Here is a 48,946-nt window from a genome sequence, read left to right as displayed (position 1 = left end):
GGAGATTCACATAGAAATTGTTGTAACGACTGTGAATTTGGCAAGCCAACAACTTTAGCAATAGCCGGTAAGGATTTGCGCTTAACCTCTGAAATCAGACCCACATGTAAATGTTTGAAGGCCTCAAAACTTCTGACTTCAGCGAACAGGTCTCGATAGGACTCGCAGTAGTCATCGATAAATTTGACGGTAGGTTGAGCAGCTCGGGGTGTCACCATGAGTACGGTTTGACCAACTTGGGCCGATAGCTACTCCTATTTTATACTGCTAGAGTCATTAAAGAGCGTTAGGTTCTGGCTTTCCTTGTTCCATATCGGAGACCCAGAACCATGTTTCAAGAAAACCCCACTCAGGGCGCAGGTGCGCTCACTCATCAGCCTGCTGCGCTGCCCGACTATACCTATGAACACGGTCGCCATATGCTGTTTGGCAGCCTCAGCTTTGTGCAGCTCACCATCAAGCTGCTGCATAAGCTCCACTATGCTGAACCTAACGATTGGAGTCGTCCACTACCCACCGGGCAACCCAATGAAGTGATGGCGATTTTGACTAGGAAGGTGAGAATCGACTAGGGCTGAGTTACGCGATCGCACCATCTTCAGACAGTGCGATCGCATATCACTAAAGCTGTTAATAATGGCTGGGGGAAGTGCGATCGCAAATAAGCAAACCTTCTTACAATAGTCATGTCCCCAATGATTTTGTATAGCAAGCGACAGGTTAGTTAAGATCGTTTCGAATCCTAGAACTTAAAATGTCGTCAATCTTCCTCATTCTTCCAACCTCACCCTTCCGCCCTTAAATCATCTTGGATACGCCCTAAGACCATGCAACTGCTCTCCATCGAAACCACCCCTAGCCCCAACTGCATCAAACTCAATCTAGACGAAACCATTAGCCCCAAAGCACTGACATTGCAAAAAGGCAGTCCTTCACTCGACACCCCCCAGGTAGCGCAACAACTATTAGCCATTGAGGCGATCCAGTCAGTCTTTGTAGTCCAAGATTTCATCACCTTGACCCGTCAGGGCAATGCAGACTGGCAGCCGATTTTAGCAAAAGCAGCCGCTGTTATTGGAGTCGCTGACCAGGCTGATTCCAAGCTCCTCACCCAGGTGGCAGCAGAGCCAACGGTCCCAGACTCATCAAGCCAACCCGCTTCAAATTTGGGCCTGCTCGATGTAGCGGTCCAGATGTTCCGGGGCATTCCCATCCAAGTACGAGCCATAGCAGCCGATGGCCAACAGGCCCGAGTGGCCTTACCCGACCGTTTTGCCCAGACACTTCAGCGAACTATCAGCGCAACAGAAGCGAACTACGTGGCCGAACGACGCTGGGAACCCTATCAAGCCCCAGCCGGTGACCCTGAGCAGGTGGCTCAGCTCGTGGTCGATGAACTGGATAGTTTGTTTGATGCCCAAGACCTCAGCCGCATTGAAGCGGCAGCTGTTGCTGACGGTGCAGCCGCACAATCCCCCACAAATACGACCCAGCAAACACTAATCGCCGAGTTAAGCCACCCTGACTGGAAACATCGACTCAAGGCACTCCAACAAATAGACGTCACCGATGAAACTTTTGCCGCCGTGGTGGCTGTTATTGATGATGAGAACAGTACGATTCGCCGCTGGGCGGCAGCGCTGCTAGGGGCCAGCACCCTGGAGATTGCCGTTGAGCCTCTCTGTCGTCTGGTACGACAAGATCCATCTCCCATGGTCCGTCGCACAGCAGGGGATGCCCTGAGTGATATTGGTGCTACCAGTGCTATGCCCACCATGGCCGAGGCCCTCACTGATAGTTCCAAATTGGTGCGTTGGCGAGCCGCTCGATTTTTAACTGAACTGGGTGATCAGACAGTTGTTGAAGCTCTCCGTCAAGCCGTTGAACAAGAATCTGAGTTTGATGTGCAAGTGGAGATGGCAGCGGCCCTGGAGCGAATCGAGGGCGGCGGCGATACCCAGATGCCCATGTGGATGCGGCTTACCCAAGGAATGGGAACAGAGTAATATCAACGTGCCGTCTGAGAGCAGTGCAATTGCACACCGACTATCGCTAAAATTAAAGAATCGAAACTCCCTGGGGCTACTGCCCATGACACCCTTCACCCTCACCCTCAATCCAGTCGTACCGTTGACCCGCGAGCAGTTCTACAAACTGTGCCAGGTTAACCACGACATCCGCATGGAACGTAGCCATACAGGAGACTTAATTTTGATACCACCCACCGGATGGGGCACAGGCAAACGCAATGCTGATTTGACCACAGAACTTAACCTTTGGAATCGCCAGACCAGACTGGGTGTAGTTTTTGATTCTTCTACAGGTTTTTCACTACCTAATGGATCAGACCGTTCACCGGATGTAGCCTGGGTACAAAAATCACGCATCGAAGCTATCGCTCCTGACCCGTCTCGGTTTTTACCTTTAGCGCCTGACTTTGTTATTGAACTCCGTTCAGCAACCGATAAGCTCGCAATTTTACAACAGAAAATGACAGAATACCAGGAGTGCGGCGTGCGTTTGGGTTGGCTGATTGATCCTCAAAATAAACAAGTCGAGATTTATCGGCCAGGACATGCACCTGAGGGACTAAACAATCCTCAACAACTCTCAGGGGAAAAGGTGCTACCCAATTTTGTTCTGAAATTAGCAGATATCTGGGATTCCTAGTACCCAATGGCAGAAACTTGGCAGCTATTGCATCCACCCATCCACCCATCGACTCATCCACATTTGATCGTGGACAAATTTACGACACAGAGTACTAGGATCTTCCCTTATGGATGCCCCACCCTGGCCAGGGACATCCAATCAGAGCCAACTACCATACAATAAAAATGTCCGTCAACCGAGCCTGAGGCTATGCCAGAGCAAACCCGTCAATCGTGGGATTTGGGTCGCTTTTTTGACACCCTCAACTATTTTGACGCCATTCCCATCCTTAGCGCCGTGCAAAACATGTTTTTTGGTTCCCCACCACCACCGCCACCACAGCTTCAAGCTAATATCGTGTTTGACTTTCGTCAGCCGACAGGGCAAATGCGTGACCTCTGGGGTGCCCTGGATGATGTAGTCATGGGCGGTGTTAGCCAGAGCGGCACTCAGCTACAGCCAGCCGGGTTGGCCTTTACGGGATATGTTTCCACTGCAAATTCTGGGGGGTTTGCCTCGGTACGCACTCGCAATTTTGAGCCCCCCTTGGACCTGAGTGCCTACAGCGGCATTGAGCTACGGGTGAAAGGGGATGGACAGCGGTACAAATTCTTTTTGCGGGATGGGGCTGGTTGGGATACGGTGGCCTATGCCTATTCCTTTGATACTGCTAATGGTGACTGGGTAACGGTGCGTATTCCTTTTGCTGACATGAAGGCTGTCCAGCGAGCACGGGTCGTACAGCGACCGCCGATTAATGCGGAACGGATCTACTCCCTACAGCTAATGTTGAGTAAGTTTGAGTACGATCGTCAGCTCAACCCGCACTTTACAGCAGGACCCTTTCAGCTGTTGGTAGAGTCGGTGAAGGTTTATTAGATGGGGAACGAGTAGCGAGTTGAGAGGTGATAATAATTCTCCCCCCATTACTCACTACTCATCGCCTCCTCTAAAACGTTTTTAGACTGACAACAACCTATTCAGCAATTACACCACAGGCTTCGCGAGGACCACCGCCTCCCAAAAGGGCTGGATCATCCGAGAAGTTATCGCCGTTCTTGTGAATCATTAGCGAACGATTGTTGACAAAGCTGACTTCTAGACGAGGAGCCAGAACGGGCATAGTCGCTGTGCCATCTTCTGACACATAGAGAGGCGGCAGGTCACCCAGGTGTCCGGCACTGTAGGGACCTGCATGGGCTCCAACCTCAAAGGGATCAAAATGTCCACCGGCAGCCAGCCCAGCAACAGGTTTACCTTGTTTCAAACCTGGACCACAGGCAGGATTTTGATGAATATGAAATCCGTGCAAACCAGGTGTGAGATTCTCAAGATCGGGCGTAATTAGTAGGCCGTGCTGTGTATCTTTTAATGTCACGGTCCCGACTTCGGCACCGATCCCCCGAGTTTCTGTCAGATTAACGTTGACGGTAGCAATATGATCGTTCGCATAAGCTGGTGTGAGGATGATAGCTAGCACAAGCGCTATCAGAGCCAGTACGGGCGCTGATTTTCTTAGCATGGTGAATGTTTTGACAGGAAATCAAGAGTTGAATTAATCGTTACGGTAATTGCTCAGGATTAGTGAAAAATGAGCATTAACGAATAATTAGCTGGGATACAGCTATATCTCTCTACGCCGGTAATTCTGTTATTCAGCCTGGCTTCAGGGAGAATAACATAAACTTTTGAATAACCTCCCTTAAAGTCTTCTCAAGTTTGTTGAGCCAGGCTACTGATTGTGGTATTCGCCTTGCAAAGTAAGGCAGACAGCAGTAAACCTGTTCAATGTGTGGATGTTACTTATAACTCCGTTGGGTTAGTTCAACATTATCAAAGACCAGTTGCTCTTTATGGAGTTCAGGCGGTTGCTCATCACCGCTATAGGCCCAGGCGGCTACATAGGCATAGTCTTCGTCATTGCGTTTGGCTTCACCATCGCTGGTCTGATATTCTTCGCGGAAGTGACAGCCGCAAGATTCTTCTCGGTTGAGGGCATCACGGGCCATCAGCTCGCCTAATTCTAAAAAGTCGGCCAGACGACCGGCATATTCTAGATTTTTGTTGAGGGTGTTGGCTGCGCCAGGCACCCGCAGATTCTGCCAAAATTCTGCGCGTAGCGATTGGATTTGGCCGATGACGGTTTTAAGGCTGTTGCGATCGCGACTCATGCCCACATGGTCCCACACCAACTGTCCCAGCTCACGATGGAATTGCATCACAGTTTTATCACCCTGAATGCTCAAAAGCTTTTGGATTTTGGTGTTAACGGAAGCTTCAGCTTCGGCAAAAGCATCATGGTGGGTATCGACGGCAGGTAAAGGATTGCGGGCTAAATAGTCACCCAGGGTATAGGGGATGATAAAGTAGCCGTCCGCCAATCCCTGCATTAGAGCGCTAGCGCCCAGGCGGTTGGCTCCATGGTCTGAAAAGTTGGCTTCTCCTAGAACAAACAACCCAGGTACCGTGCTCATCAGATGATAGTCCACCCACAGCCCTCCCATGGTGTAATGCACGGCTGGGTAAATGCGCATGGGTTGTTCATAGGGATTTTCGCCAGTAATGCGTTGATACATTTGGAAGAGATTGCCATAGCGAGATGCGATCGCATCTCGACCATCCCGTGCGATCGCCTCCCTAAAGTCCAGATAGACCGCTCGACCGGTGGTGCCCACACCCCGACCTTGATCGGTCATGTGTTTAGCATTGCGTGAGGCCACATCGCGGGGCACCAGGTTACCAAACGTGGGATAGCGTTTTTCTAAGTAATACTCTCTCTCTGCTTCTGGAATCTCATGGGGCGGGCGAGTATCTCCTGACTTTACTGGCACCCATACTCGACCATCGTTACGTAAACTCTCACTCATCAGCGTAAGTTTAGACTGATAGTCTCCTGATACTGGAATACAGGTGGGGTGAATCTGGGTGTAGGCAGGATTGGCAAAGTAGGCTCCTCGCTTATAGCAGCGCCAGGCGGCAGTTACATTGGAGTTGCGGCCATTGGTGGACAGATTAAAAACATTGCCATAGCCACCCGTACAAAGCAACACCGCATCCCCCTGATGCCGTTCCAGCTCACCTGTAATCAGATTGCGGGTAATAATCCCTCGGGCATGGCCATCAATTACAACCAGATCGAGCATTTCACGCCGGGTAAAAATCTCGATCTGATCAGCCATTTTCATCATGGCGCTGTAGGCCCCCAGCAACAGCTGCTGTCCAGTTTGACCACGGGCATAAAAGGTGCGCGATACCTGTGCCCCGCCAAAAGAACGATTAGCCAAGAGACCGCCATATTCTCTAGCAAACGGGACTCCCTGGGCAACGCAGTGGTCAATAATATGGTTGCTAATCTGGGCAAGACGATACACATTCGACTCACGGGAGCGATAATCTCCTCCTTTAATCGTGTCGTAAAACAATCGCCAGACGCTGTCGCCGTCGTTGGGATAATTTTTGGTGGCGTTAATTCCTCCCTGAGCAGCAATACTATGGGCCCGCCGAGGAGAATCTTGAATACAAAAACTTTTTACCTGGTAGCCTAATTCAGCTAGGGTGGCAGCCGCTGAAGCACCCGCTAACCCAGTGCCAACAATGATCACTGTATGCTTGCGTTTATTGTTGGGATTGACTAGCTGGCAGTGGTCTTTAAAAGTGTGCCACTTATCTTTGAGGGCACCGTGGGGGATGCGAGGATCTAAGGGCATAGGGGTAATGGGAAGACTGTAGCGGAGAAGAGATTAGAGCAGGCGGGTTGAGCTGTGTAACAGGCAAACCGTGTTAGGCAACCAGCCCAAAGTAAATAGCTAACGGTAATACAACAAATCCCAGGGCGATACCCAGGGCTAAGAGAGCACTGATGGTATATGCAGTTGGCCGTACGGCTGCATTTAAGCTGCCTAAGGATTGAAATGCACTCCAGATACCATGACGCAGATGGCTAGCGAGCATGATCATGACTCCGGTGTAGCTAAAGGTGTAGAGGGGCTGGTGAAATTTTTCGATCACCAGACGAGATAAATCTCGAATGTCAGAACCTGGCACGGTGTAGCGGATACCAAACTTAAATGTCAGTAGATGCCAGACTAAAAAACTGCCCAGCACTAAACCAGTCACAATCATCGTCCGTGAACTCAGGGTTTGGTAGCTGGGGGGTCCGGCTGAGGTATAGAGGCTGTATTGCTGAGGGCGGGCTCGTAACCGTCCGAGAAAAATTTGTACTCCCATCACAATGTGAACAATCAAAAAAGCCAGCAACCCAATATCAATCAGCCATAACAGTGGGCCAAGCTGCTCAATGAAGTGGCCATACTGGTTATAGCCATCGACACTGACTAGCAAAACCAGATTGCCGGTCATGTGAATGATGATAAACGTCACCAGGGCTAAGCCGGTGATGCCAGTGAGAAATTTTTTACCAATGGACGACTGACAGAGGGTAAGTAGGTAGTTAGACCCATGGGTGGGCGTAGAAGTCATAGTTGCTCAGGCTGCGCTAGTTCTATTGTGTCTGGTTGGATAGGGGCCGTTGAAAAAATCGCAGGAAAATTATAGAAGGAGGATGGTGTAAGTCAACAAAATGTCTAAAACATTATTGCTAAGGGACATAGATAGTCCCTTAGCTTTTACCATAGGAACTTTATTGGTTTAGTTAAGGGATGCTGGGCATGGACTACACCCTGGTTTCAGAATTGGCGGGCACAGCTGTTGGCACCGCGATGTTGGTGGGGACAGTCATGGCCACCCGCCAAGGTAAACAGCGGGCTCAGCAGACTGCCGAGCTTTCTAAATTAGAATCGGCCAAGACAACGCTAACCCAGCAAGTTACCCAGACTAAAACGCAAAATCAAACCCTGACTGAGGCAATGGCCCTGGCAAAGGATGCCGTGATGGGTCTAGAGCAGCAGGTGAGTGAGCTGAGGGCAGAATGCGATCGCATCACTAAAACCGCTACTGCAGCAGCAGCTCAGGCCACTCAGCTAGAGGGTCAGGTAACTAGCCTAACCGCTGAAAAGCAAACCCTACAGCAAACCCTACAGCAAGAGCAGCAGCGCACCAGCGAGTTAGAAAACTCATTAAAAGCCGCCCAGCAGCAGCTTGGCGAATTAGAAACAGCCCAGCAGCAATTAAATCAGCTACGGCAAGAAACGCGGACCCGCCAGGCGAATTTAGAATCACAGCTGGGCCAATTACAGAAACAAACAGCAACTCAGCAACAGCAGCTCAAAGCTTCAGAAACCGAAAAAAGCCAGTTAAGCCAAACCATTAGGACATTAGAACAAAGTAAACAACAGTTAGAACAGGCTCAAAAAACAGCCCAGGCAGAAGCCGCGCAAGTACAGACAACGATTACGCAGCTAACCCAACAGCTAGAGCAAACCCAAGCAGCGGCCCAGACAGAAACTACCCAGGCACAGACGACTATTGCCCAGCTAAACCGACAGTTAGAACAAGCACAAAAAACAGCACAGGCAGAAGCCGCACAGGCACAAACCAGCATTACTCAGCTTCAACAGCAACTAGAGCAAAGCCAAGCAGCAACTGAGACAGAAACCGCCCAGGCTCAGGCGACTATCATCCAGCTGACCCAGCAGTTAGAACAGGCCCAAGCAAACGCTCAGACAGAGACTACGCAAGCGCAGACAACGATTACACAGCTGAACCAACAGTTAGAACAAAGCCAAGAAACGGCCAAGGCAGAAGCTGCTCAAGCGCAAACAACGATTACGCAACTCCGACAGCAGTTGGAGCAGGCTCAAGCAGCCACTCAAACAGAAGCCAACCAAGCTCAGGCCACCATCGCGCAGCTCAACCAACAGCTAGAGCAGGGTCGGTCACAGTTGGGACAATCGCAGAATCAGACGTCGATTCTAGAGCAGCAGCTGACGACACTAGCAACTGAAAAAGACCAATTAGCTCAAACTGTCACTACCTTAAAGCGAAATATACAGCAGCTAGAGCAGTCCCTTGTCGTAGCACAATCGGAAGATACTCAGGTCCAAACCACAATTACTCAGCTTCATCAACAATTAGAGCAAGCTCGAGAAACCGCCCAGACAGAGATTCACCAGGCCCAGGCCACGATCACACAGCTAACCCAGCAGTTAGCACAAACCAGGGAAACATCCCAAACAGAAGCGACTCAGGCCCAAAGCACCATTGCACAGCTAACCCAGCAGCTAGAGCAAACCCAGGAAACATCCCAGACAGAAGTTACTCAAGCCCAGACCACCATCGCACAGCTGACCCAGCAGTTAGAGCAAACCCAGGAAACATCCCAGGCAGAAGCGACTCAGGCCCAGACCACTATCGAGCAGCTGACCCAGCAGCTAGGGCAAGCGCGTGATCAGCAGACAGTGGCAATCGAGCAGCAAGAACAGGTCGCTCAGCGTCAACAAACTGAACTTGAAAGCCTGGAGCAAGAACGTGACCAGCTCCAGCGTGAAATGGCAGCCAGTCAGACCCAGTTGGCCCAGACCCAGGCTCAGGTTTCAACATTAGAGACAGAATTAGCCCAGGTCCAAAAGTCTTTGGCTGAGACCCAGGTCTCATCTGATCAAGAAACCGCATTACGCCAGCAACTGGAGGAACTCACCCAGGTCCACCAGCAGCTAGTACAGCAAACAGTTCGGCAAACACCCCAACTAGAGCGACAGATAGAAGAGCTAACAGCGATTAATTCTCAGCTAACCCAACAGTTAGGTGCTGCTCAAGAAACCATGGCCGCCCAAACCGATCAGCTCAAGGCGGCAGCCAAAGAACAAACCGCAATGAAGGAAGCTCTGAACATCAGCCAAACGGTCATTGCATCCTTGCAAAAACAGGCTGTCTCCTCGCCATCTCAGCCATCTCAGCCATCCCCTTCGGCCCCGGCACCCACTCCCTCTGCCGATGCCAAACAACAACCTGAACAGGCTACAGAGACAGCGACCTCAGCTGACGCGGCCAATTCTGTGACAACCGGGGGACTCACAGGTAAAAGCTTTGTGATTACCGGCACGCTTAAAGATCTCAGCTATGAACAAGTGACTCAGCTGATCACCAATGCAGGTGGCCGCATCAACAAAATGCCAAGCGGAAAAACTGACTACATTGTTGTTGGTAAAAATCCTGGTAGCAAACTCAAAAAGGCTGAAAAGTACAACACACCCCAGCTGAACGAAGCAGAGCTAAGGGCTTTACTTGATGGGATTTAACTCCCGCAGCTCCCCGGTTTGTACTAAGTCCTTGGCTTATAGCTCTCGACGACACAACAAACCGGGGAGCTCTCCGGGAGTTAATCTTGAATGGTAACAGACACGATTTTGTCGCCGCCCTTAATGGCATTCACAACACTCATGTCTGCAGTTTTACCGAAGACTGTGTGCACTCCGTCTAAATGGGGCTGCGGTGAATGACAAATAAAGAACTGACTACCGCCAGTATCACGACCTGCATGGGCCATGGATAGGCTACCAGCTTCGTGCTTATTAGAGTTAATCTCACATTTGATTTGGTAGCCAGGCCCCCCAGTGCCAGTACCTTTGGGGCAGCCACCCTGAATCATAAAGTTAGGAATGACACGATGAAAGTTCAGACCGTCGTAAAACCCTTCCTTGGATAGCTTGACAAAGTTTGCCACCGTATTAGGAGCATCTTGGTCAAAGAATTCAATATTGATGGTCCCCTTTTCGGTTTCCATGATTGCTTTAGTCATGCAGGCATCCTCGTATAGCAAAGTGAGTTTAAAACCTTTGCCTATGATGGCAGCAAGCGTAGTTTGGCTCAACCTGGGCCCAGGTCTTAACGACGAGGCTTCTTTTTTTGGCTTTTGGCTTTTGGGGCTGGTTTTTTACTCCCTTTGAAGCGGCTCAGGGCAGCACTAGCCGCTGCCACAATACGACTGTCACTATCTCTGAGCGCCTGCCGTAGGAAGGGGATGGCCTTAATCGAGCCGGATTCTTGCAGTGCCATGACAGCCGCCAGACGGACATCGGCATCACTATCTTTGAGCAGCTTACCTAATTGAGGCACAGCCCGTAGCGCATCCTTACGATTGATCCCAGCGGCCTGGCCAAGCTTAGCAGCCGTCTGAGTGAGTTCACTACGGGCACTGCTAGCTGACGTGGCAGGAGCAGCTTTAGCGGACTTGGACGTGGCTGAAGGTGGGGCGGCTGACGGCGATGAGCCAGCAGGGGCGACATCCACGACATCAGGCTCAGGGGAAGCGGGTTCGTTGCCAGCTTCCATCCATGGATCGGGAATGGGGGTGAAGGGATTGACTGGTTGGGTACTTTCAGTGGCAGCCTCTGAAGGCTCAATCGTAGGCGGCGTTGCTACTGCCGTGTCCGTATTTTCTGGGAAGTTATTGATACCGGCAAATACCGCCATGCGGGCTTCGTATTCAGCCTCTAGTTCACGGAGTTGCTGTCCATGGGTATCTTGATAGCGCTCAATTTTGGCAGCCAATTGCTGCTCATAGTCAGCTGCCATTTTTTCTAGGGCTGCGTTTAGATCCTGAGCATGGTCTTCCTGCATACGATTCAGACGGTTGAGGGATTGCTGGAGAGCATTATCCTGGCGACGAATAATCCGCTGCATCAGAAAGGCTGTTACCCCCGAGCCAATGCCTAACCCAATTAGTACGCCTATCCCTGCTTGTGTTGCCATGGCAGCGTTGCCTCAACTATAGTCACGTTTCGAAACCAGCTGGATTATCCCCCATGATGGCAAAATTTGACATCGGTTTAATATCAGTTGGACGTTGGTGATGTATTACACCTCATTAAACTATGGTTGCAGATTTGTTTAATATGATCTGCTTCAAATAATTTGCATTACCGTGTAGGTATCCAAATTCAAGTTTGAAGGAGATAGGTATCGTTGACTGAGGCACTTAAATTAGATTCATCAGGGGATGCGATCGCAACCGGTCAGACAGACACTCAGGTAGATAGTCAGACAGACGAACAGGCATTGGAACTAGCGATGGCGATCGCCAATGCCGCCGATGATCGAAAAGCAGAGGACATTTCTATTCTTCAGGTGGGTGACACATCCTATCTTGCTGACTATTTTGTGATTGCCACCGGATTTACCAATGTCCAAGTTCGCGCCATTGCCCGCTCCATTGAATCCACCATCGAAACAGACTGTGGTCGTTCTCCACTACGTATAGAAGGCGCAGAAGAGGGCAAGTGGGTGATCTACGATTACGGCGAGGTCATTGCCCATATTTTCCAACCACGGGAGCGAGAATATTACGACCTAGAAGCGTTTTGGGGCCATGTCAAACGCATTGAGTTTATCCCCAAACCACCCACTAGCCTGGGACCATAGCCCTAACAGATTGCATACTCTATGATGAAGTTATCAACTTGTATCCATTGGCTATGAAACGCTCTGCACCGCGCTGTCCTGTTCCTGTCGAGCAGCTGCCGATTCGAGAATATGAGGAAATGCGAGAGTCCTGGTTTTACAGCTGGGGAGCCCGCGATCTGCGTGGTTATACGGTGCCCGTTCTGGTAGTTTGGGGTCTGAGCTGGTTAGTTTCTGGCCCGATCGCGGCAGCCAGTTATGCACCAACCGAGGTTTTGAATAAATTTTTAATTAGCGCCGCATTAGGAGCCTTAGTGGTGCCAGCGCTGACCCTGCTACAGCTTTATGTCGGATGGTCCCATGTGGGACAACGATTACAAATTAAGGACCTACCCTACGAAGAATCAGGCTGGTACGACGGTCAAATATGGACAAAACCCGATGACATCTTTAACCGCGATCGTCTCATCGTCGACTATCAGGTGAGACCAATTTTGAATCGGTTGCGAAAAACCTTTGGCATCATGGCTGGCTGTCTAGTGCTGGGGATGTTTGGGTGGTCGCTATTTTAAGGCCCCGTTTAACGTTCTCCTAATTTCCTAAAAATCAGGCAAAGTACTGGTCTTTGCTGGGTGCGTTCTGATTCTGTTGATCAATTTTCCAGTACTGTCTACCTGGTCACGTTTCTAGCTGTTTCAATCAAAATCTATGTCTAGGCCAAGCCGTATTTCCACTGCCCCCTTAGCGGTTCAGCTGCTAAGAGAAGGGATTGTTGAGTCTGCCCACCAAGTTCATGCAGCAGTGGCCGATAGTCGTGGGCGGCTACTGTCAGTAGCGGGTGATGGCGACAATGCCAGCTTTATTCGCTCGGCACTCAAGCCATTTCAAGCAATGGCTGTAACCGCCACGGGGGCCTTAGATGCCTTTAAGATGACGGACAAGGATCTGGCTGTCATCTGTGGGTCTCACCAAGGGTTAACCCATCAGGCACGACAGGTGTTTGGCATTCTCTGGCGAGCTGATTTAGAACCCACCTGTTTACAATGCCCCATCCCCCACGGCAAAAAAAGCCGTTTGGAGCATAATTGCTCTGGTAAACATGCTGGCATGCTCGCCGTCTGTAAACAGCAAGGATGGGAACTAACTACCTATTTAAATCGCAATCATCCCCTACAAAAACTCATTCTCGATCGGTTTGCAGGGCTACTAGGCATGCCAGCCGATGAATTTATTGCTGCCCATGACGACTGCGGTGCCCCCACCTACTTTATTCAGCTGCAGCAGATGGCCACGCTATACGCCAAGCTGGCTTCGGGGGAAAACCTTGAGATGGAACGGGTGGTTCGGGCCATGACCCATCATCCAGATATGGTGTCAGGACCTCAAGGGTTTGATACCGAGTTAATGCGGCTCACGCAGGGGGAAATCCTGAGTAAGTCTGGCGCGGAAGGAGTCCAGTGCATTAGTCGAGTCGGTGAGGGGTTAGGACTGGCGATCAAAGTCGTGGACGGCTCCAAACGCGCTAAGCGTGCAGCAGCCTTGCATGTGCTCCGACAGCTGGGGTGGATTTCTCCGGACATTGCTGACACTCTTGCTGAGACCTATCTCAATCTCAGTAACTACAAGCGATTGGATATGGTCGGTGAAATCGCCCTGGTTTAGCGTCAAAGCCTGATAAAACCAGCCAGACGAGCTGAGGTTTTTGGAGATTAGAAAAATTGGCAAAAAAGTATTGCGGTTTACACACTACATCGTTATAGTAGTAAAGCGCTGACGCGGGGTAGAGCAGTCTGGTAGCTCGTCGGGCTCATAACCCGAAGGTCGTTGGTTCAAATCCGGCCCCCGCCACCAATAAAAAATAAGGGACTGAAACGATGTTTCAGTCCCTTATTTTTTGCTCAGTTTTTTCCTGACAGCCTGATGTAACTCGCCAAACTGACTGAAAATGTTAACTTAAGTAAAGTGGTCGCTTTGCTGTTCTTGGTTATGACGCTTTTGTTTGTCCGTCGTTGGGTTAGCCGGTTGATTGTGCCCATGCTGTTGGTCAGTGTGCTGGTGTTGGGGCCATCGTCACCAGCCCAAGCGCTGGGGGGTGAGCAAGTGCCCTTGGGAGAGCCTGCGCCTGGGTTTACCCTGCCAACCAATATTGGCGATGGGGAGATTTCCCTGTCGGATTATTTGGGGCAGTGGGTTGTTCTGTATTTCTACCCTAAGGATTTCACCCCTGGCTGTACGCTAGAGGCACAACGTTTTCAGCGGGATTTGCCAGAGTTTATTCAACGAAATACCCAGGTGATTGGTGTCAGTGCTGACGATGTGGATAGCCATGCCGAATTTTGTGATTCGGAAGGTCTCCGGTTTCCGTTGTTGGCGGATACGGATGGTGCGGTGAGTCGTGCCTATGGCTCTTGGATGAAACCTATGTCCATGCGACACACCTATTTGATTGATGCGGACGGGACGATGCGCGAGCGTTTCCTGGGTGTACGTCCGGTGCTCCATAGCCAGGAGGTTCTGGCCCGCTTGGACGAACTACAGCAGGCCTAGGTGTTTACGTATTTTTTTGTAGGGGCGTTCCATGGAACGCCCCTACAAAATAGCCCGGAAATATTCGCGCCGCATGGTTGCGATCGCATCAATCGAAATCCCCTTCGGGCATACCGCCTCACATTCTCCGTGATTAGAACAATCACCAAAGCCCTCGGCAGACATCTGCTCAGTCATCTTGAGTACGCGCTGTTGGCGCTCAGGATGCCCCTGGGGTAACAGCGCCAGATGCGCCACCTTAGCCGCTGTAAATAGTGAGGCAGACGCATTGGGGCAGGCCGCAACACAGGCACCACAGCCAATACAGGTAGCATAATCAAAAGCTGATTGAGCCTGAGCAGGAGCCACTAGAATACTGTTCGCCTCAGGCGCTGACCCCGTTTTAACCGAGATAAATCCGCCAGCTGTCATAATGCGATCAAAGGCACTGCGATCCACAACTAGATCTTTAACAATCGGCAATGCCTGAGCCCGCCACGGTTCGATCACAATCGTATCGCCATCGTCAAAATTACGCATATAGAGCTGACAGGTAGCCGTACGCTGCTGCGGTCCGTGGGCTTGACCATTGATCATCAAATCGCAGGAACCACAGATGCCTTCTCTACAATCGTGGTCAAACTCAACAGGGTCCTGCCCCGCTGCTATTAGCTGTTCATTCAACAAATCCAGCAATTCTAAAAAGGACATATCAGGAGACACCCCAGACAGCTGATAGTCCTTCAAATGACCAGACTGTTCAGGGTTAGATTGTCGCCAAACTTTAAGCTTTAGCTGCATGTTTCGCCATTGCTGGATTACAAAAACAGCAGCAACATCGAATGTCTCTCTGTGCTGCTGACAGATTCATAATACGCCCAAGCATTATTTGTGGCCACAGAATAATCCGACATTACGCTGAAGAAATTGGGCCTTAATGCGCTGCGGACTCGGACTATTTTCCCCACAGTCCGCAAATTCCCAGAACTTTTTATCGCAACTTCAGAAATGCATCAATCAAATCTCCTTGGTGCTACTGGCGATTTTGTTGTCACAATTCTTTAGCTTATATGACAGATGTACTCGTGATGTTTGAACACACTGACTCGAACTGAGGTTATCTTGTCATGATGAATCGTGTTTGGTTACTAGCCGCTACGACTGTCGGAGTAGTTCTCTCTAATACGCAAGTATCTTTTGCTCAAACTGTTACCTATGACTTTACTGTTGACGTAACATCAGGCCCACTCTCAGGCGAAAGCTACGTGGGGGAAACGTCTGTGGATATTACCAATCTGTTGTTGGAAGGTAATGAAACAGTCCAGTCAACATCGATCACATTCAATTTTGGCAATGTTGAATTTACCGAAGCTGACGATGTGCAAGATCTTGATGCTCGCTCACCGAGAGCCAACTTTCAGGACGATAATTTCCTAGGCAATACGTACATTGTGTCGCGCTTTGGTAACAGGCCAATAGAGATTCCTTTGATCGACAATGTTCCAGTTGATGGATTTGCCATTGACAACAGTGAATTTGGCTATGTTGTGGGGGCCGATCTTTATCGAGGGGTTGTTAACTATGCATTGCCCCTCGACTCGGATACCCCCAATGCTCAGCCAGTGCCAGAGCCTTCTTTGTGGTTGGGATTTATCCTGGTTGGCTACTGGCTCAGGCGTCGTCTAGCCTAGCAACAACCGCCGCCATCATAAAACCAGGTTGAGGGAGTTAAGACAATCTCCTTGGGGAAACTGCTAGCTAATTTCGCTGCTGTTTTATCACAGACGGCGAGAGGAACACCTGGTTGCATAATATGTCCAGCCTGGTCATCCAGGTACTCTTCAGTACCGGCATAGATTGCTGTTTTACCAGTAAAAACACAGGCTCCATCGGGAGGAATCGGCACCTTAAAGGCAACTGAATCTAAGCTTTCTAGCAACAGAGGCTGATCAAGTTTGTAGGTTTCTTGGTCTAGTAGACGGTAGGGTCGTCGGGCTCGAATTTCTACTTGGCCAAACCCTGTGTCAATCAGCGCCTGAACATAATCGTTATAGGTCAGGGCTCCGGATAAACATAGGGCTCGCAGCCGCTCATCCTGTTGTAAATGAGGTGGGATGGGTCGGGTGGCAATGGGGTCGCTCATTACCAAGCGGCCACCGGGTTTGATCACTCGATAGGCTTCTTTGAGGGCTCGTGCTAGATCCGCAGGTTCAAAAATGTTGAAAAGACAATTTTGGGCCATGACATCGACGGAATTGTCAGGCAGTGGCAGGTTGAAGGCATCACCCTGGCGAATGTCGACAAAGCTGGTGTCGAACCATTCATTCTCTTGGGCGGCAATGGCTAAATTACGCTGGGCCGCTGCCCTCATAGCATCCACAGGATCAACGGCAATCACTGCTTGGGGTCGTCGGGAAAAATAGGCAAATTGTAGGGCTTCAATCCCACCACCAACACCCACATACAGAACTGTTGGATCACCGGATAATTCCGATGGATGCACCGTCGTGCCACAGCCATAGTTCATTTCTTGCATGAGGGTCGGAACGTTGAGGCCTGGCAGTTGGAGTGGAGTGCTCTGTACACAGCACAGACCCACCATTGGATCTTCGGCTACGTCACTGTAAAACTGAGCGGTGGTTTCAAGGTAGCTCATGCAATTCTCCTTAGGAAAAGACAGGGTGCGAGGATTGTTTGATTGTATGCAGATACATGGATGCTATTAACTCCCATGGAGCTGAAAATATCCTGAAAATCCGCTGAAACCGCAGTGATGGGTATCGCTGCTATGGGACTGTATGGGATTTTGACACTGCTAATAGATAGAGGGGGGCTGCTGGCTGATGTCTAGCTCAAAGCAGTACCGTCCCTGGGGATGCTGCCAGGCCTGGTTGTTGGTATGAGCTAGTCTATAGGTGCTGCTATCGGTAGCAAAGTCAGCGCAGAGCTGGTAGAGAATATCGTCAATTTTGCTGTAAGAATAGGGTTCTTGGGTGATTGGGTCCTGGCGTTGATCGATGTTGTCCAAGGCATCAGGTAGGACGTAGTCTTCCTGATCTTGATTTTGCCAATAGAGGGTATTTGCGATCGCATGTAAATCTTCTAATCGCTGCCGATCGCTCGTAATCAGCCGTTGTTGGCCCGGGGTGCCCAACATCCAAAAACCGGCTATGGCCCCAGCAGCGACAGCGATGGTTGCCAGGGCAGCAAAGGTACGATCAAATGCTGAATGGTTCATAGTGGTCAAGTAGGTATTGGGCAACTTGCCCTGAGCCTATCGCAGGGGGAGTTAGGCCTGGGCCGGACGTCGTTGAACCCATTGGTAGTAATACGTTAAGATGCTGCCATCAATGGCTAAGATGACCAACACCTTGAGCACAAATCGTGGGGTTAAGTCGCCGCTGAAAAACGATGCAAGAAAGAATATCAAGGTGCCAATGCCCACCAAGGCAATTATAAGTAACGCTATATAGGTGAGCCACTTGCGTACACCGGAGTAGGTTTTTTCCCGGTAGACCGCCAGATCCTTAAGAACCATACGCATCAATAGCAGATATACCGGATAGGCCACCAACAGACGGGCCAGGCAAAACGCTACCTGTAAGGAAGTGTCACCATTGCCCCGGTTGAGGGGATCTGGGATCACATGGTTGATCAAAATGAACCCAATTTCACCCAGTGCCTGGGTCCATATGCCTAGGGTGACAAATGAAAGCAAATAAACAAAGGCATCTCGCGCAGCTTCGCCTTGCCCCCCAGAGGGCGAGGGAATGGGTATGCCCACCAGCTCTTCGTAGACAACAAAATAGGCGCGCTCAATTTCTCGCTGGGGCCAGCCAAAATTCCGTAGTAGCGTACTAATAAACTCGTCGGAAGCTCCTTGACTGCGGGCAGCTGCGATAAAATTCACCAGTTCCGAACGATTTTTAGGCTGGCTAAGGGGCTGTTCAGAAGCACTGTCCGCAGTATCTTTCAATGGGTCTTGGAATCTATCTGGATCCATAGGAATTGCGATAGGGGCTGCGAGCTCCAGGCCATGGACCTGGAGAGCTTTGGGGCAGATCAAAGAGATGCTTTTGACGATCATAAATGACCAGACCACGGGCCTGATAATTTTTGAGGGCATGGGGACCATCAATCGAATTGGTGTGTACCCAAACTCGGCTTGATGTCAACTCCCAAGCTGTTTTTAGGGCTAGGGTAAGTAGATAGCCACCATGTCCCTGGCCAATAAATTGAGGCAGTAGACCAAAGTATTCAATTTTAGCGCTGCGATCGGGCTGTTGAGAGATTTCAAAGTAACCGGCTGGCCCACCTTTAACATATCCAACCCAAATGCGAACTGCATCCTGGCTGAGATAGTCGAGCCACTGTTGATAGGTCCAACGTAGACGGTCCATCCAGTACCATGAGCCACCGACCGCCGTGTAGAGAAATCGCTGAAATTCTGGACAGGGGACAACGGCTTCCATCAGGGTCAGCTCTGTTGGTAGCGAAGGGTTCAACTGCTCCACCGCAAGCATTTCTAGATAGGTTGTCGTCACCTCTAGTCTGGCCATTTCGTTGATAGTTATAAGTTTGGGGTTTTGGATTATGAGTTGCAGCGCCAACTTAAAACCCATCATTCAACCGTATGCACCTAGGATGGGCGCAAACCCTCAAGCTTGGTTTTCAAAGTATCGGTCTGTTCAATTAAATCAGACTGGGAGAGTTCTGATTGTTCTCCTGAAGTCAGCCACTTTAGCTGGACTGTCCCCATCTCAGCTTCAGCATCGCCCAGGATCAAGCAGCCAATAGCCCCGCTGCGGTCGGCCCGTTTAAACTGTTTGCCAAAGGCACTCCCACTTAGATCAACCTCTACGGAAAACCCCTGATGTCGGAGTTTTTGCGCCAAAACCGTAGTAGCCGGTTCTGCTTTTTCACCACGGGAAACAATGTAGAAATCCAGGGCAGGAGCGGCAATACTTTGCAATTGCTGTAGCAAAATTGTGAGCCGCTCCAATCCGATGGCAAAGCCAATGGCAGGCACGTCTGGACCGCCCAGCTGTTGCACCAGGCCATCATAGCGACCGCCACCGCAGACAGTAGCCTGGGCTCCCAAGTCCGCTGACATAATCTCAAAAGCGGTGTGAGTATAGTAGTCCAGACCTCGCACCAGTCGGGGGTTGACGGTAAAGTCAATGCCTAGAGTGCTGAGCTGCTGTTGCACCTGCTCAAAGTGACGCTGAGAGTCATCGCTGAGATGGTCTAAAAGATTGGGGGCATCTTTGACAATTTCCTGGGTGCGGCTGTCTTTACTATCTAAAATACGCAGGGGATTACGGGTGAGACGCTCCTGGGAATCGCTATCGAGGTCGGTTTTGTAGGGGGTGAGATAGCTAACCAGGGCCTCGCGATAGGCCTGACGGTCTGCACCATTGCCCACTGAGTTGAGATCGAGGCTCAGAGATTTTAGACCCAGGGTGTGGAGGATATCGGTTGCGATCGCAATTACCTCCACATCTGCTCTTGGATCACGACTTCCCAAAATCTCCACATCCAGCTGATGAAACTGCCGCTGTCGTCCTTTTTGCGGACGTTCATAACGAAAGGCCGGGCCAGTGTGCCACAGACGCTGCACCCCGCCACTGGCAAATAACTTATTGCTAATAAAAGCCCGCACCAGACCAGCCGTAATTTCAGGCCGCAGGGTAATTGAACGCCCCCCCCGATCCTCAAAGGAATACATTTCCTTACCAACCACATCGGTCGCTTCACCAATCCCCCGCGCAAACAGCTCCGTCTGCTCAAACATAGGAGGACGAATTTCCCGATAAGCCGCGCGATTGAGAACATCACGCGCTATGGCTTCCACATGCTGCCACACCGTCACCTCATCGGGCAGAATGTCACGGGTACCTCGCAGGGCCTGGATATTGCTCATCAGTGGACGGTTAAAAATATATGGGCATTGCCCACACTACCAAATGATCTTCAACTTAAGCAGATTAAATATATGGATGTCATCATGCTAGTAGGCTGAACCCACCTCACAAGCTGTACATGTTGCCGTTGCTGATTTAGCCCATGAGCCGAACGCTATATATCCGCATCCTGCCAATGAACTCATAGTTCGCATCAGCAACGCCCACACTTTAATCAAGAGGCTAGCTCTTGCTGACCGTCCACATTGGGTAAGTTACAGCAATTCACATCGTCAATGCAGACCTTTCCCCACTTCAACGCCCAACGTACTAAGGCCACTCGATTACCGGTAGCTGTTTTATTCAGAACATTGCTGATGTGATTATCAACCGTACGTTTACTGATATCTAACTGAGTAGAGATTTCTTGATTGGTTAAGCCAGCGGCAACCAGATCAACAATTTGCAATTCCCGTTCCGACAAAGGAGCTTGCTCTTTTTCCTGAGAAGATTGGCTAGCTGACATGGAAATACCCTTCGCTCACTGCGTATATATGCTTAGTCATGCCTCCATCATAACTATTTTTAGATAAGGCGTATCGGTAAGCTTTTTTACTTAATCTGCCCTGATTTCTCCATAGATAATTGGAGCAAGAATTTTCACCATCTAACGCCTGACTAACTGTCGTGTCCATTTCCAGAATCCGGTGAGTCGACGACCCAGATTCAGTAATTCAGGCGCAACGGTATCACTTTCAACCGCTGGCGTAAATTGTTCCTGCAACAGTTCCCGTAAACGATTGCTAGTCAGGGGACGATTCAGTCGGCCCCGTTGAGCAATTGAAATGGAGCCCGTTTCCTCAGAAACGACAATACACAAGCAATTATCAATCCGTTCAGTAATCCCCATAGCCGCGCGGTGACGAGTGCCCAGCTGGCGGGAGGCGATCCGTTCTGAAATCGGCAAAATCACCCCTGCAGACACAACCCGAGAAGCACGGATGAGAATGGCACCGTCATGGAGTAGGGTGCTGGTTTGAAAAATGGTTTGAATCAATTCCTTGGATAGGTCAGCATTGAGCCGCACCCCAGGCACGGAAAAGTCATTTTCATCAATGGGTGGACCCAGCTCCAAAATCATCAGCGCCCCTGTACGTTTCTGCGAAAGCTCACGGACAGCATCCACCAGCTCATCAATGACGCCATCTGGACGGGAGGTGGGGGTACGACTCGACGAAAACAGCTGCATCAGCTCACCCCGCCCTAACAATTCCAGAAACCGGCGAATTTCTGCCTGCAGCATCAGGGCCATGGCAACAGCCGCCCCAAAGGATAAATTAGTCAGCACAAAGCCAAGCAGCGATAGCCTTAGTACATGGCTAAGGACGGCGGCCAGCATCAGCACAATGAGGCCTCGAATCATCCATAGGTTACGGCGTTCGCCAATAACCACCAGCATTAGGTAGATGAGAACGAGAACGAGGGCGATGTCAATGATATGGACAAACAGACCTAGCAAGTGTCAGCCCCAACCTGGGTTTTCAATATAAGGGTTCAATAGCGCGTTAAACGCCCAGCTGCATATTCCAACAAACCACTGCTTACGGTAGCGGAACTGGCTACATGTCCTGAGTCTCACTTTGAGCAGGCCGCTGCGGTTGTGATTAGATGTCGCCGCTAATTGCACTTACGAGATGTCATAGGGAATCTCAGGATGCACCTAGTTCAAAACTTAAGCACTACAGGATGCAGATGTCCCCGGATGGGTTAATAGCTGTAGGCATGGGCATGCTACAGAATTGGCTAATTTCAAGACTACCCAAGATGGTCTATGACCTGTATCTGGGCTTTGGTGTCTTTAGCTTTCTATTCTAGGCAACGGTTTTGTAGGTCGCCATTGACACTATAGCCGCAGCCCTACCCTGCCAGATAACTAGGCAGCCGGTCATAGCGCATGAGATCGGCCTCCGTCTCTCGCTGCAGTATTAAGGATGCTTGACCGTTTTGAACCAGTACTGCAGCCGGTCGAGGCACACGGTTGTAGTTGGAGGCCATACTGTAGTTGTAGGCACCCGTCGCCGGGATAACAAGAATATCACCGGATGACAGTATCGGTAGCTGAGCATCATGGATAATGACATCGCCCGACTCACAGTGTTTTCCGGCCAAGGTAACGGTTTCACTCAGCGGGGCAGACATTTTGTTAGCCGCTAATACTCGATAGACCGACTGATAGGTGATCGGTCGAGGATTGTCCGACATACCACCATCGACAGCAGCATAAGCGCGAATACCCGGTACGGTCTTTTGGCCACCGACGGTATAGGCCGTGACACAGGCAGTGCCAATGAGGGATCGCCCTGGTTCGCAAATTAATCTGGGTAGAGGTACATTGGCCGCCTGACAGGCGGTGACCATGTGCTCACAGACAACCTGAGCCCAGTCGGTAATACTCGGTGGGTCATCGGTTTCAGTATAACGAATACCTAGGCCACCCCCGACATCGAGTTCGCTGATGGGCAAACCGTAGCGTTTGGCAGTTTCCATCCACTGCACCAATACTCCGGATAGATCACGATGGGGCTGCAGCTCAAAAATCTGAGAGCCAATGTGGGCATGCAGACCAATGCAGTTTAGGGATGGCTGTTGAGCTACGTAGGCAAAGACGGCCTCTAGCTGGTCAGGGTCAAACCCAAATTTGCTATCAATGTGACCGGTCTTGATGTACTCGTGGGTGTGGCATTCGATTCCCGGTGTTAGCCGTAGCAGTATCGTTGCTGGAGTTTCAGAACTGGTCAGGGTGGTCAGGGTTTTAAGTTCATGCCAGTTATCGACCACGATCCGGCAACCTGCCTCTACTCCCTGGTGGAGTTCGCGGTAGGACTTGTTATTACCGTGAAAGTAAATGTTGTTGGGGCTGGCTCCGGCCTTGAGGGCCGTGAGGAGTTCGCCCCCTGAGACGACATCAATGGCCAGACCTTCCTGGGTAGAGATCGCACACACCGCCAAACAGTTCCAAGCCTTTGAGGCATACATCACCAGAGTATCCCCCGGATAATACTGGGCAAAAGCCTGACGATATTGCTGACAGGCCGCCCGCAGAGTCATTTCATCCAAGATATAGAGGGGTGAACCAAACTCATGCAGCAAATCCAGCACATCGCAGCCCCCAACGTCCAGATGGTCATGCTGATTCACTCGAGCGCTCAGAGGCAAAAGCCGCTGATTAGGTGAGGCAGACCCCTCAGTCTCCAAATAACGGAGGCTAGAATTAGCTATTTGATTTGTAGAAGGCAGAGTGGAAACCATAAATACTCGTCAGAGGTCGTCAGCGGGCACAATCGCCCAATCCAGGCTTACAGTGTACAATTCGTCATCGATCACCCTCGGGATTTTCTCAAAAAGTATTGATTTTTTTTGCAGTTCCGGCTCACTCATGGCGACAACAACACCACTAACCTGCCAACTTCTGACCAATGAGCTACTGCCCGCAGTCCTCGATCTCGACCAAATCTGCTTAGGCGGTCTCTGGACCGAAGCCGGCTATCGACGTGAAATTGACAGCCCCAACAGTGATTTACTGGTACTGTTAGCCCATGAGTACGTCATCGGTCTGGGATGTGTATGGGCAATTTTGGACGAAGCCCACATCACCACCTTGGCCATCCATCCTGATTATCATCGGCAGCGCCTAGGGCAACTTTTACTGATTCAGCTATTGCAGCAGGCCCATCAGCGCTCATTAACCCATGCGACCCTGGAAGTCCGGGCCTCTAATCACCGGGCCCTGCAGCTATACCAAAAATTTGGCTTTCGCACAGCAGGACAGCGTAAGCGCTATTACCAAGACGGTGAAAATGCACTGATCCTATGGCGCAGTCAGCTCCAAACCCCGGAATTTCAACACTGCCTGACACATCTGCAACGCGAATGCGCCGTATCCTTCAAGCAAAATCATTACCAATGGCTACCCGATGTAACAATTACTCAGTAATACGTATCAAATGTTCATGGGTGTGATGCTACGGATCAATCACAGGTCAAATTAGCTAGATTCATAGCATTTGCCCCCCTTAGCCAGGTCAAAATCTGGATTAGTGAACTCCGTAGTCATGGGTACCCAATGTAGCTAGCGCGACTAGGGCAAATCTCACCTAACGCCAAGAGTTGGCCTGTCCTTATTCTGTTAAATAGATCTTTTTTGTGGCTAAAGCCATTGCAAGTCGTGAATACCGGCACAGTTTCACCAAAAACGGCTGTGCTAGAATCATGGCAACTCCGCACAAGCCAGGTGATGAAAAGCCGCCATGTTTGAACGCTTTACAGAAAAAGCCATTAAGGTGATCATGCTCGCCCAGGAAGAGGCCCGCCGATTGGGCCACAACTTTGTGGGTACTGAGCAAATCCTTCTCGGTCTCATCGGGGAAGGAACCGGCGTAGCCGCCAAAGTTCTAAAGTCCATGGGGGTAAATCTCAAAGATGCTCGGATCGAGGTCGAAAAGATTATCGGTCGCGGTTCCGGGTTTGTCGCCGTAGAAATTCCCTTCACACCGCGTGCTAAGCGGGTGCTAGAGCTGTCCCTGGAAGAGGCCCGTCAGCTGGGTCACAACTATATTGGTACTGAGCATTTGCTACTTGGCCTAATTCGCGAAGGCGAAGGGGTAGCAGCTCGAGTACTAGAAAATCTTGGTGTTGATCTATCCAAGGTACGCACCCAGGTAATTAGAATGTTGGGTGAAACCGCTGAAGTCTCCACTGGCGGTAGCCAAGGCCGTACCAAAACCCCCACTTTGGACGAATTTGGGTCCAATCTGACCCAGATGGCCTCAGAGGGTAAGTTGGACCCCGTAGTTGGCCGTCAGAAAGAAATTGAGCGCGTTATCCAAATTCTGGGTCGTCGTACCAAGAACAATCCTGTTTTGATTGGTGAACCCGGCGTTGGTAAAACAGCGATCGCAGAAGGACTAGCCCAGCGCATTGCCAATGGCGACGTGCCCGATATCCTCGAAGAGAAGCGGGTCGTCACCCTAGATATCGGACTCCTGGTAGCTGGTACCAAGTATCGTGGTGAATTTGAAGAGCGTCTGAAAAAGATTATGGATGAGATTCGCTCTGCAGCGAATGTCATTCTAGTAATTGACGAGGTCCATACGCTGATCGGTGCGGGTGCAGCGGAAGGGGCCATTGACGCAGCTAATATCCTCAAGCCTGCCTTGGCTCGGGGTGAACTGCAGTGTATTGGTGCAACCACCCTAGATGAGTATCGTAAGCATATCGAGCGGGATGCGGCCCTAGAGCGTCGTTTCCAGCCCGTTATGGTAGGTGAGCCCAGCGTTGAAGAAACCATCGAAATTTTGCACGGTTTGCGGGACCGCTACGAGCAGCACCACAAGCTCAAGATTCTAGACGAATCCTTGGAAGCTGCTGCTAAGCTAGCCGACCGTTATATTTCTGACCGTTTCCTTCCCGATAAAGCCATTGACCTGATTGACGAAGCTGGCTCTCGGGTCCGGTTGATCAACTCCCAGCTGCCACCGGCTGCGAAGGAATTGGATCGTGAGCTGCGTGGCGTGCTTAAGGATAAGGACAATGCCGTACGGTCCCAGGACTTTGATAAGGCTGGGGAACTGCGCGATCGCGAGATGGAAATCAAAGCAGAAATCCGCGCCATTGCCCAAAGCAAGCGCACGGATGACGCCAGCAGCTCTGAATCTCCCGTCGTTACCGAAGAAGACATTGCCCATATCGTGGCATCTTGGACCGGCGTACCAGTGAACAAGCTCACTGAGACTGAGTCTGAGAAGCTCCTCAATATGGAAGATACGCTGCACCAGCGGGTCATCGGTCAAGACGAGGCAGTCAAGGCTATTTCTCGAGCAATTCGTCGAGCCCGTGTGGGTCTCAAGAACCCCAACCGACCCATTGCCAGTTTTGTATTCTCCGGTCCTACTGGTGTCGGTAAGACTGAGCTAACCAAGGCATTAGCCGCTTACTTCTTCGGTTCTGAAGAAGCCATGATTCGCCTTGACATGTCCGAATTTATGGAGCGCCATACAGTTTCTAAACTGATTGGTTCACCTCCGGGCTATGTTGGCTATAGCGAAGGTGGTCAGCTAACTGAAGCAGTACGTCGTCGTCCTTACACTGTTGTCCTCTTTGACGAGATCGAAAAGGCCCATCCCGACGTCTTCAACATGCTGTTGCAGATTTTAGAAGATGGCCGTTTGACCGATGCCAAAGGGCGGACAGTTGACTTTAAGAACACCTTGCTGATTTTGACTTCCAACATCGGTTCGAAGGTGATTGAGAAAGGTGGCGGCGGTCTTGGCTTCGAACTTGAGGAAGACGCAGCCGAGTCCCAATACAACCGCATTCGCTCATTGGTGAACGAAGAGCTCAAGCAGTACTTCCGTCCTGAGTTCTTGAACCGCCTGGATGAGATTATTGTCTTCCGTCAGCTCACCAAGCCTGAGGTCAAGGAAATTTCCGACATCCTGCTCAAGGAAGTCTTTGGACGGTTAACCGAACAGGGAATTAGCCTGGAGGTAACCGATAAATTCAAAGAGCGTCTGGTGGAAGAAGGGTACAATCCCAGCTACGGTGCTCGACCGTTGCGTCGTGCCATTATGCGTCTACTAGAGGACACCTTAGCTGAGGAAATCCTATCTAGTCGCTTGAAGGATGGTGATACCGCTATCGTTGATGTGGATGAGAAAGGCAAGGTCGTGATTGCATCGAAGGAAAAGCGAGAGCTGCTCACCCAAGGTGCTGATTAGGCCAATTATCTAATCCTAATTAAGTTCAAAAATGGCTTTCTGGAGTAGTTCCAGAAAGCCATTTTTAATGGGGTGAACCTGGGTATTTGAACAACAGATATTGCTTAAAATTAGCGACTATGTTAATTATTGTAAACAGGTTTAACGCTTCCTTGCGTCCCACAAGCATCAGCTTTGATAATGGTTCTACCTGCGGTGCTGCAAGGTTGCAATTACCGATGAGTTTCGGTGTAGTTATTACTGAACGTTGCTAGTTCATGATTAGCAACGATGTTGCTGTTTGATTAGGAGCATAGTTAGAGTGCTAGGCAAACTTTTAGGTAAAAAGTCTGGATACTATTTAGAACTGTCCGAAGACGAAATCGCGGCAATTCCTGAACCATCTGCCACACCAGCACCCGCTGCTCCTGCCGCTCCAGAGTCAGCGCCACAACAGCCAGCGGCTGTGCAATCTGAGGCTCAACAGCCAGCTGTGGAAAGTAAGCAGCCTAGCGCAGCGCCTGCGCCCGCTGCATCCATTTCAGATCCTACTGAATTGATTCGTACAGCATTAGCAGCTGCGGCTAATCGACCGCCAGAACCAGAACCAGAACCAGAACCTACTTTTGACTACACGACTCCAGTGGCTAAAGCAAGTCGCCGTCGTCCAGGTCCCAGTATGTCGACCTTTAAGACAATGGCTAAGGATATGCGAAAGACCACTACTGGTTTCTAACTCACTGAATCAATCCTAATGAGCGGGGGATGCAATGATTGCATCCCCCGCTTGCTGTATAAAGCGACTGGGCAACTTTAGCGCTGGGCGTAAGCAGCCATCGGTTCTTTGATAAATCGTATATAGAGGTGCTTAAAGGTGGATTTCATCACCCGAGGCATCCCAAAATCAATGGGCATTAGTGTTTCAGGGAGTTGCCAATTGTCGATGCAAAGTTCAGCAGGAGACTGTAGAACAAACTCAATATCATTGGGACACAACCCAAGACGTTGCGATGCTGCTACTGTCGGGACCTGTGATGGTTCTACCTGCAGCACGTCTACCATAGCGCGGTCTAGGGCATAGACATTCTGCGATGCTCCTAACACACCCAGCTGTTTAGGTTCACCACCACTGGGGCCATTCCCCTCATGGCCAATGATGCCATCCATAATGGTTAGATCTGGGTCAATAGCCTGAGCAGTTTCTACCAGCATTTGCGCAAATCGCTGGCAGTCTTTGCCCGCTTCCATATGCCACCAGGCCTTCATTTTGCCTGGCACACAACCAAAGAGATTTTTAACCCCCAACGTGAGCGTTAGCTGTACATGGGATTTGACCTTGGGCAGGTTGATCACGACATCGGCTTCCATGGCCTCTTTAGACAGCAACAGGTGATCAAAATTGCTAGTTTGCTGGTCTAGCTGATAGCGTTTGCCATGGAGTTCTACGATCGGTAAATTAAGTTTCTGTGCCCATTGCAGCAGACCATTGGCTTTAGCAACACCCTGGGCACTGCCAAAAGCTGGGCTATCTCCTAAAAATGGTTTACCACCAACTTCTTGAACCAGTTTGGCAACGCAGTAAATCAATTCGGATCGGGTAGTGCATTCTTTGGTCGGACGCGCACCTGTAAGTAAATTAGGCTTGAGCAGTACTCGCTGTCCTGGCTTAACGTAGGCTGCCATACCGCCTAGGGGAGCCAGTAGATTGCGAAGCTGCTGTTCGAGCACTTCGACATCGTAGCTCGTGGCTTTAATCAGACTAACGAAAACCATAGAATGCTAAAGAAAGGCAGTATTATCATCATTCATTGTGGGGCTGGAAACTCTAAAGCGCAATAACTGGCTAGAAAAGACCGGCAGCAGGTTGTAGGGTGTCCCCAGGGATAATATTCCTGCTGCAATTGTTGATGATAAAAACGTCATGCTAAGCCTGTGGGCAAAGACAAGTGGTACCTGGATTAATGTGGTACTGGTGCTGTTGGGGACAGCTAGTGGACTGATGGTACGGGGCCGCTTACCTCGGACCATGCAGGAGGTGATTACCCAGGCAGTGGGATTGATCACCATCTTTATCGGCGTGCAGATGGCGCAGCCGTTAACTGAGGTCAATGCAGGTGCGATCGCAGGCGTCATCGTCGGTCTAGTCGCGTTAGTCACTGGCGGTCTGCTCGGCGAATGGTGGCAGATAGAACAGCGGCTGATCGCTATTGGCGATGGACTAAAAGCAAGGTTTGGCGGTAGCGGTCAGTTTACCGAAGGATTTGTTGCCGCTAGTTTGTTATTTTGTATTGGCCCCATGACAATTTTAGGCAGTCTTAACAACGGCCTCAGCGGTGATGGCACCATCTTGGTAATCAAAGGCACAATGGACGGCTTAGTTTCGATTGCCCTGACTGGCAGCTATGGCATTGGTGTCGGCTTTTCCGTATTGCCAGTGGTGATTTACCAGGGAGGCATGTCATTATTAGCAGGGTTGTTAGCCAGTGGTATTGGCGACCCGGCCTCTTCCCCTAGCATTTTGCTTGTGACCGGTGTGGGCGGAGTGATTATTCTGGGCCTGGGCTTAAACTTGTTGAAAGTAACAACAGTTCGAGTCGCGTCGTTTTTACCTGCATTGTTGTTAACACCGTTGCTTTATACACTCTGTAAGGTTTTGAGTAGTTAGCGGCTATACAACAACAGCAGACTGTTGATCGATAATACCAATGAGTACAGAAACTACACCACACAACCCGCATCTTTTTACGAAAGTTGTTAGCCTATAGGTGTACCCCTTTGCATTGACCCCGCCATCATGTTTTTTCCATTTTGTAAGTCCTCTAGCTCTAGTAAATGTACGGCTGATGATTTCGCTAAGTTCTATGCCGACTGTCAAAAAATGAGGCTGCAGTGGCTCAAGACGACTCGCGATCGCATGCAGGTTCATCTAGCGGCCATCAATGCTGCCATTAATGAACTAGAAGGTCAGATTCCTACCGATAGCGAAACCTCTAGCGAGTCAGCCGCCTAGCATCAAGCATCAGGTTGCTATCCTTATGGGTTTAACCAAACCCCTCACAAATCCAAAAAATTTACCCCCCAGCGTTCGTGGTTGGCAATGTTGGGGTAATCAAGGTTCTCGACAAATATGTAGGTTGGGTTGAAACCACACCAACCCCTATGGGTTTAACCTAAACCCTCGCAAACCCAACAATTCCAACCCCCAGCAATACGGCTTAATTTTGAGCGTTGGCGATTGGCAATGTTGGGTTAATCAAGGTTCTCGTTAGATTAGGGAGATATAGGCTGAGTTCAACCCAACCTACGTTTCATGGGCCGAGGCCATTATCCTTTGGGTGGATGTTGTTCTAACACATGTTTCAAATAATGTCCTGTGTAAGAATTTTCCACCTGGGCCACTTCCTCAGGCGTGCCCTCAGCGATAATTTGCCCCCCGCGATCGCCCCCTTCAGGACCCAGGTCAATAATCCAATCACAGCAGCGGATCACATCCAGATTGTGTTCAATCATCACAACAGAATTGCCTTTGTCCACCAAACGCTGCACCACATCTAGCAGTTTGTGGACATCGTAGAAAGACAGACCAGTAGTCGGTTCATCAATCAAATACATGGTCTTGCCTGTGGAACGACGAGCCAGCTCAGATGCTAACTTCATCCGCTGGGCTTCACCTCCGGAGAGCGTCGGGGCTGTTTGTCCTAAACGAATATAGCCCAGACCAACATCCACCATGGTTTGCAATCTCGTGGCCGCCTTGTGGATATTTTCAAAGAATTTTAGGGCTTCTTCAGCCGTCATATTCAGTACATCGGAGATTGTCTTTCCTTTGTACTTCACCTGCAAAGTCTCACGATTGTAGCGTGCTCCTTTGCACACTTCGCATTGTACATACACATCGGGCAAAAAGTTCATAGCAATCACGTTCACACCCTGACCACCACAGGCTTCACAGCGACCGCCCTTCACATTAAAAGAGAATTGCCCACGCTTATAGCCTCGGGCTTTAGCCTCAATTGTTTCTGCAAACAAATCACGGATAACGTCGAACACACCTGTATAGGTCGCCGGATTTGAGCGGGGTGTCCGACCAATGGGCGACTGGTCAATCACAATTGCCTTATCTAAAGCTTTAAGACCTTTAATCGGCTCCATTTGATTCGGTTCCGGCACTTTACTACCAAAGTTATGCTGAAGTGCCGGATAAAGTAGCTCATTAACTAGCGTCGACTTACCGGAGCCAGATACCCCAGTAATACAGACAAACTTACCCAAGGGAATATCAACGTCAATATGCTCCAGGTTGTTGCGATGGGCATTTCGAATTTGTAGCTTGCGATTATTACCAGGTCGCCGTTCAGCTGGTGTATTGATACTCTCTCGACCGGAAAGATAGGCCCCGGTCATGGATTCTTTACTCTTTAATAGAGCCTTTAGATCGCCTTGAACGACAATATCACCGCCATGTACACCAGCCTTGGGGCCAATATCCACAATATAATCAGAGGCTCGAATGGTATCTTCGTCATGCTCTACCACAATGAGAGTGTTGCCTAAGCTCCGCAAACGACTCAACGTCTTTAGCAGGCGCTCGTTATCACGCTGATGTAAACCGATACTGGGTTCGTCGAGAACGTAGAGCACACCCGTCAAGCCAGCACCAATCTGGGTAGCCAGTCGGATACGCTGAGCTTCTCCACCAGACAGTGTCATGGCAGTCCGATCCAGAGTGAGATAGTCTAAACCGACATCCAGTAAAAACGTCAGACGGGCTTTAATCTCCTTGAGCACTAGCTCACCAATAGCCAGCTGTTTTTTACTCAGAAGGGGTTCTCCTCCGTGCTCACCCATTAAATCTTCAATGTTGTACAGACAGTCGCGGATAGAAACACTGGTAAAGTCCAGAATATTGTAGGATCCCATTTTGACCGCCAGAGATTCTGGCCGTAGACGCGCCCCGTTACAGGTTTCACACACCTGATCGATCAGATATTTTTCGAGCTTTTGTTTGTAAAGGTCAGAGGTGCTCTCGCGATACTGGCGGTCAAGGATGGGGAGAACACCGTCATACTTGCGGTGGTAGCCCTTTTTATCACGATAGCGAGAGTCGGTTTCGATGTAGATTTTGTCAGGAGACCCATGGAGAATAATGTCGCGCTGTTCGTCAGTAAGGCTGGACCAGGTGGATTGAATTTCAAACCCGTAGGCCTGGCCAACGCTATAGAGAAGAGAGAAATAGTAGGTATTGTCTTTGTCAGACCAGGGTGCGATCGCAGCATACACTGGCAAACTCGGGTCAGGCACCACCAAGTCTGCCGTAAACCGTCGATGGCTGCCTAAACCATGACAGTCAGGGCAGGCTCCATAGGGCGAATTAAACGAAAATAAACGCGGCGACAGCTCATCCATCACCGCTCCATGTTCGGGGCAAGCAAAATTCTCAGAAAAGACCAACTCCGATGGCAGTTCAGTCCCATAGTCTCCCTCTGGCTCTGCCACCATCGGCAGATCGGCCTTACCCTTACCACCACTTTTTGCATTGATCGGCACCACATCCGCCTTTTTGTGATCAGCGGCTTGTTCTTTTGCCTTGCCACTAGGCAAGATGTCGATAACTGCAATCCCCTCAGCCCGCTTGAGACAGGTAGCTAACGAATCCGCCAGCCGCTCTTGAATATCGTCTTTCTTGACCAGGCGATCCACCACCACTTCAATATCGTGGGTCTTATTTTTAGATAGCTCAATGTTGTCGCTCAGGTCGCGAATTTCACCATCGATCCGGACTCGCACAAATCCTTCTGCTGCTAATCCAGACAACAGTTTGGCATGGGTTCCCTTTTTACCCCGCACCACCGGAGCCAAAATCTGAAACCGGGTGCGGTCAGGTAGGGCCATCACCTGGTCCAGCATTTGGTCAATGGCCTGGGGCGCAATGGAGCGATCGCAATGGGGACAGTGGGGCTGCCCCGCCCGACCATAGAGCAATCGCAGGTAGTCATAGATTTCCGTTACCGTCCCCACCGTAGAACGCGGGTTGTGGGAGGTGGACTTCTGATCAATGGAGATCGCCGGACTCAGTCCCTCAATCGAATCCACATCCGGCTTATCCACCTGTCCCAAAAACTGCCGGGCATAAGCACTCAGGGATTCTACATAGCGACGCTGGCCCTCAGCAAAAATCGTATCAAACGCTAGAGAGGACTTGCCGGAACCCGAAACCCCAGTAAACACAATCATCCGATTGCGGGGCAGGTCCAGATCGATATTCTTGAGGTTGTGCTGACGGGCACCCCGAATGCGGATGAGATCATCGGATAAGTTCGTCAGCTTAGTCGCCTTGCCATTGACCTTGCCGTTACTGGCGGCCTTACCATTACCGCTTGACTTGCGTGTGGCCGATTTAGAAGTCTTTGACTGGGGCATGGGGGCAAATGAGGTTACAGCTCGGGCAGCTAAATCATAACCAGACTGATAAATCAGTACTAGTATGGGATAAACATTTCTTTATGGTAAGTCATAGAGTTTAATCATGCGGTGATGGAGATGGCAAATGGCGGTAAGACGTTACCTGGGACGTCTATCCATAGGGATGGCAATGGTGAGGGATAGGGATTAGCACCAACGGCCAATGGGTGCAAGCTGTAAAGACATTGCCTTGGGCAAGTTCTAGTGAGGCTTTCAGGGTGAGCTAGCAGCGTAGTCCGACGGTTGCGATCGCACTAGGCAAATAAAGCGGCAACTCCGCAGCTAAAATCAGGCAATAAAGGGCTGGTTAGCGCGTCTTGAGCGTAGAGAGTCAGAGCTTTAACCAAGATGCCATCTTCGCGACGGAAGACCTCGATTATTTGCTGTTCGCGATCAAAGATCCAATATTCTTGGACCCCTTCGACCGAATAAAGCTTGAGCTTTGACTTTCTATCTCGCTCCTTATCTTTTTGCGATTTAGACAGGACCTCAATCACCAGTTCCGGTGCTCCTGTTAAATGGCCTGCATCGTCCAGTAGAGCTTCTATGCAATCATTACTAGCCCAGACAACATCTGGAATAACGGCATCACTGGGTGAAAAAATGATCCCTGGAGTCATTACAGGTTCCCCCAGTCCTGACTGGATAGACCAATTCAATAGTTGAGCATGAATTCTGCCTGCAACACTTTGATGTTTCCAATGGGGTGCCCTTGTCACATGCAGATCTCCATCAATAATTTCAAAGCGATCGCTAGTTTCAGGCAACCCCTCTAAATCATCTACCGTCCAACTAACTTTATTGGCGGCTGTCATCGACCCGTCTCCAGAGAATGAGGTACTTCAATCATAAACGCTAGGCACGCAGGGGCGTTCCATGGAACGTTCCTACGGTCACCCTACCCCTCGCTGCCACTTAATCTCAGGCGTGGTTGTCTCTATCAGCACTTGCCCACGAGAAATCACGTAGCTGACAATGGGACGACGGCGGATAGCTTCGTACTGGCTAGTGCAGTCCAACACAATCAGGTTGGCAGGTTTGCCCACCTCTATACCGTAGGAGTCTTGCAGGTTGAGCGTGCGAGCACCGTAACCTGTTGCCATGTCGTAGCAAGCGTCAAGTTCTTTGAGGCCAGTCATTTGGCAAACATGAACAGCCATAGCAACAACATCAAGCATATTGCCAGTGCCAAGACCGTACCAGGGATCTTGGATACAGTCGTTGCCCAGACTGACATTCAGACCAGCTTGCCACAGTTCTTTAACGCGGGTGAGACCACGGCGTTTAGGGTAGGTATCGGTGCGGCCCTGGAGAGTAATGTTAATCAGCGGGTTGGCAATAAAGTTAATCTCAGAACGTTTGAGGAAGCCCATGAGTTTGAAGGCATAGGCATCGTTGTAGGAACCAAAGGCAGTGGTGTGGCTGGCGGTGACTTGTTCTTTTAGGCTCGTTCGCAACGCGCAGGCAGAGACAATTTCGAGAAAGCGGGATTGGTCGTCGTCAATCTCGTCACAGTGGATATCGATCAGGCGGTTGTATTTCTCAGCTAGTTCAAAGATGCGATGGACGGACCTGACCCCGTCTTCGCGGGTGAGTTCGTAGTGGGGAATGCCGCCGACGGCATCAGCTCCTTGTTTGATGGCTTCTTCGATCAAGTCGTTGTTTTTGGGGCCGCCATAAATGCCGTCCTGGGGGAAGGCGACAACTTGGACAGTAATCCAGTCTTTAACGGCGTCGCGGACTTCGAGCAGGCCTTGCAAGGCGGTAAGGCTGGCTTCACTAACGTCGGCGTGGGTGCGGACGAAGAGGGTGCCCTGGCTGGCCATTAGTTTGAGGGCCTCAGTAGCACGGTGTTTGACGTCGTCAAGGGTGAGGGTTTGTTTGCGATCGCGCCAGATTTCGATACCTTCAAACAGGGTACCGCTTTGGTTGTGGCGGGGTTGTCCAGCGGTGAGGGCTGAGTCTAGGTGAATGTGGGATTCGACAAAGGGCGGGCTGACCAGATTGCCTGCGCAGTCGATTTCCGTGGGGGCGGTTATGGCCAGATGGGGTTCAATGGCGATAATGGTTGAGTTTTCAATGGCGATGTCAGCTGGGCCATTGGCAAGGGTACAGTTTCTGAGGATAAGTGTAGGCGTCATGAATCGGACGGAGACAAGTCTGATGGGAGTAATGCAGACATACCTTTAGGCCATCACCCTTTTCCGTGCTTAAACGCACATTGGGTACAGATCTTACGTTCGGCGAGGCAGCATTCCCCCGTCTAAGGGTCAAAATCCAAGACTAATCGCATCCAAGCAACCCTCATTTCCTGAAAGTTAGCTGGTTGAGCGGCGTCGAAACCAGCGCTATTAGAGGTGTTTACTTTCGGCTATCAACTTATCTGTTCTGCAGTAACTCTATGCAACTACATCCAAACTAATCCCTGAGATAGGATATGGCAGCTCTTTTCAGTTTTCTGGCAACATCTAAACCTCTAAAAATCGGTGTAGAAAGTTGCTGCTTTATACTTTTACTATTTTTAAGCTCAGATTCTATAGTCTCTAGCATTTCCAATCGCGACTTGCTAGGAAATTGCCCTTTCTTGCCCAGGGTTATATAAAATTCACATCCATCAGTTCGAAAAAAATCAACCTCCTTAAAAGGAATAAAACCAAGGCAAAAAAGATCGTAAATGATTAATCTAAAAGAATGGGGAACAAAGCACCAAGCATGAAGATCAAAATAAGCATTTTCATGGATAACTGAGTTCATTTTCTGAAGAATATTTTCTGAAGCATGCATAAAGCCATATTTGCCCTCTGCGTGTACATCCCACGCTATTTTCCCTGACCTATGAACAACATTTAAATAATAATCAGCTACCGTTCCTGGAGTGTGATTAGTACGCTTTTGCAAGTGGCTATCTATAACTTTTGAGATGCTACTAATGGGTCTGTAGTGGTCAAAACAATATCTTTTATCTGGTATGGCTAGAGACAAAACTCCGTCATCTTTTAAAATGGCATCGCAATCATTGAGAAAACTAATTAAATCTGGTACATGCTCAATCACATGGGAAGCAATCACCCAGTCATAATATTTAGCTTTGCCAGTAAGTTCTGTATAGCTCTCACCCTTCCAGACAAAATCAACTTCCTCTATTTTATCGAGATTTACTCCATGATTTTTGTACTTTTTGATGAGCTGTTCACGGCTCATATGGTCAATAATATGTACTTTATATCTATTCTTTTTTGAAGCAATAGGATTGTGACTAGGGCCAATTTCAACACCGTAGCCATCTTTGTCTATGTGCCGTAATATTTTCTGTGCTCGATTCATACCCCCTATCCGTCCTACAATGCCTGACATTTATTAGGTCGACTGAAAAATTAATTCTCCTACCGGCATACTATCCTGAGACCAGGCTACGGTCCACATATCAGGCATTAAACCTTGTCCGAACGGTAGTTCGAACAGGCAAAGTCTGACGGGAGCAATGCAGACGTAATCTTGGGCCATCATTCTTTTCCGGGCTCAAACAAACAGTAGACATAAGCTTGCACTTCTCGCTGGCTGAGCGAAGTCGAAGCCACATCCCACCCAGTGCTCCCCTTCGACTCCGCTCAGGAGTCGCTGGCAACCACCTTTGAAGCATCGACTATTATGGTTTCTAAGACCTCTGTTATTGAGATTAATGGCAAAGACAGCCTTAGAACTGAGCCCAGAAGAGTGGAAGCAGTTTTCACTGCCTCAGCGATCTATCACGCCAGAAATTAAGGCACGATGGGAGCAGGCTTGGGAGTTGATTCCTAAATTGGCAAAGTTACTGCGAGAGGAGTATAAGGCTGAGAAGGTTCAGGTTTTTGGTTCGGCTATCAAGCTAGAGTACTTTTCGATGACCTCAGATATTGATCTAGCGGTTTGGGGAATGCCTGCTAATCAGTATTTTTTAGCGGCTACTGCTGCTGCTGAGTTTGATGAGGCGTTTAGTGTGGATGTTGTCGATGTTAAATCCTGTCGTCCTAGCTTACTAGAGGTCATTGAAACAGAAGGCATCAATGCATGACCGGAAACTATCTTCATCTAGCAGACAGAACTTAAAGCCTTAGGCCGATAAGCCATACCATTGCTCTCTCAGCTTTCCTAGTTCTTCATCAAGACCCATATCTAAAGTTAGTTCCAAGGGTGGCTCGATAACTTCACCAGTCAAAGGAATTCTGAGCTTACGAATAGTATTCAAATAATACTTTGCAGCTTGCTGAGTGCGAAAAGACAAGCAGAATTGATATAGTGAATCACACGAAATCATACTTGGCCAGCCTTGTTGATTTATTACTCTATAGTCCAAGAATAAATTCCAAAACCTCCTTAGCTTACGAACCAACAAAAATAAGCAAAAGGTAACTAACCCGGCTACCATTATCCATTCCGTTAAGATTTCCAAAGCACTTTCTATCCATTGCAGAATCCCTTCTGGAATCAGTTGATTAATCAGTTTCATAAAGTAAAAAAACGTCATCATACCTAAAAACCAAAAAGCACAAGCTTCACCAACTCCTACTTTCATACTAAAGATGTGAAAGTAATATTTTTCCTGCGGTTTTTTTCGGGTTATTTTTTTAGGCATGTTGAATAGCCACTTAAAGGAAATAAACCCAAGAGTATCTTTGCCAAAGTCTATTAATTCTTCCCAACCAAAACATAGGAAAAAGCCTGCAAATATCAATAAAAATAACGGAATACCATGCCATAAATCTATATTTCTAGCTAACAATGGTAATAAAAGAGGAATTACAACTAATAAACGAAACCCTACTCTTGATAGAATTATCTCGATTTTTTCTGTTGGCGAAGTATTTATGACTTCTTTATCCCAAAAAATTTCATCTATACCACCGAAAAAAATATAACTCGTGCTAAAAAGGATTAATGTCCAACCGAAAAGATATACTAAATAAAGAGGGACTGTAATCAAATTGTATATCAGAATGCCTAGTATATATAAATTTAGAAAACCTGAATAGATGACATCTGTCCATAATGAATATCTTTGTGATTCAAAGCTATCAACAGTACTAAACAAAAAATCAAGCTCATTAATTTTTTTGATTTTTTCTAAGAATGGAATAGCGCGAATATAACCTCTTATTTGAGTAAGAACAGGTTGAGGCAATTTTGCAATATGCCGACAAGAACCTAAAGCTGTTTCAGATATCCACTTACTATCGGCTAAGAATGCTTCTGATATAGCCGATTGCTGTTTTTCTCCAATCATTAACTGAATGGACTCCACACCAATCTTAGTCACCAGTAGATCTTTATGAATTCTTTTTCCCAGTGGGTCTTTACAAACATTAGGCTCTTCGAAGATTTTAAGTATAAAATCCTCTAATCTATCTTGAATATTTTGCAGTGCTTGAATATCTCCACGGTATGCATCATTGAGAAATCTGAGACAGTGAATGGCAGGACGACTCTTTCCTATATCCCCACTAACAAAGTCCTGACGATATCGACTAATCTGCTCCCAGCAAAAATCTATAACTCTTTGACATTCAAATAACGAGGCAACTCCACAATACATCACTAAGCAATCTCGCCATCTAGAATCTGTTGGGATTGACTCTAAATTCGCAGTCAAGTCTCCTTCTTGGATAGCACTTGCAACAAAGAACTCGGCAAATCGCCTATGTACAAAAGAAAATCGTTGCTGATTATATCCGCCCACACGAGCAATACGACTATATTTTAGTGCCTCGATAATGGCTGATGATTCTGGACAATTTAGATAGCCATCAATGCAAATAACATCAACTTCTAGTCCAGCATTATTATCCTCATACATCTTTTTGGCAATGACATTTGCTGCACTACGCACTTGTTCTGGAGACGTACCATAGCGACGAAGCGTAGAGCGATCGCCTTCTAATCGCGTTGTGATGTAGTGGTCGAACACAATAAACATGTTGTCTGGTAAATTGTTCCCATGACCCGATCTAGCATATTCGGCGATTAACTCAGCCGTAAAAGGGTTTCGCAAAAGTGGTACGAGCTGAGGCCGTTGTCTAAATAAATCTTTGACATATTTGTTTGTATCTATTCCCTTCCCTACAAGCCACTGCTTCATTGCCTTACGAATCTGAGTCTCTTTGAAGGGTTGAATAACAAGCCGAGTACCTTTGACCCCTGCAGGAGCGCGAAAATGCCTTGAAGCAATAACAGCACGGCAAGAGTATATTTCTTGAGTAAAGAACTGATCAAACGCAGCTGATATTTTTCGATGTAAGTCACTTTTATCATCGCAATCTAAAATTGACGGCAACTCATCAAAAGAGTCAACTATAAAGAATAGCCGACCGCTTTTTCTAAAAGGCTCATACCAGGTATCAATAAATGCCCTACCATCTCTTCCAGTCTGGGAATATGCCTTCTCTTTGACAAACTCAACTAACGACTCTGAAGTAACTTCACCAAATTCAAATGCCCATTCACGCAAATTGATATATACGGGCACTACACCCGTTCTCGATGCTTGATCACATAAAACACGAACTAACCGACGAAGAGAAACACTTTTACCAGACCCTGGATCACCTAAAACAACAAAGACTTCGGAACGTCTATCTTGCCGAATAGCTGAGACTAAATCTGGCACCATTCTTGAGCCAAAACGGCCACTCTGCTCAGTTTCTACTTCTGCCTCTAATGGTGTTAAGTCGCGATCACTCCAGTTAACGTCATCATCGTATCTATCTAGAAAACGAATTAGAGGGGTACAATATCGGTCAAGACTGTTCTCATAGTCTTGATTAGATGCCTGCAAAGCTCCATTATTCTCAGGATTTTCCTGAGGCTGGCTTACGTCTACCTGTGACCAAATCTGATTCAAAAGAATTACGCCTGAAGTAATGCAAACTTGAGTTCCAACTACCACCCACACAACTTCTAGATTGGTCTCCAGCTGAAAAGTCTGCGAAAACCACTCAATAAGAAATAAAGTAATTGGATTAGATGGTACGTAGAGTGTTGCAGGTAGACACAGTGCTGCCAAACTGGTCAACTGTACCCGTGTGCGTCCTGAAAAGCGAGGGAAAAATACCCATCGCAAGGTAAAGGCTAATGCTAAAAGAGGTAATGGAGACAACAATCCTCCTATTAGCCCCCATCGAAGTGCCCCAAACAGAGAGGTAATGCTGATCAAAAAGCATAGTCCCATAAATGCCAAAAATCTCTGTCTGGGTGGAAGTATATTACTTTGCATAAGTTCTCAGGAATTTTTCTTTGGGGAATATGCACAAGCTTCACACACTTCAATTGTATGAAGTAAGGTTTGCAATGTAATACGTTCATTAGTGGTGCCAACATGCAAGGTTTCCGTAAATCCAGAGACCTCTATATCCGCATCCGCGCCACCATCGCCGAACTCAAGGAAACCCTCAGAGACATGAATACGCTTACGCCTGAGATCCATACTGAATCAGGATTCACAGAGCTAATCAGCGCCATCGAAAAACGTCTCGAAAGCTAGGTTCGGCTCCGCTCACCTAGCCAAAGCACATAACGCATAAGACAAAGGAAAAACAAGCCCTTACACAGAGTCAATACCCGAGGGGTGAGCGAAGTCGTTCGCGCAGCGTCTCCAAAGGAGATAGCCCGACTCACTCCACCGGCCCCAACTCATCCGGCAACTCCTCAATCGACCATTGCAACACCCGACATAACGCCTTCACCTGCGGCAACGTCAACTTCGCCTCCTTATACCGCCCCGTTTCCCAATTACTGACCGTCTGCACTGACACATCCACTCCAACCGCTACATCCCGCTGCGTCAGTCTCAGCTCTTCACGCCGACGCTTTAAGGCAGATTCTTGAGAAGGCGAAGATTCAGTCATTCGATCAAAGAAAATTATATAAGTCGCTTGTATAATTTTCACGAACGACCTATATTTAAAATTGAGTTCACCAGACAGTTTGTACAGCAAAGCGCCCTGGAAAGGCGTTATTGTTGGCGCTGTCTAGAAATTTGCAAATTCAGTTTCTCATCCCGCGATGCACTTGCGCTACGCATCGCTCAGATTTTTGTGTCAAAAATTCTAATCCCCATGCAAGAATTCATCCCCAACACCGAAACCGAACTCCCGCCAGCCACCAGCACTCCACCCTCTCAACCCACCCGTGAACCCGTGCTGATCACCATTATCGGCTCCACCCCCAGCATGGGCATCATCATCCAAATCCTCCATCGCCTGGGCTTCGCCGAAGCCGGAGCCTGGAGCAAACCCCAAATCGACCCCAAAAGCGGCAAACCCATGCGCGTCCTCAAAAAATGGATTCGTCTTTAAGAACACCAGCCCAGCCCCCGGTTTCCGCCTCAAAAAGCTAGCCGCAGAACCCCGGTTTCTGTGATTGGCAAAAGCTTCAGGATACGAAAAATCAGAAACCGGGGTTCTAGAGCGGCTAAAACTCGACGTTGTCCGGCGTGTGAGGAAACGGAATCACATCGCGAATATTCGTCATGCCCGTCATAAACTACACCAGCCGTTCAAACCCTAAACCAAACCCCGCATGGGGCACTGTCCCATAGCGACGCAGATCCAGATACCACCAGTAATCTTCTTTAGGTAATTCAGCCTCAGCAATGCAGGCTTCCAATACATCTAACCGCTCTTCCCGCTGCGAGTCACCGATAATCTCCCCAATGCGTGGAGCCAACCCATCCATTGCTGCGACAGTTTTGCCACCATCACATGGGAGGCATCTTCTCGATTTGCTAAGGCAAGCCAAACGTCAGTATCAACGATGATCATACCTAGCGCTCAAACTATCTGACAAACGAACTATTAAAATTCCCGCAGCCAGGCACCGGGGAAGGTCCGAATCAGTTGAATTAGATCTTTGCGATTCTACTCAAAGCTATCCACACAAAATGGTAATGAAATCGCCTCCTACACTTTAGCCCATCCAAACCAACTTACAGTTTCTATATGTTCCTGATCGCCAAAGTCCCGGCTTTGCGTAGAAACCAGGCTTCTCTAATAGAGAGATATCCTCTATTGCTGCAAAAATCTCTCTCGACCTGACATGCCTTCCTCAAACAGATCTTGAATCGCGTGCATAAAAGAACGCAAAACAGCAACAACAGACTGAACAAACAATTGCCACGAATGGGCAAACGAGAAATCATGCAAAACATTCATGTTAAGATTGGCAACAGTCTGTACATCCTTGGCCAACATAACTGGTTCAGTCTCTGACAGCTGGCTTTTAAGACTGGCTACTTCAGATTGGGGATCCCTATGGCATATCGCTGTTCTCTCTATAACAATGGGCTCAATGTAAATCGGGATTTTCAAAACGATAGGGATAACTATTTCGCATCCATGGGGATAGCGATCAAAATCTAAGGGGGCACTCATAATCTTTACCCGTTTAACGATATAGCTACATTCCCCCGCCAGGGGGCAGGGGGACAAGAGAACATTATTTATAGCCTTTGTTAAGGCACTCTGGCTTCTTCTCGATTACAACAGGAACGACGTAAACGGGGACCTGCAGTTTGATCGGTGCGCACACCTCACAGGCACGTTTGTAGTACTTGTCATAAGTGGCAGCATCGAGTGTCATAGTTTCAGTTGTTGTAGTCATGTTTATCACCTACCTTCAAAAAAGCCGTTGCTGATTTAAAGCATGAACCGATCCGTTAGAAGTGCCATATATCCGTACCTCTTAGAGGAAATCCATAGTTCGGATCAGCAACGCTTAAAAAATTTGTAATCTGCCAGGAACTGGAGAGTAGTTCAAGGTATTAAGCCAGCATTAGGCTGAGCTCAAATCGGCTTAATACTTCTTCTCTAAACACTTAGGTTCCTTTTCAATCACAATGGGTTCGATATAGATGGGCGTCTTCAGAACAATGGGAACACAGACTTCGCAAGCATGATTGTAATATTTGTCATAGTATGCGTAGTCTTTTACAGCACCATTAGTTGTAGTGCTAGTTGCAACAGTCATGACAAAAACCTCAAATAGTGAATACAAAGATCGTATTTTTCACCTAAGAGAGCCACATCACCCGTGAGGGTAATGTTTTCATTTTCACATTGATGTTATATCGTTTAACTTTTACCCAAAGGCTACAAGTTCAGGCACACTAATACTTTTAGCCAAATTGCTTAACTTAGCTTAAATATCTCTCAATAACAGTTTATATTTGTCGCTCTATTTGGCAACAATTTTCCATGAAAGTCATGAGCTGCCCGACAGCTACCCAGTTTCTAGGCATCCTAATGCCGCCAACATTCTGAATTTGAAAGCAACCGGGTGGCTCGGGCTGGTTCCGGCAACTAAAACTCCACGTTGTCTGGTGTCCGGGGAAACGGAATCACATCACGAATATTCGTCATGCCCGTCATAAACTGCACCAGCCGTTCAAACCCTAGGCCAAACCCCGCATGGGGTACTGTCCCATAACGGCGTAAATCCAGATACCACCAGTAATCTTCTTTAGGTAATCCAGCCTCAGCAATCCGCGCTTCTAACACATCCAATCGCTCTTCCCGCTGGGAACCACCAATAATCTCACCAATGCGCGGAGCCAACACATCCATCGCAGCAACAGTTTTGCCACCATCATTCAGACGCATATAAAACGCCTTAATCTCGGTGGGATAGTCCGTCACGATTACCGGCTTCTTGAAATACTCTTCCGCCAGGTAGCGTTCATGCTCAGACTGCATGTCTAAGCCCCAGGAAACCGGGTATTCAAACGTCTTGTCGCACTTTTCTAATAGCTTGATGGCGTCAGTGTAGGTAATCCGCTCAAACTCATTACTGATGATATTGTCGGCTGTTTCCAATACGGTTTGATCAATCCGCTTGTTGAAGAATTCCATATCATCGGCACAGTCTTCTAAGACTCGCTTGAAGACAAACTTAAGAAACTCTTCTGCCAGGTCCATATTGCCTTCTAGATCGCAGAAGGCCATCTCGGGCTCCATCATCCAAAACTCGGCCAGGTGGCGAGAAGTATTGGAGTTCTCAGCCCGGAAGGTGGGGCCAAAGGTATAGACATTGCTAAAGGCCATGGCCATAATCTCAGCTTCTAGCTGACCACTCACCGTCAAATAGGTGGGCTTGCCAAAAAAGTCTTGGCCATAGTCGACTTTACCGTCATCCCCCTTGGGCAGTTTGTCCAGGTTCATGCTGGTGACGGTAAACATTTCGCCTGCCCCTTCGCAGTCGCTGGCCGTGAGGATAGGCGTGTGAATCCAGAGAAACTCGCGGCTTTGGAAAAATTCGTGGATGGCATTGGCACAGGCATTACGCACCCGGAAAACAGCGCCGAGGGTGTTGGTGCGCGATCGCAAATGCCCCAACCCTCGCAAAAACTCAAACGAATGCCGCTTCTTTTGTAATGGATAGGTTTCCGCATCCGACTCACCCACCACCTCAAGAGTGCTCGCCTGTAGCTCTACCCGCTGCCCTTTACCCGGCGACTCTGCCAGGGTGCCGCTGATCGTGACCGAAGCGCCTGTGGTAATCTGCTTCATCGACTCTTCATAGCCATCCAGGCCCGCATCGACAATCACCTGCAGTCCCGTCATGGACGACCCATCATTAATATCCAAAAAGCTCAGCTTTTTAGAATCACGCTTAGTACGAACCCAACCTTGGATAGTGACAACATCACCAGGGTTGCCAGATTTCAGGATGTGCTTAATACGCTGGGTGGCCATTACCGATATCTATGCCCAAAAATGACTCTATCTAAGGTAACGCAGGCCGCCCCCTTTGCTGACATATATCATCCTCTGCCACCTATTCTGGATGTACAGACATTGCAGGCAACGTCCCTATCCACCAAACCATCCTCGCAAAAACCACCCCAGCACTAGGCCCAACCCGACAAACCGGAGCACCTGCCAAAACGGCTCCTTCAGGTTATTCCAGGACATTAGCTGGTTCTCCAGCGTTGCCTCCAGCGTTTCAATCTGCTTTTGCAAACGGGTGAGCTCAGCTCTGGGTAAATGCCCCTGAGTCAGTTTTGCCTGGACCTCAGCGCGTTGAGAAAACGCTTCACGCACTTCGGTATAGCGTTCGCCCAGGGCTTGAAAATCTTTGGAGGTTTCTTCTAGAGCGATCGCAAAATCAAGAAGGTCTTGCTCAGTCAGAGGCAAAGACGATTTCATAACACAGGTCGGTAGATATAGACTTAAAGTACAGGAGAGGTTCCGAGGAATAAACCCTTATAGGGTTCTATGGCCCACGGCAGAACAGGTAGCACCCACCATTCTAGATTCTGATCAAACCAACCATGAGCAAGACAACGCTATCCGACCAGCAACCCATCGATCTACAAACAGCAGAGCCATTAGCACTAGCCCAAGCCCTGGCGAACCAACTAGCCATTGGCCCGATGGATTGGCATCGGCTAAATTCGGATCGTCGCATACGGGCCAAAGAACAGGTGGCCGCCGCTCTAGTTTATTTGCTCAACGATAGCCCCGAAGAAGCCCTACCCCGATTAGAGCAAGCCGTTGGTTGGCTCAACCGCAGCATTAAAGCCCCCCCTTGTCCTACCCACGGGGAGCGTAAATAAGCTCGACGCCATCCCCCACCTGCCCGGCTAACATCTTGGCAGCACTACCGCTATTGATGGCAATTTCAACGTAGCCATGGCTGCCAATTAGCGCCAGCAAAGCCCCTGGTTGCGTGTCGCCATAGGTCATGTAGGACGGAGCCAGATCACAACCAACTCGAACATTCCAGGGTTGCTTGGCCAGGATCTCCCCTGGAATAGTCGTTATTAAGTTGCCAAAGTGATCAATATATTGAATGCTGCCGCGATAACCTCGATCGGTTGCGATCGCATCACTAATCGGCAGACTCACCAAGTCAGTCACCAATAATCGCTTACCCAGCTGATCCATAGACACCCCATTTGCCAAGTGAGCAGCGACGGATGCAAAAATATCGCGACCATGGAAAGTATGACTCGGCTGAGGGACACGCCAATAGTTAGCATTCGTCAGCGCTACCGCAGCCACGACAGGAAAACCCGTGAGGATACCATTGTCCGGAGCCACAATCATCTGCTGTCCAGTCGGCAAAGTCATCTGCACCACAACAGCAGTCCGCTGTGTACCCACTCCTGGATCAACCACCACCACATGTATCGTCCCTTCAGGAAAATATTGATAGCTCGTCAACAAATTAAACCGAGCCGCTAAGATAGCCTGAGGTTGAATCCCATGACATAAATCGATCACCCGACTTTGAGGACTGATACCAGCTATCACCCCCTTGATCACACCGACATAGCTATCTTTGTGACCAAAGTCCGTTAACAATGTGATCACGCCCATAGGGCTCTGCCCCCCCAAAGTGATACGTTTTTCCCAATGAGTAACTCCTTATCACACTGTGTAGACGCCTTAGCACTCAATGCCATTGAGCGTCACATCTTTATATGCGCTGACCAGACCAAACCCAAATGCTGTGATAAGGCCAGCAGTATTGATAGCTGGAACTATCTCAAAAAAAGATTGAAAGAATTGCAGTTAGACAAGCCTACTGAGCAACGACCTAACTGTATCTTTCGCACCAAAGCGAACTGTCTACAGGTCTGTCAACAAGGCCCCATTTTAGTCATCTACCCTGACGGTGTTTGGTACCACAGCGTCACCCCAGAAGTCATAGAACGCATTATTCAGGAGCATCTGCTCAACAATCAGGTAGTCGAAGATTACGCCTTCCTTAAAAAACCGCTACCAGCTGCAAATTAGTACCACCCAATCCGTGATTCTATTGATTGATTGGGAACAATTGATTTGAACTTCAGGGTCAAGCAGTTGGTACCAGAGCACTCGCTGCATCCTACCCAACAAACAGCAAAGTTTAATTATGTACAACCTTGCTATAAATTTAACTGGGCTTAATAAAATAACCCTGATTGACTATAGTCCGTACAGTATCATCAACAGAGGTATATACAAGCAAATAACTGGGCTACAAGCCCTAACGCACTTCCATGCCAGACAATAACTGGCAATAATCTAATACGTTTTGAACCTATTTCCTCGCATTTTATTCCCATAAACTTCGAGTAACACAAGTACACGGCATGAAAGAAACTACAGCTGGCGATCAAAAGAAGCTTTTACTAATAGATGATGATCCGAACCTCATCCTATTAGTAAGAGATTACCTAGAGTTTCGCGGTTATCAAGTCGTCACAGCAGGCAACGGTCGCGAAGCCCTTGATGTGTTGGGTGGCCTCGTCCCCGATATGATCATCTGCGATGTGATGATGCCTGAAATGGACGGCTACGCTTTTGTTGAAAAAGTTCGCCAGGACCCAGGCAAAAGCTGGATTCCCATTTTATTCTTATCCGCCAAGGGACAAAGTCAAGATCGCGTTAAGGGTCTAACAACCGGCGCAGATGTCTATATGGTAAAGCCATTTGAGCCAGAAGAGCTAGTAGCTCAGGTAGAATCTTCCCTCAAACAGGCATCTCGTCTGATTCATCACCAGACCAAATCTGGCAGTGGCGCTCCTACGATTCAGGTACCTTTTGATGTGGAACTCACCCCCACAGAACTGAAGGTGGTACAGTTTGTAGCCCGAGGCATGGCCAATCGCGAAATTGCGGAAGAACTGAAAGTCAGCCAGCGCACAATCGAAAGCCACGTCAGCAATATGCTAGGTAAAACCGGCCTCCACAACCGTACTGAGCTTGCTCGCTGGGCCATGGAAAACAACAAGGCTTAGCACTGCCATTAATATATGCAAGACAGGGCAAGGTTATTTGCCGTGGACCGTCCCTGTCTTGCGTCATCAGACGGAACTTTGATCACTGTTTGTTTAAAGGTACAAACTTCGCTATAATGCTAGAGCTTCGCTGGTGTAGCTCAGTTGGTAGAGCAGCTGATTTGTAATCAGCCGGTCGTCCGTTCGAGTCGGATCACCAGCTTTTTTTATGAAAGCCCTATCTGTAAAGGGTTTTAGCGTTCTATATTTTGGTCAGATCTAAAATTTTAGTGGCTACTTTTACTTGATTTTCGAAATAAATTAAGCGCTAAAAACCCATTGATACCAGAGGTTTCAGTGGGATTAATGCAGAAACTAGCACAGACATTAGTACAGATATAAATCTTACAAAGGGATTTAGCCATTAGAGCTGTTGCGAAATAGATAGACAAAATGGCTCAAGTCCTTTCGTGTCAATGGATTTGGGTTTTGTAACGCAAAATAGCCTGCAACCTTTATCTGACAAAGGTTGCAGGTCTGTCAGATCCTTATATCGCAACAAGTCTATTGTATTTACTCCAGATAAGCATCATTTGACCGGTTGATCTAAAGTCAGC

The 48,946-nt window shown here is 48.8% G+C and carries 48 protein-coding genes, 2 tRNA genes and 1 pseudogene; 23 read left to right on the top strand and 28 right to left on the bottom strand.

The features are described from left to right. Positions 1-218 (bottom strand): annotated as a pseudogene (locus N836_RS58585) (IS701 family transposase); the annotation flags it as partial. A 111-nt stretch (positions 219-329) separates the two neighbouring features. Here N836_RS58585 and N836_RS58580 point away from each other — a divergent pair. From N836_RS58580 to N836_RS58565, 4 genes are all read left to right on the top strand, one after another. Then, the gene (locus N836_RS58580) at positions 330-572 is read left to right on the top strand and encodes a hypothetical protein (RefSeq protein ID WP_023074145.1); all 243 of its coding nucleotides are present in this window, start codon (positions 330-332) and stop codon (positions 570-572) included. 255 nt (positions 573-827) lie between these two features. Then, entirely contained in the window at positions 828-2,006 is a 1,179-nt protein-coding gene (locus N836_RS58575; protein ID WP_023074144.1) for a virulence factor, read from the top strand. Between the two features lie 85 nt (positions 2,007-2,091). Beyond that, on the top strand, positions 2,092-2,670 hold the full coding sequence (locus N836_RS58570; RefSeq protein ID WP_023074143.1) for a Uma2 family endonuclease: 579 nt from the start codon (positions 2,092-2,094) through the stop codon (positions 2,668-2,670). A 192-nt stretch (positions 2,671-2,862) separates the two neighbouring features. Then, positions 2,863-3,531, top strand: a complete 669-nt coding sequence (locus N836_RS58565; RefSeq protein ID WP_023074142.1) for a CIA30 family protein — start codon at positions 2,863-2,865, stop codon at positions 3,529-3,531. Positions 3,532-3,628: 97 nt separating this feature from the next. Here the strand turns inward: N836_RS58565 and sodC are convergent, their stop codons facing one another. From sodC to N836_RS58550, 3 genes are all read right to left on the bottom strand, one after another. Next, positions 3,629-4,174 (bottom strand): superoxide dismutase family protein, encoded by a 546-nt coding sequence (gene sodC / locus N836_RS58560; protein ID WP_023074141.1) that lies wholly within the window; start codon positions 4,172-4,174, stop codon positions 3,629-3,631. A gap of 277 nt (positions 4,175-4,451) precedes the next feature. Then, positions 4,452-6,359 carry a fumarate reductase/succinate dehydrogenase flavoprotein subunit gene (locus N836_RS58555; RefSeq protein ID WP_023074140.1) on the bottom strand — a complete coding sequence of 636 codons (1,908 nt, stop codon included), beginning with the start codon at positions 6,357-6,359 and terminating at the stop codon, positions 4,452-4,454. 73 nt (positions 6,360-6,432) lie between these two features. Beyond that, positions 6,433-7,131 (bottom strand): succinate dehydrogenase cytochrome b subunit, encoded by a 699-nt coding sequence (locus N836_RS58550; protein WP_023074139.1) that lies wholly within the window; start codon positions 7,129-7,131, stop codon positions 6,433-6,435. 188 nt (positions 7,132-7,319) lie between these two features. Here N836_RS58550 and N836_RS58545 point away from each other — a divergent pair, with 188 nt between their 5' ends. Further along, complete coding sequence (locus N836_RS58545) at positions 7,320-9,848, top strand: BRCT domain-containing protein (protein ID WP_161634996.1); 2,529 nt, start codon at positions 7,320-7,322, stop codon at positions 9,846-9,848. 80 nt (positions 9,849-9,928) lie between these two features. Here N836_RS58545 and N836_RS58540 read toward each other — a convergent pair whose 3' ends face one another. Further along, on the bottom strand, positions 9,929-10,348 hold the full coding sequence (locus N836_RS58540) for a peptidylprolyl isomerase (RefSeq protein ID WP_023074137.1): 420 nt from the start codon (positions 10,346-10,348) through the stop codon (positions 9,929-9,931). Positions 10,349-10,434: 86 nt separating this feature from the next. Beyond that, positions 10,435-11,301 carry a HEAT repeat domain-containing protein gene (locus N836_RS58535; RefSeq protein ID WP_023074136.1) on the bottom strand — a complete coding sequence of 289 codons (867 nt, stop codon included), beginning with the start codon at positions 11,299-11,301 and terminating at the stop codon, positions 10,435-10,437. Between the two features lie 213 nt (positions 11,302-11,514). Here N836_RS58535 and rsfS point away from each other — a divergent pair, with 213 nt between their 5' ends. The 5 genes from rsfS (at position 11,515) to N836_RS58510 (ending at position 14,496) form a co-directional block, all read left to right on the top strand. Then, positions 11,515-11,970, top strand: coding sequence for a ribosome silencing factor (gene rsfS / locus N836_RS58530; protein WP_023074135.1), 456 nt, complete (start codon positions 11,515-11,517; stop codon positions 11,968-11,970). 53 nt (positions 11,971-12,023) lie between these two features. Continuing rightward, positions 12,024-12,521 carry a CGLD27 family protein gene (locus tag N836_RS58525; protein WP_023074134.1) on the top strand — a complete coding sequence of 166 codons (498 nt, stop codon included), beginning with the start codon at positions 12,024-12,026 and terminating at the stop codon, positions 12,519-12,521. Positions 12,522-12,657: 136 nt separating this feature from the next. Continuing rightward, positions 12,658-13,611 carry an asparaginase gene (locus N836_RS58520; protein WP_023074133.1) on the top strand — a complete coding sequence of 318 codons (954 nt, stop codon included), beginning with the start codon at positions 12,658-12,660 and terminating at the stop codon, positions 13,609-13,611. A gap of 112 nt (positions 13,612-13,723) precedes the next feature. Continuing rightward, positions 13,724-13,800 (top strand) — tRNA-Met (locus tag N836_RS58515). 135 nt (positions 13,801-13,935) lie between these two features. Beyond that, the gene (locus N836_RS58510) at positions 13,936-14,496 is read left to right on the top strand and encodes a peroxiredoxin (RefSeq protein ID WP_023074132.1); all 561 of its coding nucleotides are present in this window, start codon (positions 13,936-13,938) and stop codon (positions 14,494-14,496) included. Between the two features lie 42 nt (positions 14,497-14,538). Here the strand turns inward: N836_RS58510 and N836_RS58505 are convergent, their stop codons facing one another. Beyond that, the gene (locus N836_RS58505) at positions 14,539-15,276 is read right to left on the bottom strand and encodes a succinate dehydrogenase/fumarate reductase iron-sulfur subunit (protein ID WP_023074131.1); all 738 of its coding nucleotides are present in this window, start codon (positions 15,274-15,276) and stop codon (positions 14,539-14,541) included. Between the two features lie 326 nt (positions 15,277-15,602). Between N836_RS58505 and N836_RS58500 the strand changes: the two genes are divergently transcribed. Next, on the top strand, positions 15,603-16,166 hold the full coding sequence (locus N836_RS58500; RefSeq protein ID WP_152532202.1) for a hypothetical protein: 564 nt from the start codon (positions 15,603-15,605) through the stop codon (positions 16,164-16,166). Here the strand turns inward: N836_RS58500 and arsM are convergent. The 8 genes from arsM to lysA form a co-directional block, all read right to left on the bottom strand. Continuing rightward, on the bottom strand, positions 16,163-17,131 hold the full coding sequence (gene arsM, locus N836_RS58495) for an arsenosugar biosynthesis arsenite methyltransferase ArsM (RefSeq protein WP_023074129.1): 969 nt from the start codon (positions 17,129-17,131) through the stop codon (positions 16,163-16,165). The genes N836_RS58500 and arsM overlap by 4 nt on opposite strands. 159 nt (positions 17,132-17,290) lie before the next feature. Then, a complete protein-coding gene (locus tag N836_RS58490; protein WP_023074128.1) occupies positions 17,291-17,713 on the bottom strand; it encodes a hypothetical protein in 423 nt (140 codons plus the stop codon). A gap of 51 nt (positions 17,714-17,764) precedes the next feature. Then, positions 17,765-18,478 carry a DUF5671 domain-containing protein gene (locus tag N836_RS58485; RefSeq protein ID WP_023074127.1) on the bottom strand — a complete coding sequence of 238 codons (714 nt, stop codon included), beginning with the start codon at positions 18,476-18,478 and terminating at the stop codon, positions 17,765-17,767. Beyond that, positions 18,465-19,034: a GNAT family N-acetyltransferase gene (locus tag N836_RS58480; protein WP_031293307.1), complete on the bottom strand. Its 570-nt coding sequence runs from the start codon at positions 19,032-19,034 to the stop codon at positions 18,465-18,467. The genes N836_RS58485 and N836_RS58480 overlap by 14 nt, the downstream gene beginning before the upstream one ends. An 80-nt stretch (positions 19,035-19,114) precedes the next feature. Continuing rightward, positions 19,115-20,398 carry a histidine--tRNA ligase gene (gene hisS, locus N836_RS58475; RefSeq protein ID WP_023074125.1) on the bottom strand — a complete coding sequence of 428 codons (1,284 nt, stop codon included), beginning with the start codon at positions 20,396-20,398 and terminating at the stop codon, positions 19,115-19,117. A 215-nt stretch (positions 20,399-20,613) separates the two neighbouring features. Next, positions 20,614-20,904 carry a helix-turn-helix domain-containing protein gene (locus N836_RS58470; RefSeq protein WP_023074124.1) on the bottom strand — a complete coding sequence of 97 codons (291 nt, stop codon included), beginning with the start codon at positions 20,902-20,904 and terminating at the stop codon, positions 20,614-20,616. Between the two features lie 141 nt (positions 20,905-21,045). After that, positions 21,046-21,897, bottom strand: coding sequence for a diadenylate cyclase CdaA (cdaA, locus tag N836_RS58465; RefSeq protein ID WP_036053856.1), 852 nt, complete (start codon positions 21,895-21,897; stop codon positions 21,046-21,048). Positions 21,898-22,295: 398 nt separating this feature from the next. Beyond that, positions 22,296-23,687 (bottom strand): diaminopimelate decarboxylase, encoded by a 1,392-nt coding sequence (gene lysA, locus N836_RS58460; protein WP_023074121.1) that lies wholly within the window; start codon positions 23,685-23,687, stop codon positions 22,296-22,298. 127 nt (positions 23,688-23,814) lie between these two features. Between lysA and rimI the strand changes: the two genes are divergently transcribed. From rimI to N836_RS58445, 3 genes are all read left to right on the top strand, one after another. Next, a complete protein-coding gene (rimI, locus tag N836_RS58455; RefSeq protein WP_023074119.1) occupies positions 23,815-24,372 on the top strand; it encodes a ribosomal protein S18-alanine N-acetyltransferase in 558 nt (185 codons plus the stop codon). A 313-nt stretch (positions 24,373-24,685) separates the two neighbouring features. Continuing rightward, positions 24,686-27,154 carry an ATP-dependent Clp protease ATP-binding subunit gene (locus N836_RS58450; protein ID WP_023074118.1) on the top strand — a complete coding sequence of 823 codons (2,469 nt, stop codon included), beginning with the start codon at positions 24,686-24,688 and terminating at the stop codon, positions 27,152-27,154. 301 nt (positions 27,155-27,455) lie between these two features. After that, complete coding sequence (locus N836_RS58445; protein ID WP_023074117.1) at positions 27,456-27,869, top strand: hypothetical protein; 414 nt, start codon at positions 27,456-27,458, stop codon at positions 27,867-27,869. 77 nt (positions 27,870-27,946) lie between these two features. On the opposite strand, the gene N836_RS58440 is transcribed toward N836_RS58445, so the two are convergent. Then, positions 27,947-28,906, bottom strand: a complete 960-nt coding sequence (locus tag N836_RS58440) for a DUF362 domain-containing protein (protein WP_023074116.1) — start codon at positions 28,904-28,906, stop codon at positions 27,947-27,949. Between the two features lie 148 nt (positions 28,907-29,054). Between N836_RS58440 and N836_RS58435 the strand changes: the two genes are divergently transcribed. Together N836_RS58435 and N836_RS77105 are read left to right on the top strand one after the other, a co-directional pair. Next, entirely contained in the window at positions 29,055-29,798 is a 744-nt protein-coding gene (locus N836_RS58435; RefSeq protein ID WP_023074115.1) for a DUF554 domain-containing protein, read from the top strand. Between the two features lie 129 nt (positions 29,799-29,927). Then, positions 29,928-30,143, top strand: a complete 216-nt coding sequence (locus N836_RS77105; RefSeq protein WP_023074114.1) for a hypothetical protein — start codon at positions 29,928-29,930, stop codon at positions 30,141-30,143. Between the two features lie 314 nt (positions 30,144-30,457). Here N836_RS77105 and uvrA read toward each other — a convergent pair whose 3' ends face one another. The 4 genes from uvrA to N836_RS58410 all read right to left on the bottom strand — a co-directional run bounded on the left by uvrA (position 30,458) and on the right by N836_RS58410 (position 36,919). Next, positions 30,458-33,553 carry an excinuclease ABC subunit UvrA gene (uvrA, locus tag N836_RS58425; RefSeq protein WP_023074113.1) on the bottom strand — a complete coding sequence of 1,032 codons (3,096 nt, stop codon included), beginning with the start codon at positions 33,551-33,553 and terminating at the stop codon, positions 30,458-30,460. Positions 33,554-33,849: 296 nt separating this feature from the next. Further along, a complete protein-coding gene (locus N836_RS58420) occupies positions 33,850-34,410 on the bottom strand; it encodes a Uma2 family endonuclease (RefSeq protein WP_023074112.1) in 561 nt (186 codons plus the stop codon). 78 nt (positions 34,411-34,488) lie between these two features. Further along, positions 34,489-35,736, bottom strand: a complete 1,248-nt coding sequence (gene codA, locus N836_RS58415) for a cytosine deaminase (protein ID WP_023074111.1) — start codon at positions 35,734-35,736, stop codon at positions 34,489-34,491. 277 nt (positions 35,737-36,013) lie between these two features. Then, on the bottom strand, positions 36,014-36,919 hold the full coding sequence (locus N836_RS58410; RefSeq protein ID WP_031293305.1) for a class I SAM-dependent methyltransferase: 906 nt from the start codon (positions 36,917-36,919) through the stop codon (positions 36,014-36,016). Between the two features lie 355 nt (positions 36,920-37,274). Between N836_RS58410 and N836_RS58405 the strand changes: the two genes are divergently transcribed. Beyond that, positions 37,275-37,646: a nucleotidyltransferase family protein gene (locus N836_RS58405; RefSeq protein ID WP_023074109.1), complete on the top strand. Its 372-nt coding sequence runs from the start codon at positions 37,275-37,277 to the stop codon at positions 37,644-37,646. Positions 37,647-37,685: 39 nt separating this feature from the next. Here the strand turns inward: N836_RS58405 and N836_RS58400 are convergent, their stop codons facing one another. Then, a complete protein-coding gene (locus N836_RS58400) occupies positions 37,686-40,631 on the bottom strand; it encodes an NACHT domain-containing protein (protein ID WP_161634995.1) in 2,946 nt (981 codons plus the stop codon). Between the two features lie 312 nt (positions 40,632-40,943). On the opposite strand from N836_RS58400, the gene N836_RS76620 reads away from it, so the two are divergent. After that, the gene (locus tag N836_RS76620; RefSeq protein ID WP_023074107.1) at positions 40,944-41,108 is read left to right on the top strand and encodes a hypothetical protein; all 165 of its coding nucleotides are present in this window, start codon (positions 40,944-40,946) and stop codon (positions 41,106-41,108) included. A 130-nt stretch (positions 41,109-41,238) separates the two neighbouring features. On the opposite strand, the gene N836_RS58395 is transcribed toward N836_RS76620, so the two are convergent. Beyond that, positions 41,239-41,472, bottom strand: a complete 234-nt coding sequence (locus N836_RS58395; RefSeq protein WP_031293303.1) for a helix-turn-helix transcriptional regulator — start codon at positions 41,470-41,472, stop codon at positions 41,239-41,241. 210 nt (positions 41,473-41,682) lie between these two features. On the opposite strand from N836_RS58395, the gene N836_RS0138620 reads away from it, so the two are divergent. After that, on the top strand, positions 41,683-41,922 hold the full coding sequence (locus N836_RS0138620) for a hypothetical protein (RefSeq protein WP_031293302.1): 240 nt from the start codon (positions 41,683-41,685) through the stop codon (positions 41,920-41,922). Between the two features lie 187 nt (positions 41,923-42,109). Here N836_RS0138620 and N836_RS58390 read toward each other — a convergent pair whose 3' ends face one another. The 5 genes from N836_RS58390 to N836_RS58375 all read right to left on the bottom strand — a co-directional run bounded on the left by N836_RS58390 (position 42,110) and on the right by N836_RS58375 (position 45,768). Beyond that, on the bottom strand, positions 42,110-42,301 hold the full coding sequence (locus tag N836_RS58390) for an amino acid--tRNA ligase-related protein (protein ID WP_023074104.1): 192 nt from the start codon (positions 42,299-42,301) through the stop codon (positions 42,110-42,112). 329 nt (positions 42,302-42,630) lie between these two features. Continuing rightward, positions 42,631-42,996, bottom strand: a complete 366-nt coding sequence (locus N836_RS77100) for a hypothetical protein (protein ID WP_023074103.1) — start codon at positions 42,994-42,996, stop codon at positions 42,631-42,633. Between the two features lie 421 nt (positions 42,997-43,417). Continuing rightward, on the bottom strand, positions 43,418-43,591 hold the full coding sequence (locus tag N836_RS77095; RefSeq protein WP_023074101.1) for a hypothetical protein: 174 nt from the start codon (positions 43,589-43,591) through the stop codon (positions 43,418-43,420). 332 nt (positions 43,592-43,923) lie between these two features. Then, positions 43,924-45,315, bottom strand: a complete 1,392-nt coding sequence (asnS, locus tag N836_RS58380; protein ID WP_023074100.1) for an asparagine--tRNA ligase — start codon at positions 45,313-45,315, stop codon at positions 43,924-43,926. A 117-nt stretch (positions 45,316-45,432) separates the two neighbouring features. Continuing rightward, positions 45,433-45,768, bottom strand: coding sequence for a hypothetical protein (locus N836_RS58375; RefSeq protein ID WP_023074099.1), 336 nt, complete (start codon positions 45,766-45,768; stop codon positions 45,433-45,435). A 125-nt stretch (positions 45,769-45,893) separates the two neighbouring features. Here N836_RS58375 and N836_RS58370 point away from each other — a divergent pair, with 125 nt between their 5' ends. Beyond that, positions 45,894-46,178, top strand: coding sequence for a DUF6439 family protein (locus N836_RS58370; RefSeq protein ID WP_023074098.1), 285 nt, complete (start codon positions 45,894-45,896; stop codon positions 46,176-46,178). Here the strand turns inward: N836_RS58370 and N836_RS58365 are convergent. Then, positions 46,156-46,944, bottom strand: coding sequence for an SAM hydrolase/SAM-dependent halogenase family protein (locus N836_RS58365; RefSeq protein ID WP_023074097.1), 789 nt, complete (start codon positions 46,942-46,944; stop codon positions 46,156-46,158). The two genes, N836_RS58370 and N836_RS58365, sit on opposite strands and share 23 nt — an antisense overlap. Positions 46,945-46,980: 36 nt before the next feature. On the opposite strand from N836_RS58365, the gene N836_RS58360 reads away from it, so the two are divergent. The 3 genes from N836_RS58360 (at position 46,981) to N836_RS58350 (ending at position 48,552) form a co-directional block, all read left to right on the top strand. Further along, on the top strand, positions 46,981-47,364 hold the full coding sequence (locus N836_RS58360) for a (2Fe-2S) ferredoxin domain-containing protein (RefSeq protein WP_023074096.1): 384 nt from the start codon (positions 46,981-46,983) through the stop codon (positions 47,362-47,364). Positions 47,365-47,702: 338 nt separating this feature from the next. Continuing rightward, a complete protein-coding gene (locus tag N836_RS58355; protein WP_023074095.1) occupies positions 47,703-48,350 on the top strand; it encodes a response regulator transcription factor in 648 nt (215 codons plus the stop codon). A 129-nt stretch (positions 48,351-48,479) separates the two neighbouring features. After that, positions 48,480-48,552, top strand: a tRNA-Thr gene (locus tag N836_RS58350). The last annotated feature ends 394 nt before the right edge of the window (positions 48,553-48,946 follow it).

The sequence above is a fragment of the Leptolyngbya sp. Heron Island J genome (assembly GCF_000482245.1).
GTDB lineage: Bacteria > Cyanobacteriota > Cyanobacteriia > Phormidesmidales > Phormidesmidaceae > Leptothoe.
Note: the sequence above shows the minus strand (reverse complement) of the source record. Positions and strands in the feature narration are given on the sequence as shown.

Coding starts and splice junctions, on each gene's coding strand:
- N836_RS58580 (WP_023074145.1), top strand. CDS start 330: ATGTTTCAAGAAAACCCCACTCAGGGCGCAGGTGCGCTCACTCATCAG.
- N836_RS58575 (WP_023074144.1), top strand. CDS start 828: ATGCAACTGCTCTCCATCGAAACCACCCCTAGCCCCAACTGCATCAAA.
- N836_RS58570 (WP_023074143.1), top strand. CDS start 2,092: ATGACACCCTTCACCCTCACCCTCAATCCAGTCGTACCGTTGACCCGC.
- N836_RS58565 (WP_023074142.1), top strand. CDS start 2,863: ATGCCAGAGCAAACCCGTCAATCGTGGGATTTGGGTCGCTTTTTTGAC.
- sodC (WP_023074141.1), bottom strand. CDS start 4,174: ATGCTAAGAAAATCAGCGCCCGTACTGGCTCTGATAGCGCTTGTGCTA.
- N836_RS58555 (WP_023074140.1), bottom strand. CDS start 6,359: ATGCCCTTAGATCCTCGCATCCCCCACGGTGCCCTCAAAGATAAGTGG.
- N836_RS58550 (WP_023074139.1), bottom strand. CDS start 7,131: ATGACTTCTACGCCCACCCATGGGTCTAACTACCTACTTACCCTCTGT.
- N836_RS58545 (WP_161634996.1), top strand. CDS start 7,320: ATGGACTACACCCTGGTTTCAGAATTGGCGGGCACAGCTGTTGGCACC.
- N836_RS58540 (WP_023074137.1), bottom strand. CDS start 10,348: ATGACTAAAGCAATCATGGAAACCGAAAAGGGGACCATCAATATTGAA.
- N836_RS58535 (WP_023074136.1), bottom strand. CDS start 11,301: ATGGCAACACAAGCAGGGATAGGCGTACTAATTGGGTTAGGCATTGGC.
- N836_RS58525 (WP_023074134.1), top strand. CDS start 12,024: ATGAAACGCTCTGCACCGCGCTGTCCTGTTCCTGTCGAGCAGCTGCCG.
- N836_RS58520 (WP_023074133.1), top strand. CDS start 12,658: ATGTCTAGGCCAAGCCGTATTTCCACTGCCCCCTTAGCGGTTCAGCTG.
- N836_RS58510 (WP_023074132.1), top strand. CDS start 13,936: ATGACGCTTTTGTTTGTCCGTCGTTGGGTTAGCCGGTTGATTGTGCCC.
- N836_RS58505 (WP_023074131.1), bottom strand. CDS start 15,276: ATGCAGCTAAAGCTTAAAGTTTGGCGACAATCTAACCCTGAACAGTCT.
- N836_RS58500 (WP_152532202.1), top strand. CDS start 15,603: ATGATGAATCGTGTTTGGTTACTAGCCGCTACGACTGTCGGAGTAGTT.
- arsM (WP_023074129.1), bottom strand. CDS start 17,131: ATGAGCTACCTTGAAACCACCGCTCAGTTTTACAGTGACGTAGCCGAA.
- N836_RS58490 (WP_023074128.1), bottom strand. CDS start 17,713: ATGAACCATTCAGCATTTGATCGTACCTTTGCTGCCCTGGCAACCATC.
- N836_RS58485 (WP_023074127.1), bottom strand. CDS start 18,478: ATGGATCCAGATAGATTCCAAGACCCATTGAAAGATACTGCGGACAGT.
- N836_RS58480 (WP_031293307.1), bottom strand. CDS start 19,034: ATGGCCAGACTAGAGGTGACGACAACCTATCTAGAAATGCTTGCGGTG.
- hisS (WP_023074125.1), bottom strand. CDS start 20,398: ATGAGCAATATCCAGGCCCTGCGAGGTACCCGTGACATTCTGCCCGAT.
- N836_RS58470 (WP_023074124.1), bottom strand. CDS start 20,904: ATGTCAGCTAGCCAATCTTCTCAGGAAAAAGAGCAAGCTCCTTTGTCG.
- lysA (WP_023074121.1), bottom strand. CDS start 23,687: ATGGTTTCCACTCTGCCTTCTACAAATCAAATAGCTAATTCTAGCCTC.
- rimI (WP_023074119.1), top strand. CDS start 23,815: ATGGCGACAACAACACCACTAACCTGCCAACTTCTGACCAATGAGCTA.
- N836_RS58450 (WP_023074118.1), top strand. CDS start 24,686: ATGTTTGAACGCTTTACAGAAAAAGCCATTAAGGTGATCATGCTCGCC.
- N836_RS58440 (WP_023074116.1), bottom strand. CDS start 28,906: ATGGTTTTCGTTAGTCTGATTAAAGCCACGAGCTACGATGTCGAAGTG.
- N836_RS58435 (WP_023074115.1), top strand. CDS start 29,055: ATGCTAAGCCTGTGGGCAAAGACAAGTGGTACCTGGATTAATGTGGTA.
- N836_RS77105 (WP_023074114.1), top strand. CDS start 29,928: ATGTTTTTTCCATTTTGTAAGTCCTCTAGCTCTAGTAAATGTACGGCT.
- uvrA (WP_023074113.1), bottom strand. CDS start 33,553: ATGCCCCAGTCAAAGACTTCTAAATCGGCCACACGCAAGTCAAGCGGT.
- N836_RS58420 (WP_023074112.1), bottom strand. CDS start 34,410: ATGACAGCCGCCAATAAAGTTAGTTGGACGGTAGATGATTTAGAGGGG.
- codA (WP_023074111.1), bottom strand. CDS start 35,736: ATGACGCCTACACTTATCCTCAGAAACTGTACCCTTGCCAATGGCCCA.
- N836_RS58410 (WP_031293305.1), bottom strand. CDS start 36,919: ATGAATCGAGCACAGAAAATATTACGGCACATAGACAAAGATGGCTAC.
- N836_RS58405 (WP_023074109.1), top strand. CDS start 37,275: ATGGCAAAGACAGCCTTAGAACTGAGCCCAGAAGAGTGGAAGCAGTTT.
- N836_RS76620 (WP_023074107.1), top strand. CDS start 40,944: ATGCAAGGTTTCCGTAAATCCAGAGACCTCTATATCCGCATCCGCGCC.
- N836_RS58395 (WP_031293303.1), bottom strand. CDS start 41,472: ATGACTGAATCTTCGCCTTCTCAAGAATCTGCCTTAAAGCGTCGGCGT.
- N836_RS0138620 (WP_031293302.1), top strand. CDS start 41,683: ATGCAAGAATTCATCCCCAACACCGAAACCGAACTCCCGCCAGCCACC.
- N836_RS58390 (WP_023074104.1), bottom strand. CDS start 42,301: ATGGATGGGTTGGCTCCACGCATTGGGGAGATTATCGGTGACTCGCAG.
- N836_RS77100 (WP_023074103.1), bottom strand. CDS start 42,996: ATGAGTGCCCCCTTAGATTTTGATCGCTATCCCCATGGATGCGAAATA.
- N836_RS77095 (WP_023074101.1), bottom strand. CDS start 43,591: ATGACTGTTGCAACTAGCACTACAACTAATGGTGCTGTAAAAGACTAC.
- asnS (WP_023074100.1), bottom strand. CDS start 45,315: ATGGCCACCCAGCGTATTAAGCACATCCTGAAATCTGGCAACCCTGGT.
- N836_RS58375 (WP_023074099.1), bottom strand. CDS start 45,768: ATGAAATCGTCTTTGCCTCTGACTGAGCAAGACCTTCTTGATTTTGCG.
- N836_RS58370 (WP_023074098.1), top strand. CDS start 45,894: ATGAGCAAGACAACGCTATCCGACCAGCAACCCATCGATCTACAAACA.
- N836_RS58365 (WP_023074097.1), bottom strand. CDS start 46,944: ATGGGCGTGATCACATTGTTAACGGACTTTGGTCACAAAGATAGCTAT.
- N836_RS58360 (WP_023074096.1), top strand. CDS start 46,981: ATGAGTAACTCCTTATCACACTGTGTAGACGCCTTAGCACTCAATGCC.
- N836_RS58355 (WP_023074095.1), top strand. CDS start 47,703: ATGAAAGAAACTACAGCTGGCGATCAAAAGAAGCTTTTACTAATAGAT.